Source organism: Acidovorax sp. JHL-9 (genome assembly GCF_000426205.1).
Taxonomy (GTDB): Bacteria; Pseudomonadota; Gammaproteobacteria; order Burkholderiales; family Burkholderiaceae_C; genus Acidovorax; species Acidovorax soli.
Genome location: NZ_AUEX01000003.1, coordinates 168,607 through 224,743, shown reverse-complemented (window position 1 = coordinate 224,743; position 56,137 = coordinate 168,607). Strand labels below are relative to the sequence as shown.

Here is a 56,137-nt window from a genome sequence, read left to right as displayed (position 1 = left end):
GGTCCCTGGGGGTGCAGCGCTTCAGGGGCGCATCAATGCCCGGCAGGATGCGCGTGGGTCGCACGTTGGCGTACTGGTCGAAGCCCTGGCAGATCTTCAGGCGCAGGCCCCACAGGGTGATGTGGTCGGGGATGTCGGGGTCGCCAGCCGAACCGAACAGGATGGCGTCCTTGCCGCGCAGGACGTCCAGCCCATCGGCCGGCATCATCACGCCGTGGGCGCGGTACCAGTCGCCGCCCCAGCCGAAATTCTCGAAGTCAAAGCGCAGGTGCGGGTGGTGGGCCGCCAGGGCTTGCAGCACGCGTTGGCCGGCGGGAATGACTTCCTTGCCGATGCCGTCTCCGGGGATGGTGGCGATTTGGTAGGTTTTCATGCGATGTCTTGGTGGAAACGTGGCGGAATGGCCCGTGCAGGGATGGCGGGCGGTGGAGAACAAGGCGGTAAAGCCCCGCAGTGAGAAGAACTTTAGGCGTGGACGGGTCTTCAGAACGGCGCTAGAGTGAATCCATCGTTAACCTGAGGTTAAGAGAGATTCGATGAGCTCCACCATCCAGCCCGCAGAACTGGGTTTCTTTTCGGCGCTGGCCGCCAGCCCCAGCCTGAGTGCCGCGGGGCGCGAAATGGGCATCTCCACGGCGGCAGTCAGCAAACACCTGGCGCAGATGGAACGCCGCCTGGGCGTGGTGCTCATCAACCGCACCACCCGGCGCATGGGCCTCACCCCGGAGGGTGAACTGCTGCTGGAGCACGCGCGCCGCATCCTGCGCGAGATCGATGCGCTCGATGAACTCATCGTGCAGTCCAAGGCCAGCCCCAAAGGCCTGCTGCGCGTGAACGCCACCCTGGGCTTTGGCCGCATGCATGTTGCTCCGGTGATCTCGGACTTTGTGCGCCGGTACCCCGAGGTGGATGTGCAGCTGCAGCTGTCGGTGCACCCGCCGCCCATCACCGATGACGCCTACGACCTGTGCGTACGCTTTGGCGAGCCGCCCGACGGCCGCGTGATCGCCCGCCGCATCGCGCCCAACCGGCGCGTGCTGTGCGCCGCGCCTGCCTACCTGGACCGCCACGGCAGGCCCCGGGTGCCGCGCGACCTGATGGCGCACCAGTGCATCGGCATCCGCCAGGGCGACGAGGCCTATGGCCTGTGGCGCCTGACCACCGGGCGCGGCAGCAAGGCGCACACCGAGTCGATCAAGATCACCGGCAACCTCACCACCAACGACGGCGAGATCGCCGTGCTGTGGGCGCTGCAGGGCCACGGCATCGTGATGCGCGCCGATTGGGATGTGAACCGCCACCTGGCGCAGGGCCTGCTGGAGCCCGTGCTGCCGCAGTACCACACACCGGCGGCCGACATCTATGCGGTGTACCCGCAGCGGCACCAGTTTTCGACGCGGGTGCAGGCTTTTGTGGGTTTTCTGGCCGAGGCGCTGGCAGCGTCGGGGGCGCCAAGCACCGATACTGTGCACTTCACCGACCGATCGACGGAGACAACACGCCATGACCCTGCGCTTGCACCCCCTGGACCAGCAGCTTTTTATCCGCGCCCAGGCGCTGCTGGATGACGAGTGGATTTCCCACGACCCCGACCTGGCCCCGGTGCTGCCCACCGTGCTGGCCCGCAATGTGGGGCAGGACTGGCACAAGGCGGGCACCTTCCGCCACCACCTGGTGGGTGTGGCGCGCTCGCTCACGCTGTGGCAGCAACCGCGTGATGTGCGTCTGCTGGGCTTGCTGCACAGCGTGTACGGCAATGCCTTTGTGGATCTGGTCAAGTTCGACCCGGCCAGCGAGCGTGCCCGCCTGCGCGATCTGGTGGGCGAGCCGGCCGAGCTCCTCGTGTACCTGTTCTGCACACAGTCGCGCACGCAGTTCGTGCAGCGCGTGCTGGGCGGTGGGCTGCAGGCCGATGGCAGCCTGGCGCTCGACAAGGACGGGCAGCGCCATGTGCTCACGCCCTACGAGGTGGCCGCCTTCATTGTCGTGAGCATGGCCGACACCATCGAGCAATGGTTCAGCTGGCAGGACGATATCTACTCGCGCTTTCCCAACGTGCAGCACCGCCCGCAGGCCGTGCACTGGGCGGCATCGCTGTGGCCCGGGCCCATGCGGCCCACGGGGCGCATGCTGCACCAGATCGCAGGGCTGGGGCAGGCGCTGCAGCACCCTGGGCTCGTGGGGCTGCTGCCCCTGCCGCCGGTGTTTGCCGGCTGCACGCAGCACCTGTCGGTGGCGGCCGAGTCGGCGGCCACCTCGCTGTACTGGTCGGTGATCCAGCAAGACCAGCCACTGGTGGATGTGGACGTGGCCACCGCCGTGCTGGAACAGGCTGTGCGGCACAACCCCTGGGTGGGCGAGCCGCAGATGGTGCTGGCGCAGCTGTACCTGTCGGCGGGCCGGCATGACGACGCCAAGCATGCCGCCCAGAGCGCGCTGCAGTGCTTCAGCGCCTGGGGCAATGCCTGGGACAAGCGCGTGCAGTGGGACGCCTGGGTGGCCTGGACGCGCATCCTGCTGCAGTCCGCCACCGATGCCAGCTGGCCCGAGCGGCTGGACAAGCTCAACAACGTGGCGCTGCGTGCCTGATTTGTTATTCGATATGGAGCTAAGAAAATAGAAAAACAGTTGTTTGTGTTTTATAGGGTCAACCCTAAGATACGAAACATCTCATAACGAAAGGTGTTTCCGTGAACAAGCGCTCCCTGCTGCAATCCACCCTCGCTCTGGCCCTGGCTGCCGGTTTCACCACGGGCGCGCTGGCGCAGGACAAGCCGCTCAAGATCGGCGTGACGGCGGGCCCGCACGCCCAGATCTTCGAACAGGTCAAGAAAGTGGCCGAGAAAGACGGCCTGAAAATCCAGGTGATCGAGTTCAGCGACTACGTGCAGCCCAACGCGGCCCTGGCCGCGGGCGACCTGGACGCCAACGCCTACCAGCACAAGCCTTACCTCGATGCCCAGGTGAAAGACCGGGGCTACAAGCTTGTTTCGGTGGGCTACACCGTCAACTTCCCCATGGGCCTGTACTCGAAGAAGGTCAAGGGCCTGAACGAGCTCAAGGAAGGCGCGCGTTTTGGCCTGCCCAACGACCCCACCAACGGCGGCCGCGCGCTGTTGCTGTTGCAGGACCTGGGCCTGATCAAGCTGAAAGATGGCGCCGGCCTCAAGGCCACGCCGCTGGATGTGGTGAGCAATCCCAAGAAGCTCAAGTTTGTCGAGCTGGACGCCGCCCAGCTGCCGCGCTCGCTCGATGACCTGGATGCCTCGGCCGTCAACACCAACTTTGCGATCTCGGCCGGCCTGAACCCCAAGACGGACGCCATCGCCCTGGAAAACGCCAAGAGCCCCTATGTGAACCTGATCGCCGTGCGCGAAGCCGACAAGAACAAGCCCTGGGTGCCCAAGCTGCTCAAGGCCTACCAATCCGAGGAGATCCGCAAGTTCATCGAAGTGGAGTTCAAGGGATCGGTGCTGCCCGGATTCTGATTCTTGCTTCCCAAGAAAGCTGCTGGCGCTTTGCAATCAAGCGCCAGCAGCTTTTTTTTGCGATGGCCTGGTTGCGTGAGGGTGAGCGTCGGAGATGCTGGCTGCGACACCGAGCCCAGCCCTGCCTCCATGTGCAGTCTTGCCGGCTACACCCGGACGCTGCCGTATGCTGAAATCCTTGTTGCTGGATCCCGTCCTGTGCCAGTGCGGGGCCGTCTTCTTGGCACAATGGCGCGGTTGCACAAGGACGCAAAAGCTCGGGGAAAATGGAACCATCGACACAGTGATTCTGACACTCCCCAAGGCCATGGGGATGCCCCGGTCTGAGTCACGCCGAAGCCGGCCGATGCGGTCAGACAGATCAATGAACACCACAGAAAAAGAAGATGTCAAAAAAGCGCTGACCAGCCAGACCCTGGTACGGGGCTTGGATGTGATCGAGGCGGTGTCGGACGGCCCGTTGAGCATTTCCGATATTGCGCACAAGACGGGTATCACCTACGGCACGGCGCACCGGATTGTGTCGGTATTGGTCCAGCGCAGTTACCTCAAGCACGACAAGACCAAGGGCTACACCCTGGGCCGCAAGGTGCTGGAGCTGGGCTTTCAGGCTTTCCATCAGACGACGCTCATGCACGTCGCCCATCCATTCCTGGAAAAACTGGCCCTCGACACACTGGATACCGTGCATCTCGCCCGCATCGAGGGCGACTCCGTGGTCTATCTTGACAAGATTTTCAGTCGACGCTCCGTGGAAATCAGTTCGAGAATCGGCGGGCGCAAACCGCTGATCAGCACAGGCGTGGGCAAGGCGCTGATCCTGGACTGGAGCGAGAGCGAGTGGGAGGCGCTGCACAACCGCAATGCGCACCTTCTGCGCAAAAAAATGACGCAATCCGAGTGGCTGGATTTGATGCGCGGCTATGCGCAAGGCGATTATTCCTTTGATTCTGGTGAGGACGAGCAGGCCATCCGGTGCGTCGCAGCCCCAGTGCGTGATGGCAGCCGCAAAATCGTGGCGGCCATCAGTGTGTCCAGTACCCTGGAATACATGGACCCTGAGCGCATGCAGATGCTGATTCCTGTTGTCAAACAGGCGGCCGCGCAAATCAGCGCCGAACTGGGAATGCGCGCATGAAACGACCTGCGGTAGCGTGGCCGCAGGACACTCTGCCGGGCCTCTGGCTTACAGGATTTTTCCAGGATTGAGGATGTTTCCTGGGTCCATGGCGTTTTTCAAGATCTTCATCAGCGCTATCTCTTGCGGACTGCGGCTGTGGCCTAGCCACTTTTTCTTGTGCAGGCCAATGCCATGCTCGGCCGAAACGGATCCGCAGAAGTCGCGAACAATGGCATAGAACGCGTCTTCCACCTGGTGTTCGGTGACGCCATCCGCAGGAATCGGACCCACCACTGCGTGGATGTTGCCGTCCCCCACATGTCCAAAAAAGACGACTTTCAGGTGAGGAAAACGCGTCGCCATGACCTCCATGAGTTTTTCAACGCAGTTTCCAATGGTGGAAATCGGGACCGACAAATCGAAATTGATGGTCGGGGCGTTGAGTTTCAGCATCTCTGACACGGAGTCGCGCAGGGCCCAGAAATCCTGGGTCTCGGCATGCGACTGCGCAATGGCTGCATCCACGACCCACCCTTGTGCCATGGCTTCTTCCAGCATGGCCTGAAAACGTCCCGCCTCGATTTCGGGGGTGGCCCCTTGCATGTCCAGCAGCACATACACCGGATGGTGGGCGAGCAGCGGTGTCCTGACACCTGGAACGGACGTGGCGGCGCGGTAATAGTCAGGCCACATGACCTCAAAAGCGCTGACCTGGCCCGACAGCGCTTGCTGAGCATGGCGCAGGAGTTGCACCACGGCATCAAAACCGGTCAGGGCAACCAAGGCCGTGTTGGCTCCGGAAACTCCCGGATGCAGCCGCAGCACAGCCTGGGTAATGACACCCAGAGTTCCCTCACTGCCGATGAACAGGTGCTTGAGGTCAGGACCCGCATTGTTCTTGACCATTTGGTTCAACATTGACAGCACCGTGCCATCAGCCAGTACGACCTCCAGGCCCAGCACCAGCTCCCGCGCCATGCCGTAGCGGATCACGCGGTTGCCTCCGGCATTGGTGGCGAGGTTGCCGCCAATCTGGCAGGAGCCGCGTGACCCCAGGTCCAGGGCGTAGAGAAAACCTGCTTGCTGTGCCGCCTCCTGAATGGCTTGCAGGGGGGTTCCCGCCAGAACGGTCATGGTCGCCGAGCCGGTGTCGATGGCGGTAATGCCGCTCATTCGCTCCAGGGACAAGATCACGCTGCCGTGGCTGGGCACTGCGCCGCCGGCCAGGCCCGTCAGGCCGCCCTGTGGCGTCACGGCCTGGCCGTGGGCATGGCAGATACGTAATACCTGTGCGACTTGCTGGGTGTCGCGCGGTCGCACCAACGCCAGTGGCGTGCCACCGCTTTCATCGCTCCAGTCGTTCAGGTATTTCACGCCGATCTGATCGCCGGTCAGGACATCGGTGTCTCCCAGTTCCTGCCGCAAAGCGGCTACCACGGCGAATGCGAGGTCAGAGGGCGTCGGGTTGCATGAGGAGGGCAGAGGGAGGGTCATGAATGCAGCTTTCTGGTCATAAATTTGCACATGTTGAAAGTCAATTCTAAAAATTGACACAATTCTAGACTGACCCCTAGAATCCGCGGCTGCAGATCCCGAGTTGACGAGACTCCTCAACCCCTTACTTCCTCTGGAAAAAATCGACATGATTTTCAAAGCACCCCAACTGCTGTCACGCCGCGTTGCCATGATGCTCGGCCTTTGTGCCTTCTCTTTTGGACTCTCCAGCCAGGCCGTCGCGGCTGAAAACATTGTGCTCAAGGTGGGGCATGCAGCAACGGCCAGCAACACCGGCCATCTCGCTTTGGAGTTTCTGGGTAAAGAGCTGAAAGAAAAGACCAAGGGTCGCATCAGCATGGAAATTTTTCCCAATGCGCAGTTGGGCAGCGAGCGCGAACTGGTGGAAAGCATCCAGTTGGGCAACGTTGACATGGCGTTTGTTTCTTCTGCCTTGCTGGGCAATTTCAACAAGCAATTCTTTGCGCTGGACATTCCCTTCATGTTCAAGGATCGTCCCGGCGTTTATCGCGTTCTGGATGGCGCAATCGGCCAAGGCCTGCTCGACAGCTTGAGCAAGGTCGGCATCCAGGGTGTCGGTTACTGGGAAAACGGTTTTCGCCAGCTGACGAACAGCAAAAAAGTAATCAAGAGCCCTGATGACCTGAAGGGCATGAAGATGCGCACCATGGAAAACGAGGTGCACATTGCCGCCTGGAAAGCCATTGGTTCAAACCCCGCACCATTGGCTTTTGGCGAGCTTTTCACCGCGTTGCAACAGGGGACCTTTGATGCACAAGAAGGCCCGATCAATCTGTTCTACGACATGAAGTTTCAGGAGGTTCAAAAATTCATCACCAAGACAAATCACGTTTATTCGCCGTTTGTCGTGCTGCTGAGCCCCAATGTGTACAAACGCTTCAGCGAAGAAGACAAGAAGATTTTCGCCACTGCATTCAGCAATGCCAAGGTGTACCAGCGTGACCTGGCCCAGAAAGCCGATGCCAAAGCAGAAGCCGCCATGCCCAAGGTGACCTTCACCACGCTGACGCCGCAAGAGTTTGCGAAGTTCGCTGACAAGATGGGCCCCATCTACGATCAGGTGAAGAAGAAGGTGGGCCCTGAAATCGTTGACAAGATTCTCGCGGAAGTCAACAAGAAGTAATTCGCCTTTTCCATCTCAATGGTCAGGTAGGTTGCGGCAGCTCTGCTGCCGCAATCCATTGCGGGCCAAGGAAATCAGATGTTCAAAATAATTGACAAGAATCTCGAAGAGGTTCTTTTGGTGTTTCTGCTGTCGCTCATGTCCGTGCTCATCGGTGTGCAGATCGTCATGCGGTATGTGGTGGGGGAGTCTCTGACATGGTCAGAGGAATTGGCCCGTTATTGCTTTATCTGGGCTACCTATATCGGCGTGAGTTACGCCGTCAAGGTGGGTGCCCATATTCGTGTTGATGCCGTCACGAACCTGTTGCCAGTATCGACCCGGCGCTACGTGAATCTATTTTCTTATTTCATGTTCATCGTCTTTGCGGCACTGGTCATGAAGGAAGGCTACGCCCTGACTGCAAAAATCTTCAGCTTTGGCCAGGAGTCGTCTGCCCTGGGTCTGCCCATGGGTTATGTCTATATGGCACCTGCGGTAGGTTTTGGTTTGGTGGTTTTTCGAATTCTTCAAAAAATGGTTGAAGAAGTGCAAATGATCCGCAAGGGAGATCCCGCATGATTTCCTTTTTGCTGTTTGGACTTTTTCTTGCCTTGCTGCTGACAAGCGTACCCATCGCCATCTCCCTGGGACTGGCCGCCACCGGGGCATTGCTGTACAGCGGCAAGGTAAGCAGCAGCTACATCGCGCAGGGGCTGGTCACCTCGATCGACTCGTTTCCCCTGATGGCGGTGCCGTTCTTCATTCTGGCGGGTGATCTGATGGGCCATGGCGGTCTGTCCAAGCGCCTGCTCAATGTGGGCAACGTCTTTTTTGGCCGTTTCACGGGCGGCCTGGCCATCATTGCCGTAGTAACCTGCATGTTTTTTGCAGCCATTTCCGGCTCGGGACCAGCCACCGTGGCAGCTGTCGGCACGATCTTGCTGCCCGCCATGGTGCGCGACGGTTATCCCAAGGGCTTCTCGATTGGCCTGGTGGCCTCAGCCGGCTGCATGGGCATCATTATCCCGCCCAGTATTCCGATGGTGATCTACGCCACGTCTTCCAACGTATCGATCAGCGCCATGTTTCTGGCCGGAGTCATTCCCGGGTTTTTGATTGGTTTGGCGCTGATTTTGGTGGCGTACTACAAATCGAAAAAGAGCCATTACCGCGGTGCCGATAAAAAATACTCGGCCAAGGAGATCATGGCGACCGTCAATGATGCCAAGTGGGCATTGCTGGTGCCTTTGATTATCCTGGGGGGTATTTACGGCGGTATTTTCACGCCGACCGAAGCGGCTGCCGTGGGTGTCATCTACGGCTTTGTTGTGGGCGTCTTTGTTTACAAGGAACTCAAGTTCAAGGACTTGTACCGGATCATTGCCGGTTCGGCGCTGACTTCGGCTTCCGTCATGATCATCGTGGGTACGGCCACCATTTTTGGGCGGGTGCTGGCGATTGAGCGCATCCCGGTCCTGATTGCCGAATTCATCGTGCAACTGACCAGCAGCCCCATGCTCATTTTGATGCTCATCAACGTGCTGCTGCTGTTTGTCGGCATGTTCATGGAAACCTTGGCTGCCATCATCATTTTGACGCCAATCCTGCTGCCAGTGGTAATGGCGGTGGGCGTGGATCCGGTGCACTTTGGCATTGTGATGATTGTCAATCTGGCCATTGGCTTGGTCACACCCCCTGTCGGGGTCAATCTTTTTGTGGGGGCCCGAGTCGGTGGTTCGACGCTGGAAGCCGTATCCAAGGGCAGCATTCCCTTTTTGATCGCGATGCTTATCGTGCTCATGCTGGTGAGCTATATGCCGTCGCTGTCGCTGTTCCTTCCCAAACTCATGGGTATGTAATTCAAGCCGCGATTTCCAATCCGACGGTGCAATTTCGTGAAAGCAATCTCAATCATGACTACCAAAATCAAATGCGCTCTGATCGGGCCCGGTAACATTGGCACCGACCTGCTGGCCAAATTGCAGCGCAGCCCGGTGCTGGAGCCAGTCTGGATGGTCGGCATCGATCCTGAATCCGACGGACTCAAACGCGCCCGTGAACTGGGCATCAAAACCACCGCCGAGGGCGTGGATGGCTTGGTGCCGCACATGCAAGCCGACGGTGTGCAGATCGTCTTTGACGCCACCAGCGCCTACGTGCACGCTGAAAACAGCCGCAAGGTGAATGCCCAGGGTGCTTTGATGATCGACCTGACACCAGCCGCCATCGGTCCTTTTTGCGTGCCACCGGTCAATCTGGCCGAGCACGTGGGCAAGGGCGAGATGAATGTCAACATGGTCACCTGCGGTGGCCAGGCCACCATTCCCATGGTGGCTGCCGTGTCACGCGTGCAGCCGGTGGCGTATGGCGAAATCGTGGCAACGGTGTCGAGCAAGTCGGCCGGCCCAGGCACGCGCAAGAACATTGACGAATTCACGCGCACCACAGCGACTGCGGTGGAAAAAGTGGGGGGTGCCAAAAAAGGCAAGGCCATTATCATTTTGAATCCGGCCGAGCCGCCTCTCATCATGCGTGACACCGTGCACTGCCTGACCGAGACAGAACCCGACCAGGCCAAGATCACCGAGTCGATCCACGCGATGATCAAGGAAGTCCAAAAGTATGTGCCTGGCTACAAGCTGGTCAACGGGCCGGTGTTTGACGGCAACCGCGTCTCGGTGTTTCTGGAGGTCGAAGGCCTGGGTGACTACCTGCCCAAATATGCCGGCAACCTTGACATCATGACGGCGGCCGCCGCGCGCACCGCAGAGATGTTTGCCGAAGAAATCATTGCTGGCCGGCTCACGCTCAAAGCCACAGCCGCCTGAACCGATAGAAGAACCTCATCATGACAACACAAGGCAAAAAGATCACCCTGCATGACATGACCCTGCGTGATGGCATGCACCCCAAGCGCCACCTGATGTCGCTGGAGCAGATGAAAACCATTGCGTGCGGACTGGATGCGGCAGGCATTCCCCTGATTGAAGTCACGCACGGGGACGGCCTGGGCGGCTCTTCCGTGAATTACGGTTTTCCTGCGCACACCGACGAGGAATACCTGGGCACGGTGATCCCGCTCATGAAGCAGGCCAAGGTGTCCGCTCTGTTGCTGCCGGGCATCGGCACCGTCGACCACCTGTTGATGGCCAAAGACCTGGGTGTCAACACCATTCGAGTCGCCACCCATTGCACCGAAGCCGACGTGTCCGAACAGCACATCAGCAAGGCCCGCACGCTGGGGATGGACACCGTGGGTTTCCTGATGATGGCGCACATGGCGAGCACAGAAAAGCTGGTGAGCCAGGCGCTGCTGATGCAGGGCTATGGTGCCAACTGCATCTACGTCACGGACTCTGCGGGCCACATGCTGCCCAAGGATGTGAAGGAAAAGCTCACGGCCGTGCGGCAGGCGCTCAAGTCCGAGACCGAGCTGGGTTTCCACGGCCATCACAACCTGGCGATGGGTGTGGCCAATTCCCTGGCCGCGATCGAAGTGGGTGCGAACCGCATTGACGCCGCTGCGGCCGGTCTGGGGGCTGGGGCAGGTAACACCCCCATGGAGGTGCTGGTCTCCGTCATGGACCTGATGGGCCTCACCACCGGGGTGGATGTGTACAAGATTCAGGACGTGGCCGAAGACCTGGTGGTGCCGATCATGGATTTCCCGATCCGCATCGACCGCGATGCACTCACGCTGGGTTATGCCGGTGTCTATGGCTCCTTCCTGCTGTTTGCCAAGCGCGCCGAGCAGAAATACGGTGTGCCTGCACGCGACATCCTGGTGGAAATGGGCCGTCGCGGCATGGTCGGTGGACAGGAGGACATGATTGAAGACACCGCCATGACGCTGGCCAAGGCACGCGCCGCTTCTTCCCTCGCGGGTGCCTGAGGGGGCAACCCTCCAGAGGGATGCCTGCCGGGTTTACGCAAGGGCGTGAGGAGCCCGCAGGCATTGCCGAATTGATCTTGCCGCTGCGAACCTGTTCAAGATCTTGGCGGGGGCGCACAAGTACCTGCCGGGATGGGCTGCAAGGCGTGGTGCGCAGCCAATAGCGCGGCGATTGGCAAGCGCCGCAACGCAGCAGACCGCCCGGCAAGGCACTTGTGCGAAGGTTGAGAAAGGCCTTGGCGCGAGTTCGCGCATCACGTCCAGCACCTCCTTGGCCATCTTCGGGTCCAGCGCCGACCGCCTGCCCATCTTGCGAGGCCGCACTAAATCTTGTGTGTGGACAAAAGAATGCTGGTCTCGGTATTGGTGATGCCCTGAATGTTGCGGATGCCGTTCAGAACCCGGTCGAACGCTTCCAAGGTATCGGTCCGCAAATCGGCAATCATGTCCCAGCGCCCGTTGGTGGTGTGAAGCGCCACCACATTCGGGTGACCACGCAGTTCGCGCCGCACGCTCTCCCCATGGTTGCCTTCGATCTCGATGGACGTTAGTGCGCGAATCCGGTGCCCTTCGGCCTCAGGCCGGAGCCGTACCGTGTAGCCCACGATCGTTCCGTCGGCCTCCAGCTTGGCCATGCGGTTCTGTACCGTGGCCCGGGCAACGCGCAGCTTCTTGGCCAGCACCACCACCGGGGTGCGAGCGTCGGCACGCAGCAGCGAGATCAATTCGCGGTCGGTGTCATCCATTGGAATCTTTCATTTTGTAATCCAAAAGTGGCAGATTGCAATGAAAACTGAATAATGTGTCAAGTTGCCATCTTCAATATGGCACCAAACACAAGAACAATCTCCTGGTCGCGGCCAGTCCGCACACCACAACCGCCAGGAGACTTCATGACCCGCTTCGTCGACGTTCCCGCCATGTCCCGCCTCGTGCAGGACATCGGAGTGACGCAGTTCATCGGCGAACTCGCCGAGGCCATTCAGGACGACTTCGTCCGTTGGCCCGAGTTCGACAAATCGGCCCGCGTGGCCAACCACTCGGATATCGGCGTGATCGAGCTGATGCCTGTTTCCAACGCCGAGCGCTATGCGTTCAAGTACGTCAATGGGCATCCCAGCAACACGCAGCGCGGCCTGTACACCGTCATGGCCTTCGGCGTGCTGGCGGAGGTGGACACGGGCTATCCGGTGCTGCTGTCGGAACTGACCGTCGCCACCGCGCTGCGCACTTGCGCGACCTCGTTGATGGCGGCGCGCGCGCTGGCGCGGCCCGATGCCCGCCGCATGGCGCTGATCGGCAACGGTGCGCAAAGTGAATTCCAGGCCCTCGCGTTCCATAGCCACCTGGGCATCCAGGAAATCGTGGTTTACGACGTCGATCCGCGCGCGACCGAGAAGCTGATCCGCAACCTGTCCGCCTACCCCGCGCTGAAGATCATCCGTGCCGCATCGACCGCCGAGGCCGTGCGCGGCGCGGACATCGTCACCACAGTGACCGCCGACAAGGCCTATGCCACCATCCTCACGCCCGACATGATCGAGCCGGGCATGCACATCAACGGCGTGGGTGGGGATTGCCCGGGCAAGACCGAGCTGCACGCCGACGTGCTGCGCGGCGCGCGCGTCTTCGTGGAATACGAGCCGCAGACGCGCATCGAAGGCGATATCCAGCAACTGCCCCAGGACTTCCCCGTGGTGGACCTGTGGCGCGTCCTGGCCGGGGCCGAGGCCGGCCGGCAAAGTGCCGAGCAGGTGACGGTGTTCGATTCGGTGGGTTTCGCGCTGGAGGACTACTCCACGCTGCGCTACGTGAATGCGCAGGCCGAGCAGCGCGGCCTGGGCGAAAACGTGGAGTTGGTGCCCTGGGCCGATGACCCGAAGGATCTGTTCCGCTACACCCGCTCTGGTGCATCGCGTTCGGCGCTGCGCCGGGTCGCGTAAAGGCGGGTGCCCAGGAGTCGCCGCATGCCCACGTTCCGATCCATGCAAGCCCCTGCCTCGGTCGTGATGGTGCGTCCGCACCGCTTCACGCCCAATCCCGAAACCGCCGCCGACAACGCGTTCCAGAGCAATGCGGCCAAGAACCAGGCCTGTGCTGTCGCGGATGCCGCCCATGGCGAGGTGACCCGAGCGGTCGATCAACTGCAAGCCGCTGGCGTGCGCGTCCACTTGTTCGAGGACACGGGCGAGCGCGATACGCCGGACTCGGTGTTCTTGAACAACTGGTTCTCCACGCACTCGGGCGGCCATGTCGCCATCTACCCGATGTATCCGCGCAACCGGCGCCGCGAACGGCGCAGCGACATCATCGAGATGCTCAAGGCGGAGTACCGGGTGCAGGACGTGATCGACTACTCGGGCCTGGAGAACGACGGTCTGTTTCTGGAGGGCACTGGCGCCATGGTGCTGGACCACATGGCGCGCGTGGCCTACACCGCCCGCTCCAACCGCGCGGACCCCGTGCTGCTGGAGCGCTTCAGCACCCATTTCAACTTCGAACCCATCGTCTTCGACACGGCCGATGCCGCCGGCCGGCCCATCTACCACACCAACGTGCTGATGTGCGTAGCCACCGACTTCGCGTTGCTGGGCACCCAGTCGCTGACCGACCCGCGCCGGGCGCAGGAGGTGGCCGCGCGGCTGCAAGAGTCAGGGCGCGAGGTGATCGACCTGAGCCCGGAGCAGATCGCCAACTTTGCCGGAAACGCGATCGAGCTGTCTGGCCGCGATGGCCGCATCCTCGCGCTGTCGCAGCGCGCCTGCGACAGCCTGACGGCCCGGCAAAAGGCACGCATCGGGCGCAGCGCGCGTTTGCTGCCGTTGGCGGTTCCCACCATCGAGATGGCGGGCGGCTCGGTGCGCTGCATGATCGCCGGTATCCACCTGTCGCCACGAGATACGACCGTTCGATCGGGGAAGGATGCATGAACACAGTTGCTCCCCATGCCGGCTTCGCGTCCGTACTGGCAGGCCGTAGCACCGTGCGCGATGCGATCACCGCCGCCCATCGTCGCCCCGAAACAGAGGCCTTGAAGGGGCTGCTGTGCGAGGGGCAGGTGCCGGACGACGACCACACCCAGATCCAGGCCCTGGCCCTGGCCCTGGCCCAGCGCATTGCGCCAACCCTGCGCGAGCGCCAGGCCTTCGCCGCTCGCGCCGGCCTCGTGCAAGGGAGATTGCAGCAGTTCTCGCTGTCTTCGCAACAGGGTGTGGCCCGCATGTGCCTGGCCGAAGCACTGCAGGCATTCCGGATGCGGCCACGCGCGACGCCTTGATCCGCGACAAGCTTGCAGCGTAGGCATGCTTTACCTGTCCGCGCTACCATGGCCGTCCGGTGCTTTGCCGGGTGCTTTTCTCCCCCAAGGAGGTTTTCATGGGCCAGTACAACATCGCCGTCATCGTCGGCAGTCTTCGCAAGGATTCATTCAACCGCAAGCTGGCTACGGCGCTGGCCCGACTGGCGCCCGCTGACTTCAGCTTCACGCAGCTGCGCCTGGACGATCTGCCGCTCTACAACCAGGATAACGATGGCCAGCCGGCTGCATCAGTGCTGCGCTTCAAGGGCGAGATCAAGGCCGCGCAGGGCGTGCTGTTTGTCACGGCGGAATACAACCGCTCGATTCCAGGGGTACTCAAGAACGCCATCGACAACGCCTCGCGCCCCTACGGGCAAAGCGCCTGGGCTGGCAAGCCGGCGGGGGTGATCGGGGCATCGATGGGCGCCATTGGCACCTCGATGGCGCAGCAACACCTGCGCAATGTGCTGGCCTACCTCGACATGCCCACGCTGGGGCAGCCCGAGGCCTTCATCCATGCCAAGGAAGGGCTGTTCGATGCCGATGGTGGCATCGGTCCGGGCAGCCGCGAGTTTCTGCAGGGCTGGGTGGACAAGTACGTGGCCTGGGTCAAGAAGCACGCCTGAGTTCTGCTATTGAATAAATAGCTAATTGCGTTTTCTGGACAAGTGATAGAGCCGTATTTCAAACCAAACGCAGAAAGCCCGGCGCAAAGCCGGGCTTCATGAATGGCGAGAGAGAAAGCAGGGCGCCTGCGGCGCCCTGTGCCTCAGGCGGCTTGCGTTGCCTGTGCCTGGTTGGCAGCAGCCTGGTTGCGGATGGCCTGGGCGGCATCGGCCAGGGCCTGTGCCTTGGCGGCGTCGCCCATGGCCACGCCTTCAGCGCGCACAAAGCGCACATCGGTCACGCCGAAGAAGCCCAGCACAACCTTGAGATAGCTCTCCTGGTGTTCCATGGCCTGACCGCCTTCACTGGTGGAATACACGCCGCCACGGGTGGAGGCAATGATCACCGTCTTGCCCTTGGCCAGGCCTTCGGGGCCGTTGGCGGTGTACTGGAATGTGCGACCAGGCTGGGCAATGCGGTCAATCCAGGCCTTCAGCTGGGTGGGAATGCTGAAGTTGTAGAACGGGGCACCAATCACCACCACATCGGCTGCCAGGAACTGGCTCACCAGTTGCTCGGACACGGCGTTCTCGCGCTTTTGCACTTCGCTCAGGCCATCGGTCTGGCCGGTGCGGGGCGCCATGGCATCCATGGTGAAGTGGGCGGGGGCATTGGCCACCAGGTCGAGGTAAGTTACCTGGGTGCCTGGGTGGTTGGCCTGGTAGGCCGCCACGATCTGTGCGGTCAACTGGCGCGAAACGGAGTTGGCACCGGTGATGGCGGAATCAATGTGAAGCAGTTGCATGAGGTTCTCCGGAGGTTTGTAGGGCTGCCACCTTGTGTGGCCTGGGGTCAATTGTCGATGGATCTTGATTTGTTGATAAGCCAGCAGAATTGCGATAGATTGTCCCATTTATAGAACAATCATCGCCATGCAAGACCTCAACGACATGTTGTATTTCGCCGAAGTGGTGGAGCGCGGTGGCTTTGCCGCTGCGGGCCGGGCCCTGGGCATTCCCAAATCCCGGCTGTCGCGGCGGGTGTCGGAGCTGGAGGCGCAACTGGGCGTGCGCCTGATGCAGCGGACCACGCGCAAGCTCTCCCTGACCGAAGTGGGCGAGGCCTATCTGCGCCACTGCCAGGCCATGCGCGAGTCGGCCCAGGCTGCCGCCGACACGGTGGCCCAGGTCCAGACCACCCCGCGCGGCACCATCCGCGTGAGTTGCCCCGTCACGCTGGCGCAGACGGTGCTGGCCGAGCTGATGCCGCAGTTTCTGGCCACCTATCCCGAAGTGCGGGTTGAGATGCTGGTGAGCAACCGCGCGGTGAATCTGGTGGAGGAGGGCATCGACGTGGCGCTGCGCGTGCGTTCCACGCTGGAGGACAGCGGCAGCATGGTCGTCAAGCGCCTCGACGATGCCCGGCAGATTCTGGTGGCCAGCCCCGACTTGCTGGCGCGCCAGGGCACGCCGCGCACACTGGAAGACCTGGCCCGGCTGGACAGCATTGCGATGTCGTCCGTGGATGGGCGCTCCACGCTGCAGCTCGTCGGCGAAGGCGGCCGTGAGCAGACGGTGCACCACCAGCCGCGCTATGTGGCCGATGACTTGCTTACCCTCCAATTCGCCGCGCTGGCCGGCACCGGCATGTGCTGGCTGCCCGACTACATGTGCATCGAAGCGTTGCGTGCGGGCCGCCTGGTGCACCTGCTGCCCGACTGGGCGCCACCGCGCGGCATCGTGCATGCGGTGTTTCCTTCGCGCCGGGGGCTATCACCCGCGGTGCGGCGGTTTCTGGACTACCTGGGCGAAACCATGCCGGGGCGCAGCAGCCAGGCCACCCGCATGGCCGGGCAGGGGGTGGATGGTGCAGGCATCTAGCTCATTGGGGGTTTTATTAGATGTTTTGGCGATTAAATAACAAGGATTAAGTCGTTTGAGTTTTAAGGGGCGGGTCGCAGAATGCCTGCTCTGTGACCACCACTTCCATCATCATCGTTCCGGGCTGGCGCGACTCCGGCCCCGGCCATTGGCAAAGCCTGTGGGCCGAGCGCCTGCCCCATGCCCGCCGCGTGGTGCAGGATGACTGGATCACGCCCACGCGGCTGGCGTGGGTGGGCCAGCTTGAAAAGACCGTGCTGGCTGCGCCCCACCCCGTGGTCATCGTGGCGCACAGCCTGGGCTGCATTGCCGTCACCCATATGGGCGCGCAAGCCGCAGCCCGCGTGTGCGGCGCGCTGCTGGTGGCCCCGGCCGATCCCGAGCGCCGCGCCGTCCTGAACGATTTTGCACCCGTGCCCTTTGCTGCGCTGCCCTACCGTTCCATCGTGGTGGCCAGCAGCAACGACCCGTATTGCCCCATCCGCCTGGCGGGCGCCTACGCGCGGGCCTGGGGCAGCGAATTTGTGCGCATGCAGAACGCCGGGCACATCAATATCGACTCCGGCCATGGCGAATGGCCCCTGGGCTGGGCGCTGCTGCAATCGCTGCAGGGCAACCCTGCCGTGGATCGCGCCCCGCTGCCCGGCCATGCGCAGGCGTCGTTGGCAGCGCCTCTGTTGCAGAAATACTCCTGAGTTGATAGCTTTAGCGCATATTGCTAAAGGGCTATGGGCCTCTTTGCCGGCTCTTTGGGTGAAGCCGCGCCGCGTCTTTCGGAGTCTGGTCTGCATGCAGGGTTTTTATATTCTTAAATTCGATTAATTAACAAAAATATATTCTTTTGAGTTTTAAGTGTCGCTACGCACAATAGGCGACCTCCAGCTTTTCATCAGGCGACGCACCATGACGACTTCTCTGAGACTCAAGACCCTTCTGGCCGCACTGGCCCTGGCGAGCAGTGGTTTGGCTGCTGCGCAGAACCAGCTGCTCAACGTGTCATACGACGTGGCCCGCGAGTTCTACAAGGACTACAACACAGCGTTTGCCGCGCACTACAAGAAAACCACCGGCCAGGACGTGAAGATCGACCAGTCGCACGCCGGCTCCAGCGCCCAGGCGCGCGCCGTGAACGACGGCCTGGCTGCCGATGTGGTCACCATGAACACCACCACCGATGTGCAGTTCCTGGCCGACAACGGCGTGGTCGCCAAGGATTGGACCAAGAAGTTCCCCAACGATGCATCGCCCACCACGTCCACCATGCTGTTTCTGGTGCGCAACGGCAACCCCAAGGGCATCAAGGACTGGGACGACCTCATCAAGCCCGGTGTGCAGGTGATCGTGGTGAACCCCAAGACCGGTGGCAACGGCCGCTATGCCTATCTGGCCGCCTGGGGTGCCGTGCGTGAAAAGGGTGGCACCGAGGCGCAGGCCGCCGAGTTCGTGGGCAAGCTCTACAAGAACGTGCCGGTGCTGGCCAAGGGTGGCCGCGATGCCACGGCCACGTTTTTGCAGCGCAACCAGGGTGACGTGCTGATCACGTTCGAGTCCGAAGTGGTGTCGATCGACCGCGAGTTCGGCGCGGGCAAGGTCGATGCCATCTATCCGTCGGTGAGCATCGTGGCCGAGAACCCCGTGGCCGTGGTCGAGCGTACCGTCGCCAAGAAGGGCACGGCGCAGCTGGCCAAGGCCTACCTGGATTACCTGTACTCCGACGAGGCGCAGGAAATCGCAGCCAGGCACGCCATCCGGCCGCGCTCGGAAAAGGTGCTCAAGAAGTACGAAACCACCTTCAAGCCGCTCAAGCAGTTCACCGTGGCCAAGTACTTCGGCAGCCTGACCGAAGCGCAGAAGGTGCACTTCAACGATGGCGGCCAGTTCGACAAGCTGTATGCGAAGTGAGCACCCCCCTGAGGCGTTGCGCGCCTTCCCCGCACTCTCGGATTGCTGCGCAACGCGGGCAGGGGGACGCAGCCAGCGCGGCGGGGCGGCCCTTGCGCGGCTGCCCTAGTAGGGGCGCGCGCCAGTTTACGTCGGTGGTGTGCAATGGATAACTTGCTATGAATGACAACCAAGGCGCCCGCAAGAGTGCCAAGCGCGTGCTGCCCGGCTTCGGGCTCACGCTGGGCTACACGCTGTTCTACCTGAGCATCATCGTGCTGATCCCGCTGTCGGCGCTGATCTTCAAGACTTTTACCCTGACCTGGGAGCAGTTCTGGGCCGCCGTCAGCGCGCCGCGCGTGCTGGCCTCTTATCGGCTGACCTTCGGCGCCTCGTTTCTGGCGGCGCTGGTCAACCTGGTGTTTGGCCTGTTGATCGCCTGGGTGCTGGTGCGCTACAAATTCCCGGGCAAAAAAATTGTGGACGCGCTGGTGGACCTGCCTTTTGCGCTGCCCACGGCCGTGGCGGGCATCTCGCTGACCGCGCTGCTCGCCGGCAATGGCTGGATCGGTAGCATCCTGGAGCCCATGGGTATCCATCTGGCGTTCAAGCCCGCCGGCATCGTGATCGCGCTGATCTTCATCGGCCTGCCGTTTGTGGTGCGCACCGTGCAGCCCGTGCTCGAAGATGCCGAGAAAGAACTCGAAGAAGCCGCCACCTGCCTGGGCGCCACGCGTTTTCAGACTTTCACCAAGGTCATCCTGCCTTCCATCACGCCCGCGCTGCTCACCGGCTTTGCCATGGCGTTTGCGCGGGCGGTGGGTGAATACGGCTCGGTGATCTTCATCGCGGGCAACATGCCCATGGTGTCGGAGATCACGCCGCTCATCATCATCGGCAAGCTGGAGCAGTATGACTTTGCAGGTGCCACGGCCGTGGCCGTGGTGATGCTCGTGATTTCGTTCATCTTGCTGTTGGTCATCAACGCGCTGCAGGCCTGGCAGCGCCGGAAGTCATGAATCACCCCCTGAGTCGCTTCGCGCCTTCCCCCTCTCTCGCTTCGCGGGAGGGGGACGCACCCGGTGGCCTGGCAAAGCCAGTGCCACAGGTGCACTGGTCTGGGCTGCGCCCGCTTCAAGCGCACTGCGCCTTGCACAAACGACATGAATAATCGAACTGTTCGCCGCGCGCGCGCCGGCACGACCGAAGCGCCCTGGGTGCGCTACACGCTGATCGGCATAGCGCTGGCCTTCATGCTGCTGTTCCTGGTGCTGCCGCTGGCCGCCGTATTTACCGAGGCGCTGCGCAAGGGCTTTGGCGCCTACCTGGAAGGCTTGCGCGAACCCGATGCCTGGTCGGCCATCAAGCTCACGTTGATCACCGCCTTGATTGCCGTGCCGCTGAACCTGGTGTTTGGCATTGCGGCAGCCTGGTGCATTGCCAAGTACGAGTTCCGGGGCAAGGCGTTTCTGACCACGCTGGTGGACCTGCCGTTTTCGGTATCGCCCGTGGTGGCGGGGCTGGTCTATGTGCTGATGTTCGGCGCCCAGGGCTGGTTCGGCCCCTGGCTGCAAGCGCACGACATCAAGATCATCTTTGCCGTGCCCGGCATCGTGCTGGCCACCGTGTTCGTGACCTTTCCGTTCATCGCGCGCGAGTTGATCCCGCTGATGCAGGCCCAGGGCAACGACGAGGAGCAGGCCGCCATCGTGCTGGGTGCCACCGGCTGGCAGACCTTCTGGTACGTGACGCTGCCCAACATCAAATGGGGCCTGCTCTATGGCGTGATTTTGTGCAATGCACGCGCCATGGGCGAGTTTGGCGCGGTGTCGGTGGTGTCGGGCCACATCCGAGGGCAGACCAACACCATCCCGCTGCATGTGGAAATTCTCTACAACGAATACCAGTCGGTCGCCGCGTTTGCCGCCGCTTCGTTGCTGGCCTTGCTGGCCCTGGTCACCCTGGTCATCAAGACCATTGCCGAACACCGCAACGAGCAGGCCCTGAAAGCCGCCGCCGAGTTGCCGCCCGAGCGGCCCGCATCTGCGGCTGTCGTCCGCTGAAGGAAGAACACCATGAGCATTGAAATCCGCAACGTCAGCAAGCAGTTCGGCGACTTCCAGGCCCTGCGCGATGTTAGCCTCGATATCGCATCGGGCGAACTCATCGCGCTGCTGGGTCCCTCGGGCTGCGGCAAGACCACCTTGCTGCGCATCATTGCCGGGCTGGAAACGGCCGATGTCGGCAGCATCCACTTCAGCGGCGAAGACACCACCGACGTGCACGTGCGCGAGCGCAACGTGGGCTTTGTGTTCCAGCACTACGCGCTGTTCCGCCACATGACGGTGTTCGAGAACGTGGCCTTTGGCCTGCGCGTCAAGCCGCGCGGCCAGCGGCCCAGCGAAGCACAGATCAGGCAGAAGGTCATGGACCTGCTCAAGCTGGTGCAGCTCGACTGGCTGGCCGAGCGCTTCCCCTCGCAGCTTTCGGGCGGCCAGCGCCAGCGCATCGCCCTGGCCCGGGCGCTGGCCGTGGAACCCAAGGTGCTGCTGCTCGACGAACCCTTTGGCGCGCTCGATGCCAAGGTGCGCAAGGAACTGCGCCGCTGGCTGCGCCGCCTGCACGACGAACTGCATGTGACCAGCATCTTTGTGACGCACGACCAGGAAGAAGCGCTGGAAGTGGCCGACCGTGTGGTCGTCATCAACCAGGGCCGCATCGAGCAAAGCGGCTCGCCCCAGCAGGTGTGGGACCAGCCCGCCAGCCCCTTCGTCTATGGCTTTCTGGGCGATGTGAACCTGTTCCACGGCCGCGCGCACGAGGGGCTGGTGCACCTCGAAGGCATCGAGCTGGATTCGCCCGAGCACAGCCAGGCGCAGAACGCCAAGGCCTTCGCCTATGTGCGCCCGCACGACCTGGATGTGGAACGCTACGCGCCCGGCGCCGGACTGGACGCCGCAGGCCGCCCGCGCGGCATCGTCGCGCAACTGAGCCGCGCCATCGTGGTGGGCCCGATTGCGCGGCTGGAACTTATTCCAATCGACGACCACAAACCAGCGGACAATGCGTCCCCGGACTCCTTGATCGAAGCGCAGATCCCTGCGCAGCAGTTCAAGGAAATGGGTTTCAAAGAGGGCGAAACGCTGGTGGTGACACCGCGCCGCGCCCGGGTTTTTCTGGACGAGGCCGCCGGGATTTAACCCCCTTGGGCTGCTTCGCGTCTTCCCCCTCAAGGGGACGATGGCCTTTGTTGCGGGGCGGCCCTTGCTGGCCGTCTGCTGGCCTGGGCCGTGCCGGTTTCATGGGCAATGCCCTGGGCAACTGCTATTGGATAAGGGAGAAGGAATGAATTGGTTGACTACGGCCCCGCGCCGTGTGCTCGCGCTCATCAGTGTGGCCTGCGTGGCCCTGCTGGCCTTTGGCATGTATCTGCAGCATGTGGTGGGCCTGGAGCCTTGCCCGATGTGCATCGTGCAACGCTATGCGCTCGTCGCTGTCGCAGTTTTCGCAGGCTTGGCAAGCGCAAGAGGCAACAAGGGCTGGTGGATGGCATTCGCTGTGCTGGCCGTGGTGTCGGCCGGTTTTGGCGCCTTCGTGGCGGCCCGCCAGAGCTGGCTGCAATGGTATCCCCCCGAAATCGCCACCTGCGGTCGCGACTTCTACGGAATGATCGAGAACTACCCCATCAGCCGTTCCATCCCCATGATCTTCCGGGGTTCGGGCGACTGCACGGCGATCGACTGGACGTTTCTGGGTGGCTCGATCGCCAACTGGTCGTTTGTCTGCTTTGTGGGGTTTGTTGTGGTGCTGCTGGCGCTGCTGGTGCGGGCTCTGAACGGCAGTAACCGGGAGGGCTCGGGTTATTCGATGGCGTGATGCCTTGATGGCTCAGCATGGACCTCGCAAAAGGCGCTCTTCGGAGCGCCTTTTTTTTCGAGTGGGCGGTCACTGTGGTGGTTCATCGGCGCATCAGCAGATGGCGAAATTGAATCAAGTTTCTTCATACCGCATGTATGCCGCAACCCCACGGGCCCGTAGAGCACGATCTGCGTCAGACGGATCGGAATTTGTTGACAACTTGAGCGTGTTACAAGATCCTACAAGTGTGCTCTTGATGCCGTGCGGATGTGCGCTTCGGAGCGTCGTCGATGAGGTCTCCTTGCTTTCCCTTTCCTATTCACCTGCATGAAGTAGAAAATGAAATTTTCTCTGTCGCCAGCACTCCTCTCTGCGGTCATCTTGTCCGGATGTGCCTACAACGTCTCACCCTATGGTGCTTCGGTAAAGAACGTCGAATCGATCAGATCCCTCGACATAAAACCTGTTGCGGTCGAACCTTTCCAGTCCTCAAAGCCGGGGCAGTCCTCCATCACTTGCCGTGCCGCAGGCCCTGTGACCGTTTCTCCTAGCTTCGAGAGTTACATCGAAAAGGCGCTGATCGATGAACTCAAGTTGGCCGGCGCCTATGACCCGAGTTCCAAGCTCATACTGAGGGGCAAGCTCGAAGAGATTGACTTCAGTTCGGGCATGACCGACGGAAAGTGGCTTTTCACGGTCACTATTTCCAACGCCAGAAACGAGAGCTTTACTACGAAGTCCATATTCGGTTTTTCCGGGAGCTTTGTAGCCGACAAAGCCTGCCAAGAAACGGCCCAGGCGTTCGGGCCGGCCGTTCAAAAGCTTGTCGAGGATATCGTCCGCGATCCGAAATTCAAGCAAGTCGCCAATTAGCGAAACCCCGCCCTGCGCTCCACCTGATCGCCCGAAAGCGGTGCTGTTGGGTTCCCGCCGCAGCCCTCGGGTGCCCATATCCCCTGCGGGTGCGGAAACCGCACCCCCTCCGTTCCATCCACCCACGCCGGCAGCTTGTGCATCACGCTGGCGAACAGCGGGGCCGCCTGCCACTGCGCCAACCAGGCCTGCAGATGCGGCCAGGGCTGGGCGGCCCACCAGCCTGCATCGATGCCGGCGAATTGGCGCACAAAGGGTGCAATGGCCATGTCGGCCAGGGCAGCGTGGGCGCCGAACAGGTGGGGCTGGGTGGACAGGCGCGCATCCAGTGCACTCAGCCAGGCCAAGGCCTGCGCGCGCGCTGTGTCGATGGGAGCGTCGGGGTAGCGGCTGGGGTATTTGCAGCGGTCCAGCGCCTGCTTGAACGGGCCGTCGCATTCCGCGATCAGGGCCCGCATGTCTTCCATGCCGCCGTGGCTTGGCGTGCGCCAGCCGTCGGGATCGTGCTGCGCCAGCGCCCACAGCATGATGTCCAGGCTTTGCTCCAGCACCTGGCCGCCTGGCAGCACCAGCACGGGTACGGTGGCCTTGGGCGAGATCTGCAGCAGACCCTGGGGCTTGTTCCTGAGCACCACTTCGCGCAGTTCGCAGGCCTGGCCGCTCACCGCCAGCGCCAGCCGGGCGCGCATGGCGTAGGGGCAGCGGCGAAAGGAATAGAGGACGGGCAGGGCGCTCAAGCGGGTTCGCCCTCGCAGCCATCGCCTTTGCCCGTGGCGATGGGCCGTGCCGGGTGGCCGGGTTGCCGAGCGCCAATGTGCTCCTGCCCGCGCTGGGCGGCCAGCTGCATCTGCCGCTCGCGTTCGGCCAGGGCGCGTTCCTGCTCGGGCGTGCGCGTGCCGTGGCAGTAGGGGCAGCTCACGCCGGCCACGTAGTGGGGTGATGCCAGCTCGGCAGTGCCCAGCGGCATGCGGCAGGAGCGGCACAGCTGGTGGTGGCCGGGCGTGAGGCCGTGACCCACCGACACGCGCTCGTCGAACACGAAACAGTCGCCGTGCCAGCGGCTGGCATTTTCGGGCACGGTTTCCAGGTATTTGAGGATGCCGCCTTCGAGGTGGTACACCTCCTCGAAGCCCTGCGACTTGAGGAAGGCCGTGGACTTTTCGCAGCGGATGCCACCCGTGCAGAACATGGCCACACGCGGCTTGCCGGCCAGCACGCCACCGGGTTGCGATTGCGCCGCCACCCAGGCGGGAAACTCGGCGAAGCTTTGGGTGTGCGGGTTGATGGCGCGCTCGAACGTGCCAATGCCCACCTCGTAGTCGTTGCGCGTGTCCACCACCACCACGGCGGGGTCGCCGATCAGCGCGTTCCAGTCCTCGGGCTTGACATAGGTGCCCGCGTTGCGCGCGGGGTTCAGGCCGGGCACGCCCAGGGTGACGATCTCGCGCTTGAGCCGCACGCGCATGCGGTAGAACGGCTGGCGGTCCGTGGGCGCCTCCTTGTGCTGCAGGGCGGCAAAGCGGGCATCGCTGCGCAGCCAGGCCAGCACCGCGTGCACAGCAGCAGGTTCCCCCGCGATGGTGCCGTTGATGCCCTCGGGCGCCAGCAGCAGCATGCCGCGTACGCCGCGCTCTTCGCACAGGGACTGCAGCGGCGCGCGCAAGGCGGCGCAGTCGGGCAGATCGACAAACTGGTACAGGGCAACGGTGAGAAAGTGGGGTGTGAGCGGGGGCACGAAAGGGGCGCCGTGAATTTGCAGGTAAGGTGATGCAGATGCATTGGCCTGTGGTCAGCACCTGGGTGTTTTACAGCTTCTTGACCAGCACCTGGCTGCGCCGGTCCCAGTTGTATTTGCGTTTGCGTGCGTCAGGCAGCCAGTCGGGGTCCACCACCACGAAGCCGCGCTTGATGAACCAGTGCATGGTGCGCGTGGTCAGCACGAAGATGCTTTCCAGCCCCATGGCGCGGGCGCGCTGCTCGATGCGCTTGAGCAGCTTTTCGCCATCGCCCGTGCCCTGGCTTTGCGGCGACACGGTGACCGCCGCCATCTCGGCGGTCCTGGCCTCGGGGTAGGGGTAGAGCGCCGCGCAGCCAAAGATCACGCCGTCGTGCTCGATGATGGTGTAGGTGGCGATGTCGCGCTCTATCTCGGTGCGATCGCGCTTGACCAGCGTGCCGTCCTTCTCGAACGGTTCGATCAGTTGCAGGATGCCGCCCACGTCGTCGATGGTGGCCTCGCGCAGCTCTTCGAGCTTTTCGTCGATGACCATGGTGCCGATGCCGTCGTGCACATACACCTCCAGCAGCAGCGAGCCGTCGAGCGCGAAGGGAATGATGTGGCTGCGCTCCACGCCGGCCTTGCAGGCCTTCACGCAGTGCTGCAGGTAAAAACCCGTGTCGGTGGGCTGCTGCGCCGTGGGCAGCGTGGCCAGCAGGGCCTGGGCGGCGGCCAGCGGCAGCTCGGTGTCGATGGGGTTGTCGTCGCTGGCGGGTTCGCCCGGCTGCATGCGGATGCCCGAAACCTCGGTCAGAAAGATCAGCTTGTCGGCGCGCAGCTCGATGGCCACGCTGGTGGCCACTTCTTCCATGGCCAGATTGAAGGCCTCGCCGGTGGGCGAAAAACCAAACGGCGACAGCAGTACCAGAGCGCCCATGTCCAGCGTGCGCTGGATGCCCCCCACGTCCACCTTGCGCACCACGCCCGAGTGCTGGAAGTCCACGCCATCCACAATGCCCACCGGCCGCGCCGTGAGGAAGTTGCCCGAGATCACGCGCACCGTGGCGCCGGCCATGGGCGTGTTGGGCAGGCCCTGGCTGAAGGCGGCCTCGATCTCGTAGCGCAACTGGCCGGCGGCCTCCTGGGCGCAGTCGAGCGCCACCGAGTCGGTGATGCGGATGCCGTGCGAGTATTTGGCGGCATGCCCCTTGGCCGCCAGCTGCTCGTTCACCTGGGGGCGAAATCCATGCACCAGCACGATCTTCACGCCCATGGCCTGGATCATCGCCAGGTCCTGCGCAATGTTGTGCAGCTTGCCCGCCGCTATGGCTTCACCCGTGAGGCCCACCACAAACGTCTGGTTGCGAAATTTGTGGATGTAGGGCGCCACCGAGCGGAACCAGGGCACGAAGGTGAAATTGAAGACGGCGGACATGGGCGGCAGGGCGGGGGGCGGAGGATGAAGCCAAGGGCTGGGATAATCCGCGATTCTCTACGAAGTTTCTGCCTTGACTGCGTCCACCGCTTCCAACTCCCTGCACATCGAGTTTCCCGAATCCCTGCCCGTGTCGGGCAAGCGCGACGAGATCATGGCCGCCATCGAGAAGCACCAGGTCATCATCGTGTGCGGCGAAACCGGCTCGGGCAAGACCACGCAGCTGCCCAAGATTGCGCTGGCCTTGGGCCGTGGCAAGTGCAACGCCAAGCCGGGGCCTGATGGGAAGGTGCGGGGCCAGCTCATCGGCCACACCCAGCCGCGCCGCATTGCGGCGAGCAGCGTGGCCAAGCGCATTGCCGAAGAACTGAAGACCCCGCTGGGCGACGTGGTCGGCTTCAAGGTGCGCTTCCAGGACCGTCTCTCGCGCGATGCCTCCGTCAAGCTCATGACCGACGGCATCTTGCTGGCCGAGACGCAGACGGACCCCTTGCTCCGCGCCTACGATACCCTCATCATCGACGAGGCGCACGAGCGCAGCCTGAACATCGACTTTCTGCTGGGCTATATCCGCCAGATCCTGCCGCGCAGGCCGGACCTGAAGGTCATCGTCACGTCGGCCACCATTGATGCGGACCGGTTTGCCAAGCACTTTGAGAGCGCCAAAGGCCCCGCACCGGTCATCATGGTGTCGGGCCGCACCTTTCCGGTTGAGCAACGTTGGCGCCCGTTTGAAGAGAGCCGCGACTACGGCCTGAACGAGGCCATTGCCGATGGGGTGGACGAGCTGTGGGCTGGCAATGCAGCGGGCGACATCCTGGTCTTTTTGCCTGGCGAGCGCGAGATCCGCGAGGCCGCCGACCACCTGCGCAAACACCTGTCGCACCAGCCTGTGATGCGCAACGCCGAGGTGCTGCCGCTGTTTGCGCGCCTCTCGCAGGCCGAGCAGGACCGCATCTTCGACGGCCACACGGGCCGCCGCATTGTGCTGGCCACCAACGTGGCCGAGACCTCGCTCACGGTGCCGGGCATCCGCTACGTGATCGACGCGGGTACGGCGCGCGTGAAGCGCTACAGCTTCCGCAGCAAGGTGGAGCAACTGCTGGTGGAGCCCATCAGCCAGGCGGCGGCCAACCAGCGCGCGGGCCGCTGCGGCCGCGTGGCCAACGGTATCTGCATCCGTCTGTACGACGAGGCGGACTTCAACAGCCGCCCGCGTTTCACCGACCCGGAGATCCTGCGCAGCTCGCTCGCAGGCGTCATCCTGCGCATGAAGTCGCTGCACCTGGGCGATGTGGTGCAGTTCCCGTTCATCGAGGCGCCCTCGGGCCGCGCGATTGCCGACGGCTACCAGCTGCTGGCCGAACTGGGTGCGGTGGACGATGCCAATGAACTCACGCCCATGGGCGTGGAGCTGTCGCGCCTGCCGCTGGACCCGCGCGTGGGCCGCATGATCATCGAGGCGCGCGAACGCAAGGCGCTGGACGAAGTGCTCATCATCGCCAGTGCCCTGAGCGTGCAGGACGTGCGCGACCGCCCCCTGGAAGCGCAGCAGCAGGCCGACCAGGCGCACGCCAAGTTCGACGACGACAAGAGCGAGTTCAGCGGCTACCTCAAGCTGTGGAAGTGGATCAACGAGGCCCGGGGCGGGGCGCCCAGCCTGCCATCGGCCCGCGCGCAAAAAGCCATGGCGGCGCAGAAGGCGCCTTCGCAGGCTTATTTGCCAGTGGAGCGGCGTGGTGGCGGTAGCAGTCCTGCGGCAGCGCCTGCCGCACCGACTGCCGCCCCAGCCGCGACCCACAAGCTCAGCAACCGCCAGTACGAGCAACTGCTGCGCCAGAACTTCATCAGCATCCGCCGCCTGCGCGAGTGGCGCGACATCCACACCCAATTGCTCACGGTGGTGACCGAGCACAAGTGGCAGATCCACACCCAGCCCGCCAGCTACGAGCAACTGCACCTGTCCATGTTGGCCGGGCTGCTGGGCAACGTGGGCTGCAAGAGCGACGAGGAAGACTGGTACCTGGGCGCGCGCGGCATCAAGTTCTACAAGCACCCCGGCGCGCACCTGAACAAGAAGCCCGGCCGCTGGATCATTGCGTCCGAACTGGTGGAAACCACGCGCCTGTTTGGGCGCGGCATTGCGGCCATCGAGCCACAGTGGCTGGAGCAGATGGGTGGCCATTTGCTCAAGAAGCAACTGCTGGACCCGCACTGGGAGAAGAAGTCCGCCGAGGTCGTGGCGCTCGAGCGCGCCACGCTGTATGGCATCGTGGTCTACAACAACCGCCGCGTGAACTTCGGCAAGGTGGACCCGCACGCCGCGCGCGAGATCTTCATCCGCGAAGCCCTGGTGGGCGGCAACTGGGAGACGCGCCTGCCGTTTTTGGCCGCCAACCAGAAGATGATCGCCAAGGTGGAAGAGCTGGAGCACAAGTCCCGCCGGCAGGACGTGCTGGTGGACGACGAGCTCATCTACGCCTTCTACGACCAGCAACTGCCGCCCGAGGTGTGCAGCGGCCACAGCTTCGAGGCCTGGTACCGCGAGGAATCGAAAAAGCAGCCTGATCTGCTCAAGCTCACCCGCGACGAGCTGATGCGCCACGAGGCCGCAGGCATCACCACCAACGCCTTCCCCAAGACGGTGCGCTTGGGCGGTGTGGACTGTGCCGCCAGCTACCTGCACGAGCCCGGTGACCCGCGCGACGGGATCACCGTGACCATCCCTTTGTTCGTGCTCAACCAGGTGAGCGAGGAGCGCTGCGAGTGGCTGGTGCCCGGCATGCTCAAGGACAAGATCCAGGCGCTGCTCAAAAGCCTGCCGCAACGCCCGCGCAGCCGCTTTGTGCCGCTACCTGAGTCGGCCACGCGCCTGGCCGAGCTGCTGGGCGCGCCCGAGCTGTTTGGTACGGGCAGCCTGACCGATGTGCTGCTCAAGCAGGTGCGCGACGAAACCTCGCTCGACGTGAAGCGTGCCGACTTCAAGCTCGACATGCTCAGCCCCCACCTGTTCATGAACTTCCGTGTGGTCGATGAGCATGGGCGCCAGCTGGGCCACGGCCGCAACCTGGGCGCGCTCAAGGCCGAGTGGGGCGCCAAGGCACGCGGCGCTTTCCAGGCGCTGGCGGGGCTCAAGCTGGGTGGGCAGGGCGGTGGTTCTGAGCAAAAATCGGCTCCTGCCGGCGATGAGAAGGCACAAATAGCTACCAAAAAAGTAGCAAAGGCGGCGCCTGTTCCCGCCTCAGCCGCTGCGGCACCCGCGGGCCAGCGCTACACCACCTGGACATTCGGCGAGCTGCCTGAGCTCATGGAGATCAAAAAGGCGGGCCAGACGCTGATCGGCTTCCCGGCGCTGATTGATGGTGGCGATGCGGTCACCATCGAGGTGTTCGACGAGCCCGAGGTGGCCGCTGCCAAGCACCGCGCAGGCCTGCGTCGCCTGTTTGCGCTGCAGATCAAGGACGCGCTCAAGTACCTCGAAAAGAACATTCCCGACCTGCAGAAGATGGCCGTGGCCTTCATGCCCCTGGGCACGCAGGAAGAGCTGCGCACCCAGATCATCGACGTGGCGCTGGACCGCGCCTTCCTGCTCGACCCGCTGCCTACCGACGAGTTCGCCTTCAAGCGCTGCGTGGACGAGGGCCGTGGCCGCCTCACGCTGATCGCCAACGAGGTGGCCCGCCTGGCCGCCACCATCCTCATCGAATACGCAGCTGCCGCCCGCAAGATCAAGGACACCAAGAACGCACCCGATGCGACGCAGGATGCGCAGCAACAGCTGCAGCGCCTGATGCCCAAGAACTTCATCGCCGTGGCTCCGTGGGCGCAATTGGCGCATTACGCCCGCTACCTCAAGGCCATCACCTTGCGGCTGGACAAGTACCGCGCCGACCCCGCCCGCGACGCCGCCAGATTGGCCGAACTGCGCCCGCAGGAGCAGCGCTACTGGCGCCTGGTGGCCGAGCGCAAGGGCGTGGTGGATACGCGCATGCAGGAGCTGCGCTGGCTGCTGGAGGAGCTGCGCGTGAGCTTCTTCGCACAAGAGCTGCGCACACCCCAGCCGGTGAGCGTGAAGCGGCTGGACAAGCTGTGGACGCAAGTGAATAGCTGATAGCGGCGGCGCTGCAGACCGGGTTACAGGTCGGAGAGTGACGGATTACTGAAAGTCTGGCGCATTGCTGTCACGGGCAAGAAGTCGTTGGTTGAGCAATCAGTTTTTGCAGATACGATGAGCCTCCATGATCAAGTCAGTTAACAACTATCCAGTCTCACAACTCTTTGATATCGAAGCAGGTGTCGTCTATGCGATCCCGCGCTACCAGCGCGAATACACTTGGAAAATTGATCAGTGGGAGTCGCTCTTCAATGACATCGAAGAGAACGACTCCGGGTACTTCCTGGGCTCGATCATATGCATCAACCAGACCACCGACACCCTGGCCGTGCAGCGGCTGGAGGTGGTGGACGGCCAGCAGCGGCTGACGACACTGTCCCTGCTGTTCGCCGCGCTGTACCAGTCGTTGAAGCGGCACGAGAAGGACCTTGACGACGACCAGCGCGTGGAGCTGATCAACCTCAAGCGCAAGCTGGTGCTGAAGAAGGGAGACGACCAGTTGCGCGTCATCCCGCAGATTCAGAACAACAACCAGAACGACTACCGTGCCGTCTTGTCCGACGTGGGCGTGATCAGCACGTTCGATACGCCAGCCTACGCGGGCAACCGCAAGATCTTCCGCGCCTTCCGTTACTTCCAGGGTCGCATCGAAGAGATCGTGCAGGGCGATAACGATCACCTGGCGTCCATCATGGCCTTCCTCGACAAGGTGAGCCAGGCCTGCCTGGTGAAGATCGAGGTGGCCAGCCACGCCGGTGCCTACACGCTCTTCGAGTCGCTAAACAACCGGGGCATGCCGCTCACGGCCATCGACCTGATCAAGAACAAGCTGCTGGCCCGGCTGGAGACCACCGAGCCCGGCAAGGTCGACCACTACTTTGACGTGTGGAACAAGCTGCTGGGCTATCTGGGCGACGACTACAGCGTCCAGGAACGCTTCTTTCGGCACTACTACAACGCGTTCAAAGACCCGCTGAACGTGCCGTTCCGCAAGGACGAGGACAAGAAGAAGGACCCCCTGGGCCCAGTGGCCACAAGGTCCAACCTGATCCAGATCTACGAGAAGCTGATCAATGAGGACGCCAAGCACCACCTACAGGCCATCCGTTCCGCCGGCCAGCTGTATGCACTGATGCTGGCCCGGAACACCGACGAAGCCTGGGCTCCGCTGGACAAGCCGCTGAAGGACCTGGATCGTATTCAGGGCGCCCCGTCTTACCTGTTGATGCTGCACCTGCTCGTGCGGCGTGAGGCGCTGGGCATCGACGTGGCGCAGCTGGAAGCGATCGCGCGACTGCTGGTTTGCTTCTTCGTTCGACGCAATCTCACGGACATGCCGCCCACGCGCGACCTGACGCGCCTGTTCATGGCCGCCATCGACAAGGTGGCAGAGCTGTCGGGTGCCGCGGTGGTGACGGCGATTCGCGACGAACTGCTGGCGGTGTCGGCCAGCGACGAGACATTCCGCAGCAAGCTGGAAGGCGCCATCTACGAGGAGAACGCTGGAGTCACCCGGTTTGTGCTGTGTGCCTTGGCCGAGCAGGGCATGACCAAAGAAACCTGGGTCGATCTGTGGAAGTACGAAGGCAAGCTTTTCGTGTGGACTATTGAGCATATTTTCCCGCAGGGCGACAACATCCCCGCGTCGTGGGTGACGATGATCGCGGGCGGCGACAAGAAGAAGGCCAAAGCCATTCAGGAAACGCATGTCCACAAACTGGGCAACCTGACGATCTCCGGCTTCAACAGCGCGCTGGGCAACAAGAGCTTCAAAGAGAAACGCGACCGCACCGACAGCAAGGGCCGTGAGGTGGGCTACAAGAACGGCCTCAAGCTGAACGCCGAACTGGCAACGGCCGATGCGTGGAGCGTGACGCAGATCGATGTGCGCACGACGACGCTGGTGGAGCAGGTGATGAGTCTCTTCACCATGAAGAGTGTCCAGCTATAACGCTAGCCGACGATCATGACCGGTTTGGAGCGGGCAGATAGCAGACCGCGAAGTCAGGTTTCAGCCTGAACCCGACGCTCATACCCGTGTACGGCCCACAGACGCTCCCCGTAACCCGTCAGAACCCCATATCCCCCTTCGCGGCGCGCTCAGGCGCCCGTGCTGCTGCATTTCCACGCCGTCCCCCGGTCACTTTGGCGACGTCAACGCGGGCCAGCCCCATTGCCCGCCCCTCGCGCGGCCTCTAGGCTTGTGGGAACAAGGAGATTTGCACCCCTATGCGCCCCCACTTCAAGTTCTGGCCCCGCCGCTTGCCCCATTCCATCACCTTGCCCGCTACCTCGCTGTGGGACAACCTGGCCATCAGCGCGCGCCGCTACCCTGACAAGGCGGCGCTGGTCTTTTTTGGGACCGCGACCAGCTACCGGCAGCTGATGGAGGGGGCGGAGCGCCTGGCCGCGCGGCTGGTGCAGCTGGGGGTGCAGCGCGGCGACCGCGTGGTGCTGTGCATGCAGAATTGCCCCCAACTGGTGATGGCACACTTTGCCATCCTGCGGGCCAATGCCGTGGTGGTGCCGGTCAACCCCATGAACCGGGCCGAGGAGCTCAAGCACTACATCACCGACCCTGGCACCAAGGTCGCTATCACCACGGCCGATCTGGCCCCCGAGCTCGCCAAGGCCAGCAACGCGCTGGCGCTCGACGAGCGCCTCGCCCATCTGGTGGTGACGCAGTTCACCGACGCTTTTGACCCCGGTGTGAAGGGCGCCGATGCCCCGCCCGAGGCATGGATGGAATGGTTGGGCACCCGGCATCCCTTGCCTGCGTTGGAGGGGGGGCGCACCTACGCCTGGACGGATGCCATCGCCTGCTCCGACATGTCCCCCGCATTGGCTGTGGGGCCCGACGACCTGGCGCTGCTGCCCTACACCAGTGGCACCACGGGGCTGCCCAAGGGCTGCATGCACCTGCACAAAAGCATCATGCACAACGCGGTGGCGGGTGCCCTGTGGGGCAATGGGTCTGCCGACAACGTGACGCTGGCGGTGGTGCCCATGTTCCATATCACCGGCATGGTGAGCGTGATGCACACGGCCATCTACTGTGGTGCCACGCTGGTGATCATGCCCCGGTGGGACCGCGACCTGGCGGGGCGCCTGATATCGCGCTACCAGGTCACCACCTGGACCAATATCCCCACCATGGTCATCGACCTGCTGGGCAGCCCCCACTTCGCCAGTTACGACCTCTCCAGTCTGGCCTACATCGGCGGTGGCGGCGCGGCCATGCCGCAGGCCGTGGCGCAGCGCCTGCTGGAGCAATACGGCCTGCGCTATTCCGAAGGCTATGGCCTGACCGAGACGGCGGCGCCATCGCATTCCAACCCGCCTGACCACCCCAAGCAGCAGTGCCTGGGCATTCCGTTCATGGGCACGGATGCGCGCGTGATCGACCCCGAAACCCTGCAGGAAATGCCCGTGGGCGAGCAGGGCGAAATCATCATCCACGGCCCCGAGGTGTTCCAGGGCTACTGGAAGCGGCCCGACGCCACGGCGGCGGCGTTCATCGAGCTCGACGGCAAGCGCTTCTTCCGATCGGGCGACCTGGGGCGCATGGACGAAGAGGGCTACTTCTTCCTGACCGACCGTCTCAAGCGCATGATCAACGCCAGCGGCTTCAAGGTGTGGCCCGCCGAGGTCGAGGCGCTGATGTTCCGCCACCCTGCGATCCAGGAGGCCTGCATCATTGCCGCCAAGGACAGCTACCGGGGCGAGACCGTGAAGGCCGTGGTGGTGCTGCGCCCCACGCACCAGGACACCACCGAGCAGCAGATCATCGACTGGTGCCGCGAGAACATGGCGGTGTACAAGGTGCCGCGCATCGTGCAATTTGTGACGGCGCTGCCCAAGAGCGGCAGCGGCAAGGTGATGTGGCGCTTACTTCAAGAGGCTGAAAAGTGATTGCAGCAAAGCAAAATCTTTTCGGGGTTGCACAAGTGACTTGCCGGGATGGGATGCAAGGCACGGTGCGCAGCCAATAGCGCAGCTGTTGGCAAGCGCCGCAACGCAGCAGACCGCCCGCAAGGACCACTGCTCCAACGCGATCCCCTGCGAGATCGTCAACAGGCGCTAACAGGTCTCAGTTTGAAAGTCGCGTGAATAGCGGCATGCATGTGGCTGCTATTGCATCGATATGTCTGGTATCCGTGCCGCAGCAGCCACCCAAGATACTGAAGCCCCTATGGCGAGCGTGCATCTCGGCATACATCTTCCCAAGTTCAACCGGATCGCCATCGTCTAGATTTTCTGAGGCATCAAGCTCCGCATGGCTCTTCCGCGATGCGTTGGCCCTGACACCGCGCAATCTCTGAAGCCAAGGTTTCCCCTCTTCAAAAGCAAAGCGGAAATGATCCGGGTGTGCGCAGTTGATCATGTAGTAAGCGGGGTAGCCCACCGTGGCATCGTCCACCTGGTTGATCGCCGCTCCAAGTGCCTGCCCACTGGGTAAAAGCCCGTCGGTTTCCGTGGTGAACGAAATAGCCACAGGCATATCGTGCTTCTGCGCTGCGAGTGCAACACCGGTGGCTTCTTCTGCGGTAGTCATGGTCATGGCGCAAACCATGTCTGCTTCGGTGGTAGCCAAGACACCGATTTGCCATTCATGGTAAGCAAGGGCTTCTGTCACCGGCATGACACGGTCCGCAATGTACCCGTCGCCACGAGGACCAATACAGCCACTTCGTATCCGGGCACCCGTCGCAGTCTGGAATGGCTCAATAACCTCCCCCAACAAGGCAATAGCGTCGCGATTGGCCGCTGCCAATTCGTCGAGCGCATAGCCCAGCCGCCAGCCCCACTCAGGGTTGGCTCGCCAAGTTGGGCTTTCCAAGATGATGCCGCAGCCGTGGCGCTGTGCGAGCTGAAGATACTCAATGTAGTAGCGAGAAAGCGCCTCTCGCCCACTCTGAGACCGCAACAGGCTGAACGCAGCAAAGAAAGGGATGTCCAATCCATCCCGAAATATCAGCGTGGTTTCCAGCCCTCCATCTGTCACAAAAAGGGAAGAGCCAAGCTGTGGAAGAGATAACTGTCGATTTGTCATTCCATTTCCTTTCGAAGCGTCTTGACAAATATGACTGCGTGCTAATGTGCGCCTCAATACCGCCTTTGTCCAATCGACGGCAACGGCAAACCCGGCGCAGCATGCGGGGCGTGGGCTGCACCTGTGCGGATGCCGTGAGGAGTGCCCCCGTGAGCGCATGGTCCTGCGCACGTTTGCTGAATGTGCCGGTGGGGGCCAGCAGGGCCCGGGGGCATCAAAACTGGCACGGGCGAATGGGTGGCGTTCGCAGGGCAACGCGGTCTCCTGGGCCAGGCGGGGGATGGCTTCATGCCACTGCATGCAACTGCAGGAGGCATTGCTGCACGATGTGTGGCTTGCCAAGCGCTCTCAAATGCATAGCTGCAAGATCTTTGAAATAGGGCGCTGAAGCTGAAATTCGTGGATACCATTGCACGGTAATTGATTATTTGCTTACATTTTTTGCGCAGCCTTTGCCGGAAAACCCCGCCGATCTTGTTACAAAGGGGTCATTCCGATCCACAGAGACTCAACCATGAACCTCAACTTTCGTCACCTGATTTCCGGGGCCGCCACGGCGGTGCTGCTGGTTGCAGCCACCGGCGCCCATGCCCAGGCCTATGTCAATGCCACCGTGGGAGGGCAGGTGGTCCCCGGCGTGTATGGACGCATCGACATTGGCAATGCGCCGCCGCCACCGCTGATCTACGCCGAGCCCGTGATCATCCACCGGCCGGCGGTGATGGTGCCGCGCTCGCCGATCTACATGCATGTGCCGCCCGGCCATGCCAAGAACTGGGCCAAGCACTGCGCCCGCTACAACGCCTGCGGCCAGCCGGTGTACTTCGTGAAAGAGCCTGTGCGCGGCCAGTACTACGGCGGCCAGCCTGGCAACAACGGTCGGGATGACCGCCACTGGAATGATGATCGCCGGGGGGGCGGCAAGCACGACCGCGGTGACCGCCGGGACGGGCGTGGCGATGGCCGTGGTGAAGGCCGCGGCAAGGGCCATGGAAACCGCGACTGAGCTGCCAGCGTTGCCTTAAGCTCGGCTGCATGGCCGAAGTCACTTTTTCTCCTCCTTTCACCGGTCCCGATAGCGTGGCCGACCAGCTGCGCAAGACCGGCTACGCCGTGCTGTCGCCACCCGATGTGGCTGCGTGGTCCGGTTGCCACCTCGATGATCTGCTGGCCCTGGCGGCTGACTGGGCCGCGTTGCCCCCCGATGATTTTCTGAAGGACGGTGGCCGCTACCGGCGCCGTCGCCATGCCTGTTTTGAAGTGGTGCACGGCGAGGTGGTGCAGGTGGCGCACCGGGCCCACTGGCAGCCGCTCGAATACAACGCACTGCATGGTGGCATGGAGCGCTGGTTCGCGCCCATGACGGCCGAGACGGTGGCGCGGCCTGTGTGGAGTCAGTTGCTGGCGGCGCTGGCCGCGCTGTCCGACACGGTGTTTGCCGCGCCCGACGCGCCCGCGCGCTGGTTTGTCGAGGCGCACCAGTTTCGGATCGACACCACCGATGGCATTGGCCGCCCCACACCCGAAGGCGCGCACCGGGATGGTGTGGACCTGGTGGCGGTTTTCCTGGTGGCCCGCGAGGGCGTAAAGGGCGGTGAAACGCGGGTGTTCGAGGCGGCGGGCCCTGCAGGCCAGCGGTTTACCTTGAGTGCGCCCTGGTCGCTGATGCTGCTCGACGATGCCCGCATGATCCATGAGACCACGCCCATCCAGCCCCTGGTGCCCGGTGGTTACCGCGACACGCTGGTGGTAACCTGCCGGCGCGGAAGTTTTCAGGGGGCGGATGCGGTGGCCTAGGGGGCAGGCCGGCTTGCCGCTGCAACATGATTTGATGCGAATCAAGATGCAGGCCAGAATGGGCGGCCACACTGACTCCCTATTTCCAGGCCTTGGCCTGGCACCATCAACTTGAGGAGAAGCACCATGTTCAAGCACATTCTGGTTCCTGTGGACGGTTCCAAGACCTCCATGCTCGCGGTGTCCAAGGCGGCAGCCTTGGCCAAGACGTTTGGCAGTGCCGTTACGGCGCTGTATGTGATCGATCCCTACCCGTTCACGGGTGTGGGGGCCGATTTCGCCTATGGCCAGGCGCAATACCTGAGTGCCGCCACGGCCGAGGCCAGCAGTGCGCTCGACGCCACCAAGCAGGCCATGGCCGATGCGGGCGTGCAGGTCACTGCCGTGGTGGGCGAAGGCCATGCGGTGCATGACGCCATCGTGCGGGCCGTCGAAAGCACGGGCGCCGACCTCATCGTGATGGGGTCGCACGGTCGCCGCGGCCTGGAAAAACTGGTGCTGGGCAGCGTCACGCAGCGTGTGCTGGGTGTGGTGCATGTTCCGGTGCTGGTGGTGCGCGACTGAGCGTTACTGCTCCATGAAAAACGGCTCCGCAAGGAGCCGTTTTTCGTTTTGATTCTCGATCAGCCTGCGCATCACCCGCAGCCTTCTGATCGTGGAATGGGCACGCCCCAGACCAGTGCACCCGTGGAACTGGCTTCGCCAGGCCACCGGGTGCGTCCCCCTTCAGGGGGAGGGTGCGAAGCGCCTCAGGGGGTTATTCAATCTTCGCGCCCGAGGCTTCCACGATGCTCTTCCACTTGGCGTAGTCGGTCTTGAGCAGGGTGCCGAACTGTGCTGCCGACATGGCTTCGGGTTCTGCGCCCTGGGCCTGGATGGCGGCCTTCATGTCGGCAGTGGCCAACAGCTTGTTGATTTCGGCGTTGAGGGTGTTCACCACGGCGGCAGGCGTGCCGGCCGGGGCGAGCACGCCATACCAGGTGCTCACGTCAAAGTCCTTGAAGCCCGATTCGGCCACGGTGGGCACCTCGGGCAGCGACGAGCTGCGCTTGGCCGAGGTCACGGCCAGGGGGCGCAGCTTGCCCGACTTGATCTGACCCATGGCCGAGGGCACCGAAGACACCAGCAGGTCCACGTTCCCCGCCAGGGCATCCATCAGCGCGGGATTGGAGCCCTTGTAGGGAATGTGGCTCAGCTTGATGCCTGCGGCTTTCTCGAACAGGTCGCCCGCCAGGTGGATGGAGGTGCCGTTGCCGGGCGAACCATAGGTGATGGTGCCGGGCGCGGCCTTGGCGGCAGCCACCACGTCGGCCAGGGTCTTGTACTTGCTGTTGACGCTGGTGGCGATGATCACGGGCGTCCAGGCCACATGGGCCACGGCGGTCAGGTCCTTGGTGGGGTCCCAGGGCAGGTTCTTGTAGAGCCAGGGGCCAATCACCAGGTTGTCTTTCTGGCCCATCACGATGTCGTAGCCGGTGGGCGCAGCCTTCACGGCCTCGCCGATGCCGATGGTGCCGCCGGCGCCGGCCTTGTTGTCGGCCACCACGGTCCATTTGGCGCTTTCGGTGAGCCGGGTGGCCACCAGGCGCGACAGGATGTCGGTGCCGCCTCCGGGCGGGAAGGGCACGATCAGGCGGATGGGCTTGGTGGGGTAGGTGGCTGCCGGTGCGGGGGCCTGGGCATACGCCGATGTGCCCACGGCCAAGGCCAGGGCGGTGAAGGTAATCAGTTTGCGCATCATTCTTGAAGGTATTGAAGGATTCAGAAAACAGTGTGTGCGATCAGAGGCGCTCAAAAATCGCCGCAATGCCCTGGCCACCGCCAATGCACATCGTCACCAGCGCGTAGCGGCCCTGGATGCGCTGCAGCTCGTGCAGCGCCTTCACGGTAATGAGCGCACCCGTGGCGCCAATCGGGTGGCCCAGCGAGATGCCCGAGCCATTGGGGTTGACCTTGGCCGGGTCCAGGCCCAGGTCGCGCGTGACGGCGCAGGCCTGGGCGGCAAAGGCCTCGTTGGCCTCGATCACATCGAGGTCGTTCACCGTGAGGCCGGCTTTCTTCAGCGCCAGCTGTGTGGCGGGCACGGGGCCAATGCCCATGTACTTGGGGTCCACGCCCGCGTGGGCATAGGCCACCAGGCGGGCCAGGGGCTTGGCGCCACGTGCCTTGGCGGCACCGGCTTCCATCAGCACCACGGCGGCGGCGGCGTCGTTGATGCCCGAGGCGTTGCCAGCGGTCACCGTGCCGTTTTCCTTGGCGAAAACGGGCTTGAGCTTGGCCATGTCTGCCATCGTGGCACCGGGGCGGAAGTGCTCGTCGGTGGCGTATTGCACGTCGCCCTTCTTGCTCTTCAAGGTGACGGGCACGATCTGGTCCTTGAACACGCCGTTTTGCGTGGCGCGCTCGGCACGGTTGTGGCTTTCCACGGCCAGGCGGTCCTGGTCTTCGCGGCTGATGCCCCACTTGGCGGCGATGTTCTCGGCTGTCACACCCATGTGGATGTTGTGGAAGGGGTCGTGCAGGGCGCCGATCATCATGTCGATCATCTTGGTGTCGCCCATGCGCGCGCCAAAGCGCGTGGCCAGGCTGGCATAGGGTGCGCGGCTCATGTTCTCGGCGCCGGCGCCAATGGCCACGTCGGCATCGCCCAGCAGGATGGACTGGCTGGCGCTGACGATGGCCTGCAGGCCCGAGCCGCACAGGCGGTTGACGTTGTAGGCGGGCGTGCCCTCGCCGCAGCCGCCGTTGATGGCAGCCACGCGCGACAGGTACATGTCCTTGGGCTCGGTGTTGACTACATGGCCGAACACCACATGGCCCACGTCCTTGCCCTCCACGTTGGCACGCGCGAGTGATTCGCGCACGACCAGCGCGCCCAGCTCGGTGGGCGGCACATCTTTCAGGCTGCCGCCAAAGGTGCCAATGGCGGTGCGCACGGCGCTGACGACGACGACTTCACGGGTCATGGGGAATCTCCTTGGCAAATGCAAATAAAAATCAGGATGATGAAATGGGCCTCTGACGCTTACCTGTCAATCGCTGGCAGCTATGAATCAATGATCGATGAGGCAGTGGCCCGTGGAACCGGCCCGCGCAAAGCCCGTGCCACCGTGGAGCCGGCTTTGCCGGGCCACGGGTGGCGCACCCCCGCGGGGGAAGACGCGAAGCGGCTCAGGGGGGCTTTCATGTGTCGCGCACATCGGCCACCGGGTGGGTACCGAAGTCTGCGCGCTCCAGCCAGGCCAGCACGCGGGTAGCGGCATCGGCAGGCGATGTGAGCTGGCCACCTGTCTTGAGGTGGGCAAAATTGGGGGCGTCCGGAAACGCGGCCGGGTCGGTGCCGCGCAACTGCAGCTGCATGTCGGTGTCGATGACGCCCGGCGCCAGCGAACACACCCTGGCACCATGGGGCTTGAGGGCTTCATCCAGCGCCACGCAGCGCGTGAAATGGTCCAGGCCCGCCTTGGCCGCGCAGTAGGCCGCCTGCGAGGCCATGGCACGGCGGCCCAGGCCCGATGAAATATTGAGCACCTTGCGTGGCACCGCCCAGCCTTCGGTGGCGCCCAGGAAAGCGGCCGTGAGCAGCATGGGGGCCTCCAGCCCCACGCGCAGGGCGTTGGCGAGGTCGGCCGGGTCGCTGGCGGACAGGGGCGCGATGCGCGGGATGACGCCTGCGTTATTGATCAGCGTGGCGCTGGCAAAGGCCGCAGGGCCCTGGACTGCGAGCCACCCGCGCAAGCGGTGCGCAGCCTGCTCGCCTTGCGACAGGTCTTGCTGCCACTGCTCCAGTGTGGCACCGGCCTGGCTTGCCGCCTGGGCGAGCTCTGTACTGGCATGGCGCGAGATGCAGACCAGCGTGTGGCCCGGGCGCAGCAGCTGGTGCGCCATGGCCAGACCCATGCCGCGCGAAGCGCCGGTAAGGAGAACAAGGTGGTTCAAAGGCATGCTGCCATGGTACTGCGGTAAGCCTGCGGCAGGCTTTCAGCCGAGGATTTCTGGGGGTGAATCATCAGAAAACTATTGAATTGATAGCTGCTGGTGGATACTGCATAAGCGCAAGATGCCTATTGGGCTAAAACTCTGCAGGCCAATCCAGCGTGATGCCTGCATTCGTTCCGGGGTGCGTGAAAGCCAGGTGGCTGGCATGCAGCAGCAGGCGCGGGGCCAGGGCCTGCGTGGCGGCATCGGCATAAAGTGCGTCGCCCACAATGGCATGGCCGATGGCCGCAAGGTGCACGCGCAACTGGTGGGTGCGGCCGGTGACGGGCGCCAGCTCGACCCGCGTGGTCTGGGCCGTTGCGTCATACGCCAGTGCCCGCCAGCGCGTGAGGCTGGGTTTGCCCAGGTGGTGGTCGATCACGCGCAGCGGGCGGCGTGCCCAGTCGGCCGCAATCGGCAGGTCGATGTCATGCCAGGCGCTGTCTTCAGCGCCCATCTGCCCCTGCACCACCGCCAGGTAGCGCTTGTGTACCTGGCGTTCGGCAAATGCGTGGCCCAGGCGCCGCTGTGCATCGTGATGGCGGGCCATGAGAACGAGGCCCGAGGTGGCCTGGTCCAGCCGGTGCACGATGAGCGCGCCGGGCCAGCGCTGCTGCGCACGGGCGCTCAGGCAATCCTGTTTGTCGGGCCCCCGGCCGGGCACGCACAGCAGCCCCGAAGGCTTGTGCAGCACGAGCAGGTCGGCATCGACATGCACTGCCTGCACACCGGTGTCGTCGGTGCCCACGGTTTCAGGCGGCGTCATGGCCTGCCACCCGCCGCTTTTCGCTGGCGTGCAGTTGCGCGTTGCCCTGCTGCAGGGCCTCCCGTTCGGCCTGGTAGCTGCGCAGCTCGGTGATCCACTCGGCCAGCGGCCCCTTGGGGTGCCGGGGCGAGCGGCGCTGGGGCTGTGCGGGGGGACGGGGGTGGCAAGGGCGCTGCCTGCCCCTGGCCATAGGGCGCCTGGGCTTGGTGCAGAAAGGACAGGTCGGGAAGGCTCATGGGTAGCGGGCGCCGGCAAATGCCGCGCCCCTGCGAAGCAAGGCCGTCGCCTGTTTCAAGGAGTGTACGCCCGCGCCCACGCTGCGCTGCAGCGATCTCAGAACAGGTTTTAACGGCGCACAGACACCAGTTCCACCTCGAAGTTCAGCGTGGCGTTGGGGGGAATCACGCCGCCCGCGCCGCGTTCGCCGTAAGCGATGCCGGGCGGGCAGGTCAGCCGGGCCTTGCCACCGGGTTTCATGCGTTGCACGCCTTCGGTCCAGCAGGGGATCACGCGGTTGAGCGGGAACTCGGTGGGCTCGCCGCGCTTGTAGGAGCTGTCGAATTCCTTGCCATCGAGGAACATGCCCTTGTAGTGCACCTTGACGGTGTCGGTGGCCTTGGGCGCATCGCCAATGCCTTCCTTGAGGGATTCATAGACCAGGCCGCTGGCGGTGGTGACGGGCTTGGCGGTTTGTGCCTGGGCAATGGGGGCGAGGGCAAGCGAGGCGAGCAGGGCGAAAAGAATGCGCATGGGAATAGTCCGAAGGGTTGGTGAAAACAAAATAGACCCCGATCGTAGGGCCGTGCTGGGCGCAACTCCAAAACTCCCTCCGGTGGAAGAAGCCTTCAAAGCAAAGGCACAGATAGCAGACCTTTACTTAAACGGCATGCGCTTTGATACCGATAGGGCAATCAAGAATAATTGGGGTCAGCCCCCCATTTTTCCTAAGGGAATGGCAGCTCACCACTGCGGATAGCAAACAATCTTTGTATATGCCAGTCTGGCGTCCGTGGCCCCGGGAAGAAAATCCTCAAATGACTCAACAAATATAGCTGGCCCACTCTGAGAAATCGCCCGCGTGGTAAAAAATGTCAGTCCTTTTTCTCTGAGTGCTCGTTGAACTTGGCCTTGCTGGCCCTGCACAATAAGACCAATCCGGCTGCTGGCACCTGTACCCGGAGCGCGATGGAAGAACTTAGAGCCTAGTTCGGCTCCCTCAACTGCTATCAGCGGAAAGCCAAACGCAGTAACTTTGGCCGAAGATCGGAAGTATTCGATCGAATCATGAGCCTCGTATGGCCGGACTGAAACCAATTTGGATTGAATGAGTGACTTTACCAACTTCTCTGGACTTTGATCTGCACCGCAGGAATACCAAACTGCAATCTCACTTGCTGTTGCGTAAGTGATAGAGGAAAGTGCCAGAGCGACTGGAATAAGCGCTGATTTCATAAGGCTGCATCCTTTATTTTTCTAACGTAGGAGGTTGAACTATTTCAAAATTTCAGTGCCCGTCTCCCAGCGCTGCTAAGGCGGTACTTTTCTTTTCGTTTTACAAGAACGCCATTGTTTACTAGGGAGCGACAAGCTGCCTCTTCATTTTCGTCAACTGGCAGATATGGAGCCGACAGAAGAGCTTCTCGATTTGCAACTAGGAACTCAAAGTCTTTGTCAGGGATTTCTAGTGGATTGACAGATGTTGAAACTCTTAACTTGAAGCACGCAGACACTACGTGTCTCTTGTCGTACAAAAACCAGATGGCGCTAATGCCGCCCAGTATCGTCGCGAAGCCTAGTATCCATTCCATGTGTCTGATGCCTAACACCTGAATTAAGCCGAGCCGCGAAGCGGCTTCGGCTTGAATGAATTGTTAGCGCCCATCCGGAACAGCCACGGGAGCCTTTGGAATGTTGCGGCCAAGTTTGGCGTAGAGGTGATTGTGGAGCAGAACCGGAATACCGCGGCAGGCAATGTCAAGGTGCTGATCTGTCCAGGCCTGAGAGAAGGAGTTATCCGTGATGTGCGCCATGCCCTTGTTTGCCAGCTCAAATATAGCCAAAAGGGCGTTCTCTGCGTCTGCCTTTGGCCCGGGATATGCAGCCAAGGCAGCGTCCGGGTGAACAATCTGCAATGGACATTGGGGTGTTGAAAAATGCTCAACCGCAATGTCTCCGTTCTTACGCTTTTGAACTTGCGCTAGCTGGCCCTTTACCGAGCACAGGCCGAGGAACTCGAGCAGGGCTCTTGCATGGATTAGGCCGGCCTCAATCATCGGGTTGGCGATTAGTGCCACATTGCCCCGAACTTTTAGCTGGCCGTCCACGACGATATCGACTGAGCGAGGCGAGGAGCTTTCGCCGGTCCAGTCCCAGGCAAACTGCAGCATCTCAACCGCTTGCAGCCGGTACGGGATCCATTTCTCTAGGACGTCGTCGAGGGTCATCATGGGCGCTAACGCTGCGGCTCAGGCGCGGCTGAAAGTGGGAGCGCAGCGGACGCTGGAAGCCGTCGCCTGCAGCCGGTTGTTAGCATCTTTAGCAGTGGATGCTATGCTCAGAGCTTCCGTTTTAAGGCTTCCGTTTCGTTAGCAATTTTTTTCGCCGACGAAACAGTTATTTTGCATGTCCCAGACCTTAATACTAAGACTCAGTAACTCCTCGGTACTAAACCAATACATGTCGTCTGCGGGGGTCTGAAAATTGCGGACAAAAATTTCCATTGGGGCACCTACCCTCTGCCCATATTGGAGAATCACTCCTACAATTCGCTGTGTGTTGTCAGTGTCTTCGTAACGAGCGCCGTCCGCATTGCGAAAAGCATGAAATCCTAGTCGGCTAGTGGTAGTTGAAGACATCCAGCGGTTTCCTTTCCGGTCCGTTCCACCAAGAAAGGCTAATGCACAAGCGCTTGCGCATGTCTCGTGCCCCTCCACAACAGTCTTGATCCTGTTTCGCTTGAAATACTCTCCGAGACGGATGCCACCACCGAGACTACCACCTGGACTGTTGAGGTAGATTGCAGTGTGACGTTTGCTTGGTTGTCGGGATAAAAATCGATCAAGTCGATCCGCATCGTCCCATTTTACGATTCCAGTTGCCAAGACAGCATTCAGCGTCTTTGAATTATTATCATGCAGTTTGAAATCTAATGCAATGGCTGGAGGCACAAATAACACGAAAGCCAAGACTCCAGTGATAAGCCGTACCAATGTCATTCAGTATCTTTCCCGTGTGAAATGCTAACTAGAAATAGACGACACACATGGTAACCTGACCAGTCCGCCAAGACAACCAAAGAACCGGCTGCCCCACGTAAACCCCATCATCCAAAAAATTAGCCAAACCTAAAATTTCGCGGATGACCGAGCACGCTGCGCTACCTCCACAACCCGCCAGCGACCCCGCCGCGCCCCGACCGCCCAAACTGCTGGAACGTATGCGCATTCACCTGCGCACGCGGCATTACAGTATTCGCACCGAAGAGGCGTATATCGACTGGGCGCGGCGTTTTATCGTGTTCCACGGCAAGCGCCACCCACAAGAGATGGGTGCGGCCGAGGTGGAGGCGTTTTTGAGCCATTTGGCGGTTGATAGGCAGGTTTCTGCCTCCACCCAAAACCAAGCCAAGGCGGCGCTACTGTATTTGTACAAGCAGGTGCTGGAGACGGATTTGCCCTGGCTCGATGAGGTGGTGCAGGCCAAAACGCCCAAGCGCCTGCCGGTGGTGCTGACCCCCACCGAGGTGCGCGAGCTGCTGCTGCATATGGATGGCGCCACCGGCCTGATTGCGCAGTTGCTTTACGGCACCGGCATGCGCCTGCTGGAGGCGCTGCGCCTGCGCGTGAAGGACGTGGAGTTTGCCCGCCGCGAAATCGTGGTGCGCGAGGGCAAGGGCAACAAAGATCGGGTGACGGTGCTGCCGGAGAACTTGATTGCGCCTTTGCAGGCGCAATTGCAAAAGGCCCGCGCGCTGCACGAAAAGGATCTGGCCGCTGGTTTTGGCCGTGTGTATCTGCCGCATGCGCTGGCCGTCAAATACCCCCAGGCCGACCAAAGCTGGGCTTGGCAGTGGGTGTTTCCGTCGCCGGTGCGCTCCACCGATCCGCGCCCCGATGCCCGCACGGGCGAGCTGCTGGAGCGACGCCACCATGTGTACCCCGAATCGGTGCAGCGCGCCGTGCGCGAGGCGGCGCGGCGTACGCAGATCGCCAAGCCGGTGTCGCCCCATGTGCTGCGGCATTCGTTTGCCACACATTTGCTGCAGGCGGGGTACGACATTCGTACCGTGCAGGAGCTGCTGGGCCATGCCGATGTGAGCACCACCATGATTTACACGCATGTGCTGAACAAGGGCGGGCGCGGCATTCTGAGCCCGCTGGACGCCCTGTAAAGCACAAAGGCCCGTCATCGGGCCTTTGTTTGGATGGGCGCGGCGCCATCACAGCGCTGCGTCAACACGCTTTACGCGTAGTCGCTCACCGGGATGCAGCTGCAGCTCAGGTTGCGGTCGCCCCAGACGTTGTCCACGCGGCCCACGGGTGCCCAGTACTTGTTGCTGCGCAGGGCGGCCACCGGGTAGGCGGCCGTCTCGCGGGCGTAGGGGCGGTCCCACTCGGCACCCAACAGGCTTTCGGCGGTGTGCGGGGCGTTCTTGAGTGGGTTGTTGTCCTGTGGCCAGGCGCCGGATTCGATCTGGCGGATTTCATCGCGGATGGCGATCATCGCGTCGATGAAGCGGTCGATCTCGAACAGCGTTTCGCTTTCGGTCGGCTCCACCATCAGCGTGTTGGGCACGGGGAAGGAGAGCGTGGGGGCGTGGAAGCCGTAGTCGATCAGGCGCTTGGCCACGTCCTCGGCCATCACGCCGCTGGTGTCCTTGAGGCCACGCAGGTCCAGGATGCACTCGTGCGCCACATGGCCGTTGGCCGATGCGTACAGAGTGGGGTAATGGTCCTTGAGGCGCGCGCTGATGTAGTTGGCCGAGAGGATGGCGGCTTCCGTTGCAGCCTGCAGGCCTTCGGCGCCCATCATGCGGCAGTACATCCAGCTGATGGGCAGCACGGCGGCATTGCCCAGGGGCGCAGCCGACACCGCACCCACGCCACCGGCCACGCCGGCCGTGGCATGGCCCGGCAGGTAGGGCACGAGGTCTTCCACCACACAGACGGGGCCCACGCCGGGGCCGCCACCGCCGTGCGGGATGCAGAAGGTCTTGTGCAGGTTGAGGTGGCTCACGTCGCCGCCGAATTCGCCGGGGGCGGCCACGCCGACCATGGCATTCATGTTGGCGCCGTCCACATAGACGCGGCCGCCGTGGCGGTGCACCAGCGCGCACAGTTCCTTGACCTGGGTCTCGAACACACCGTGGGTGCTGGGGTAGGTGATCATCACGCAGGCCAGGTGCGCGCTGTACTGCTTGCACTTGGCTTCCAGGTCGGCCATGTCCACATTGCCGTTATCGTCGCACTTGGTCACGACCACCTGCATGCCCGCCATCTGGGCGCTGGCCGGGTTGGTGCCGTGCGCGCTGGCCGGGATCAGGCAGATATGGCGGTGGCTGCCGCCTTGGGCCTCATGGTAGGCCTTGATGGCCAGCAGGCCGGCGTATTCGCCCTGGCTGCCCGCGTTGGGCTGCAGGCTGATGCCGGCGTAGCCGGTGGCCTGGCAGAGCCAGGCGCGCAGCTGCTCGTCCAGTTCCTTGTAGCCTTGCAATTGGTCTGCCGGGGCAAACGGGTGCACGTTGGCGAACTCGGGCCAGGTGATGGGGATCATCTCGCTGGTGGCGTTGAGCTTCATGGTGCAGGAGCCCAGCGGGATCATGCTGCGGTCCAGCGCCAGGTCCTTGTCGGACAGCTGGCGGATGTAGCGCAGCATGCCGGTCTCAGAGTGGTGGGTGTTGAACACCGGGTGCGTGAGGTAGCTGCTGGTGCGGCGCAGCTCGGCCGGGATCAGCGGCTCCACGCCTTTCTCGAACGCGTCAAACGTGGGCAGGGCCTGGCCATCCTTGGCGAAGATCTTCCACAGCAGCTCGATGTCGGTGCGCGTGGTGGTCTCGTCGAGCGAGATGCACAGGTAGTTTTCGCAGTAAATCCGCAGGTTGGCGCCCATGGATACTGCGCGAGCAGCTATGGATTGGGTAGCGCCATCGGTTTTCAGCGAGAGGGTATCGAACGTGGCTTGCGGGCGCACGGGCGCGCCGAGTTGCTCCAGCCCCTTGGCCAGGATGGCCGTGTAGCTGGCCACGCGCCGGGCAATGCGCTGCAGGCCCTCGGGACCGTGGTACACCGCGTACATGCTGGAGATCACGGCCGGCAGCACCTGGGCCGTGCAGATGTTGGAGGTGGCCTTTTCGCGGCGGATGTGCTGCTCGCGCGTCTGCAGCGCCAGGCGGTAGGCGGGCTTGCCGTGCGCGTCCACGCTGACGCCCACCAGGCGGCCTGGAAGGCTGCGTTTGAAGTCGTCGCGGCAGGCCATGTAGGCGGCGTGCGGGCCGCCGGCGCCCATGGGCATGCCAAAGCGTTGCGTGGTGCCCACCACGATGTCGGCGCCCCATTCTCCGGGCGGCGTGATCAGCGTGAGGGCCAGCAGGTCGGCGGCTGCGATGAAGGCGGCCTGTTTGCCATGAACCTTTTCCACATCGGCGCGCAGGTCGTCGATGCGGCCGCTGGTGGCGGGGTACTGGGCCAGCACGGCGAAGTAGTCGCCGTCCAGCAGGGTGTTCCAATGCTCGGCGGAGTTGGCGAGCACGACTTCGATGCCCAGCGGCCGGGCGCGGGTCTGGATCACCTCGATGGTCTGCGGGTGCGCGTCACCAGCCACCACAAACACATTGCTCTTGCTCTTGACCGAGCGCTTGGCCAGCGTCATGGCTTCGGCGGCGGCCGTGGCCTCGTCGAGCATCGATGCGTTGGCGATCGGCATGGCCGTGAGGTCGCACACCATGGTCTGGAAATTGACCAGGGCTTCCATGCGGCCTTGCGAAATCTCCGCCTGGTAAGGCGTGTAGGCCGTGTACCAGGCGGGGTTTTCCAGGATGTTGCGCAGGATGACACCGGGAATGTGTGTGTCGTAGTAGCCCTGGCCGATGAAGCTCTTCAAGACCTTGTTTTTGGATGCAATCGCCTTAAGTTCGGCCAGCGCAGCGCTTTCCATGACCGGCAGCGGCAGGTCCATGGCGCGGCTGCGGGCGATGGAGCGCGGCACGATGGAGTCGATGAGGGCGCGGCGCGAGGCCTCGCCGATCACCGACAGCATGTGCGCTTCGTCGGCCGCGTCGATACCGATGTGGCGGGGCAGGAATTCGGTGGCGTTTTCAAGCGCGCCGAGCGGCAGGGCGGATTGCATCAACATGGGGCAGTCTCGAAGAAGGAAACAGGGTCAGGCGTTCTTGGCGAACTCGGTGTAGTCGGTTTCGCTGAGCAACGCGTCGAGCTGGCTGGCATCGCTGAGCTTGACCTTGAAGAACCAGCCGGTATTGAGCGGGTCGGAATTGGCCAGCGAAGGGTCGGCACGCAGGGCCTCGTTCACTTCGACGATCTCGCCCGAGACTGGCATGTACACATCGGCTGCGGCCTTGACCGACTCGACCACGCCCGCCACGTCGCCCTGGGCAAACGTGGTGCCCACGGCGGGCAGGTCGACGAACACCACATCGCCCAGGGCATCCTGGGCATGCACGGTGATACCCACCACGGCCGAGTTCGCGTCGGCGGCGTTGATCCATTCGTGGTCTTTGGAGAATTTGACGGTCATGGGAAAGCTCCTCAAGCAGCTAGAAGATAAAAAAGAAAGGAATCTGCAATGTAGCGGGCGCAGGCGCGGTTGGGGTGCCGCGCCGCGCAAAATTAGCCGCGGTAGTAATTGGCGGGCACAAACGGCATGGCGCGCACTTCCATGGGCACGGCCTTGCCGCGCACCATGGCGTTCACCCGCGTGCCGATGGCGGCAAAGGCGGGGGCCACATAGCCCATGGCCACGGGTTCGTTCACCGTGGGGCCCAGCAGGCCGCTGGTCACTTCGCCAATCTTCTGGCCGTCGGCGCTCTGCAATTCGGTGTGCTCGCGCACGGGAACGCGCTCCAGCGCGACCAGACCGACGCGCTTGCGCGCGAGGCTGGCGGGGTTGTCGAGCTGCGCCAGCACCTTGTCGGCCCCAGGGAAGCCGCCCGCGCGCGCGCCGCCGGTGCGGCGCACCTTCTGGATGGCCCAGTTCAGGCTGGCTTCGGGGGGTGTGGTGGTGGTGTCGAGGTCGTTGCCGTACAGGCACAGGCCCGCTTCCAGGCGCAGCGAGTTGCGCGCGCCCAGGCCGATGGGTTTCACTTCGGGCTGGGCCAGCAGGGCGCGTGCCAGGGTCTCGGCCTGTGCGGCGGGCACCGAGATCTCGAAGCCGTCTTCGCCCGTGTAGCCGCTGCGGGTCACGAAGCAGTCGCAGCCTGCGATGGAAAAATCGCCACCCGTCATGAACACCAGCTTTTCAATGCCCGGGGCCAGGCGTGACAGGGCGGTGACGGCCTGGGGACCCTGCAGCGCCAGGAGCGCGTGGTCGGGCATGGGCACCACGTCGCAGCGCCGGCCGATGCGGGCCTGGATGTGGGCCATGTCACCCACCTTGCAGGCACCGTTGACGATGACAAAGAGTTCGTTGTCGGCCACGCGGAAGAACATCAGGTCGTCGATGATGCCGCCCTCGTCATTGAGCAACAGGCCGTAGCGCTGCTTGCCCACGGGCAGGTCGATTACATCGACGGGCACCAGGCTCTCGAACGCGGCGGCGGCATCGGGGCCGACCAGCTTGAGCTGGCCCATGTGCGATACATCGAACAGCCCTGCGGCCTGGCGCGTGTGCAGGTGCTCAGCCATGAGGCCTGCAGGGTACTGCACGGGCATGGAATAACCGGCAAACGGCACCATGCGGGCGCCCAGTTCAATGTGCAGGGCGTTCAGGGGCGTGATGAGCAGGGCGGCGGCAGGTGTGGACATAAGAGCTCCAGGGCAAATGGGGGCCGTGGCACGAATGCCACGCGATTTGCCCTGCTGTCCGCTTTACCTGAGAGATTCACCGCGGCGCCCTGGCTGGCCGCGCGGCTTGCTCCTTCGGTGGATGGCCTGCACCTGCAGTGCGGACATCTCTCTCCAGCAAGGGAACGCCCGCATCGCTGCGGGCGCTTGCCAGTCCTTTTGCCTGAGCGTTCGGCTGCTGCCTGCGCCTTCGGCGGTGCCGCGCTGCCGTGCATGAAGCGACGGCGGGGCACTCTCTCCTGACGGGGGGATTCTAACTACTTTGCGTACACCAGGTCCCGAAAACTCAGCGACAGCTGCGGCACATAGGTAATGACGAGCAGGCACGCCAGGATCACGAGCACGAACGGCACCAGGTGCCCCACGATGCGGTCCAGCGAGATGCGCGCCACCGTACACGCGGCAAACAGGTTCACACCAAAGGGCGGTGTGATCATGCCCATGGCCAGGTTCACCACCATGATCAGGCCGAAGTGCACCGGGTCCACGCCGAAGTGCAGGGCCACGGGCGCCAGGATGGGCGCCAGCACGATGATGGCCGCGCTGGTCTCGATGAACATGCCAATGAAGAACAGCGCCGCATTCACGCCCAGCAGGAACAGGGCAGGGGATTGCAGCACCGCCTCCAGCCAGCGGCCGATGGCATCGGGCACGCCCGCGCGGGTGATGAGGAAGGCAAACAGCCCGGCGTTGGCAATGATGAACATGATCACCGCTGACGAGAGGGCCGACTTGCGCAGGATGGCGAACAGGTCCACCAGGCGAATCTCGCGGTAGATCACCACACCCACCACCAGCGCATAGAACACGGCCACGGCCGAGGCCTCTGTGGGGGTGAATACGCCGCCGTAGATGCCGCCCAGGATGATCACCGGCATCAGCAGCGCCCAGCCGGCCTGCAGCGTGGCACGGCCGATGGGCATGCGGCCATCGCCATCGTTCTTGCCCCAGCCCTTGTATTTGCAGTAGACCCACACGAACAGCATCAGCGCGCCACTGATCAGCAGTCCCGGGCCAAAGCCGGCGATGAACAGCTCGCCAATCGACACCTCGGCACTCACGCCGTACAGGATGAGCGGGATGGAAGGCGGGATGATCACGCCCAGTTCGGCGCTGGTGGCCTGCAAGGCCGCTGCGTAGCTGGTGGGGTAGCCATGCTTGATGAGCGCCGGGACCAGGATGGCGCCGATGGCGAACGTGGTGGCCACCGACGAGCCCGACACCGCCGCGAAGATCATGCAGGTGAGCACGCAGGTCATGGGCAGGCCGCCCTGCACGCCGCCGACGATGCTCTTGGCAAACTCGACCAGGCGGCGCGAGATGCCGCCGGTTTCCATGAGGTTGCCCGCGAGGATGAAGAAGGGAATGGCGGCCAGCGGAAACTTGTTGATCGAGGCGAACATTTCCTTCACCGAGATCAGCATGTTGGCGTTCGCAACCTGTATGCCCAGGATGGACGCAAGGCCGATGGAAACGGCCACGGAAACGGTGAGTGCAAAGCACAGCACCATGGTGGAAATCATGGTGGCGGTCATTGCGCTGTCTCCAGTTCCATGCGCAGGGGGGCGATGAGGTTGCCGATGATGCCGACGACGCAAAAGAGGCCGCCCACCGGCATGGCCAGATAGGCCCAGAACATCGAAACCGACTCCAGCCCCGCCATGCTCTGCACGCCGCCGCGCTGCGCGTAATCCCAGCCCCACCAGATGATGACGCCGATCAGGGCCAGCGCCGCCAGCGCCACCACCCAGTCGAGCACGCGGCGAATGCGTGGCGGGCTCCAGCGGTAGAGCACATCCACGCTCACCATCGCCCCCTGGCGGAAGGCGGCGGGGATGGCCAGGAACACCATCCAGATCAGGCTGAAACGGATCAGCACCTCGGTCCATTCTGCGGGCTGCTCGAATATGAAGCGCATCAGAATCTGGAACATGCCCAGCGCCGAGGCCACAGCCAGCATGGCGCAGGCGGCCAGCATGGCGCTGAACGTGGTCCAGCGCTCAAAGGTCAGAAAAGCATTTTTCATGAATGAAAACGCCCGCTGGCGCAATACCGGCGGGCGCTGATAGCTAGTGAAAATAGAGCGACAAGAAGATTATTTGTAATCGCGGATCTTGTCGAGCGCGGCCTTGCCAAACTGCTTTTCAAACTCGGCATTGACAGGGGCCAGCGTCGCCACGAACTTGGCCTTGTCGATGGTGTCGATCACTGTCATGCCCTTGGCGCGCAGGTCGGCCACGCCCTTGGCATCGTCTTCGTCCACGCGCGCCCGGTTGGCCTTGGTGCCTTCCTTGGCGGCATCCAGAAAGGCCTGCTTGTCGGCCGCGCTGAGCTTGTCGAAAGCCGCCTTGTTCATCACGAAGATGCAGGGCGAATACACATGGCCGGTGAGCGTGAGGTGCTTTTGCACCTGGTCGAACTTGGCCGAGATGATGACGGGCAACGGGTTTTCCTGCCCGTCCACGGTGCCTTGCTGCAGGGCCGTGAACACCTCGGGGAACGCCATGGGCGTGGTGATGATGCCAAAGCCCTTGTAGGCGGCGATGTGCACCGGGTTCTCCATGGTACGCATCTTCAGGCCCTTGAGGTCGCCGGGCTCCTTCACGTCGCGCTTGCTGTTGGTCATGTGGCGAAAGCCGTTTTCGGCCCAGGCCAGTGCCTTGAAGCCCTTGGCGTCGAACTTGGTCAGCAGGTCTTGCCCGATGGGGCCGTCGAGCACGGCGCGGGCATGGGCCTTGTCGCGAAACAGGAAGGGGACGTCCAGGATCTTGGTCTCGGGGACAAAGTTGGGCACCGGGCCGGTGGAACTGAAGGCCAGTTCCTGCGTGCCCAGCTGCACGGCTTCAATCGACTCGCGCTCGCCGCCCAGGGCGCCGTTGTAGAAGGTCTGCACCTTGTAGCGGCCGCCCGTGCGCTTTTCCACTTCTTTGGCGAAGGTGTCGATGGCCACGCCCTGGTGCGAGTTCTGCGCCACCGAAATGCTGATGCGCATGGTGGTCTGCGCGGCGGCGCTGGCCATGAAGCCAAGGGCAAGGCCGAGGCCAACGACGAGTCGGGTCAATTGCATGGTGTCTCCTGAAAGGGAAATGTTGGCGTGCTGCTTGCGCTGCAGGTTGCGGCGCAGACAAGCGCTGCAACCTGCCAAAAATTATGGCGCTGCAACACGCGGCTGGGCATCGGGGTTTGTGCGGGGCAGCGTGCTGATCAGCGGTGCGCGAGGCGGATGGCAGGGCGCCGGGGTCGCGTGCGCGACAGTGCCGCGCGGCTGGGCTTGGGGGGAAGATGCTTGCCAAGTGCCCCGTGCGGGCGGTAACCCGCCGGGGCCTTGTCAGTTTGTGCACTCCGGTAAGAGCGCCTTGATGCAAACAAGTATGCCGCCGGGGTGGTGGATGGTTCTTCTGAATTTGCGATGATTTTGGAAATATGCAGAAAAATATTCTGCAAAATTTAAATCCAAAGAATAATGAGATGCATGGACCGTCTTGATAGAAAAATTCTCTCCGTTTTGCAGGTCAACGCCCGCGCCAGCCTGCAGGAGATCGGACAGGCCGTGGGCCTGAGCCCCTCGCCATGCTGGGGGCGCATCAAAAAAATGGAGGAGGCCGGTGTGATCGAGGGCTACACCGTGCGCCTCAATCCGCGCGCGCTCGATCTGTCCGACACGGTGCTGGTGATGGTCACGCTCGACAGCCATTCCGACAACACGCTGGAAAAGTTTGGCGAAACCCTGGCCAGCATTCCCGAGGTGATCGAGGCACACCTGGTGTCGGGTGACTACGACTACCTGCTGCGCGTGGTGGTGAAAGACACGCGCGACTACGAGCGCCTGCTGCGCGAGAAGCTCTACAAGATCAAGGGCATACGCCACAGCCGCTCCAGCTTTGTGCTGCGCACGCTGAAGAAGGCGGATCTGCCGCTGGGGGTGTAGTGGCGGTGGTCCATAAAAATAGCTGCCAGCGCTCTTTGGATAAGCGCTGAAAGCTATCAATTCAGTAGTTAATGCCGGGGGGTACCTCAAAGGCTGTCGACAATGCCGCCTTCCACGCGCAGCGCTGCACCCGTGGTAGCCGAGGACAGTGGCGAGGCCACGTAGGCCACCATGTTGGCCACTTCTTCCAGCTGCGCCGCGCGGCCGATGATGGATGAAGGGCGGTTGTGCTTGACGAAAGCCACGCCGGCTTCTTCCAGTGTCTGGCCGGGCGCGGCGGTGGCCATCAGCATCTGGGCTGCGCCTTCAGAGAGTGTGGGGCCGGGCAGTACGCTGTTGACTGTGACGCCGGTGCCTGCGGCCATCTTGGCCAGGCCCCGCGCCAGGCCCAGCATGGCGGTTTTGCTGGTGCCGTAATGCACCATGTCGGCCGGGATATTCAGCGCCGATTCCGACGCGATGAACACCACGCGGCCCCAGTTGCGCTCCAGCATCTGCGGCATGTAGGCGCGCGACATGCGCACGCCGGACATGATGTTCACATCCCAGTAACGCTGCCAGTCGTCGTCGCCAATCTCCAGGAACGGCGTGGTGCCGTAGATGCCCAGGTTGTTGATGAGGATGTCGCAGCGCGGCGCCTGGGTTGCCAGCTGCCGGCAGCCCTCGGCGGTGCCCAGGTCGGCGGCCACGCCCTGCGCGCTGGCGCCGGGGGCATGGGTCCGAACGGCGGCGACGGCCTGGTCCACCGCCTCCTGCTTGCGGCCATTGACGACCACAGCAGCCCCCGCCTGCGCC

The 56,137-nt window shown here is 62.9% G+C and carries 52 protein-coding genes, 1 pseudogene and 2 riboswitches (2 of these 55 running past the window's edge); of the genes and pseudogenes, 29 read left to right on the top strand and 24 right to left on the bottom strand.

The features are described 5' to 3' along the window. Positions 1–373: the start of a tartrate dehydrogenase gene (locus tag K225_RS0103935; protein WP_026435199.1), read on the bottom strand. It extends 719 nt beyond the left edge of the window; the window shows 373 of its 1,092 coding nt (coding positions 1–373); its start codon is at positions 371–373; the stop codon falls past the left edge of the window. A 163-nt stretch (positions 374–536) separates the two neighbouring features. On the opposite strand from K225_RS0103935, the gene K225_RS20315 reads away from it, so the two are divergent. From K225_RS20315 to K225_RS0103915, 4 genes are all read left to right on the top strand, one after another. Beyond that, entirely contained in the window at positions 537–1,568 is a 1,032-nt protein-coding gene (locus tag K225_RS20315; RefSeq protein ID WP_238323180.1) for a LysR substrate-binding domain-containing protein, read from the top strand. Beyond that, complete coding sequence (locus K225_RS0103925; RefSeq protein WP_026435198.1) at positions 1,504–2,589, top strand: DUF6817 domain-containing protein; 1,086 nt, start codon at positions 1,504–1,506, stop codon at positions 2,587–2,589. Before K225_RS20315 ends, K225_RS0103925 begins: the two co-directional genes overlap by 65 nt. A 101-nt stretch (positions 2,590–2,690) precedes the next feature. Beyond that, the gene (locus tag K225_RS0103920) at positions 2,691–3,488 is read left to right on the top strand and encodes a MetQ/NlpA family ABC transporter substrate-binding protein (RefSeq protein ID WP_026435197.1); all 798 of its coding nucleotides are present in this window, start codon (positions 2,691–2,693) and stop codon (positions 3,486–3,488) included. A 364-nt stretch (positions 3,489–3,852) separates the two neighbouring features. Then, positions 3,853–4,626, top strand: coding sequence for an IclR family transcriptional regulator (locus K225_RS0103915; RefSeq protein WP_026435196.1), 774 nt, complete (start codon positions 3,853–3,855; stop codon positions 4,624–4,626). Between the two features lie 48 nt (positions 4,627–4,674). Here the strand turns inward: K225_RS0103915 and K225_RS0103910 are convergent, their stop codons facing one another. Then, the gene (locus K225_RS0103910; RefSeq protein WP_238323179.1) at positions 4,675–6,252 is read right to left on the bottom strand and encodes an FAD-binding oxidoreductase; all 1,578 of its coding nucleotides are present in this window, start codon (positions 6,250–6,252) and stop codon (positions 4,675–4,677) included. Between K225_RS0103910 and K225_RS0103905 the strand changes: the two genes are divergently transcribed. The 5 genes from K225_RS0103905 to dmpG all read left to right on the top strand — a co-directional run bounded on the left by K225_RS0103905 (position 6,251) and on the right by dmpG (position 11,141). Further along, complete coding sequence (locus K225_RS0103905; protein ID WP_026435194.1) at positions 6,251–7,267, top strand: TRAP transporter substrate-binding protein; 1,017 nt, start codon at positions 6,251–6,253, stop codon at positions 7,265–7,267. The genes K225_RS0103910 and K225_RS0103905 overlap by 2 nt on opposite strands. Before the next feature lie 78 nt (positions 7,268–7,345). Then, complete coding sequence (locus tag K225_RS0103900) at positions 7,346–7,828, top strand: TRAP transporter small permease (RefSeq protein WP_026435193.1); 483 nt, start codon at positions 7,346–7,348, stop codon at positions 7,826–7,828. Continuing rightward, a complete protein-coding gene (locus K225_RS0103895; protein ID WP_026435192.1) occupies positions 7,825–9,108 on the top strand; it encodes a TRAP transporter large permease in 1,284 nt (427 codons plus the stop codon). Before K225_RS0103900 ends, K225_RS0103895 begins: the two co-directional genes overlap by 4 nt. Before the next feature lie 54 nt (positions 9,109–9,162). Continuing rightward, complete coding sequence (locus K225_RS0103890; protein WP_026435191.1) at positions 9,163–10,077, top strand: acetaldehyde dehydrogenase (acetylating); 915 nt, start codon at positions 9,163–9,165, stop codon at positions 10,075–10,077. A gap of 20 nt (positions 10,078–10,097) precedes the next feature. Then, on the top strand, positions 10,098–11,141 hold the full coding sequence (gene dmpG / locus K225_RS0103885) for a 4-hydroxy-2-oxovalerate aldolase (RefSeq protein ID WP_026435190.1): 1,044 nt from the start codon (positions 10,098–10,100) through the stop codon (positions 11,139–11,141). Positions 11,142–11,464: 323 nt separating this feature from the next. Here the strand turns inward: dmpG and K225_RS0103880 are convergent, their stop codons facing one another. Then, positions 11,465–11,887, bottom strand: a complete 423-nt coding sequence (locus K225_RS0103880) for an Lrp/AsnC family transcriptional regulator (protein WP_026435189.1) — start codon at positions 11,885–11,887, stop codon at positions 11,465–11,467. A 147-nt stretch (positions 11,888–12,034) separates the two neighbouring features. Here K225_RS0103880 and K225_RS0103875 point away from each other — a divergent pair, with 147 nt between their 5' ends. The 4 genes and pseudogenes from K225_RS0103875 to K225_RS0103860 all read left to right on the top strand — a co-directional run bounded on the left by K225_RS0103875 (position 12,035) and on the right by K225_RS0103860 (position 15,065). Further along, the gene (locus K225_RS0103875; RefSeq protein WP_026435188.1) at positions 12,035–13,084 is read left to right on the top strand and encodes an ornithine cyclodeaminase; all 1,050 of its coding nucleotides are present in this window, start codon (positions 12,035–12,037) and stop codon (positions 13,082–13,084) included. Positions 13,085–13,108: 24 nt separating this feature from the next. Further along, positions 13,109–14,071: a citrulline utilization hydrolase CtlX gene (gene ctlX / locus K225_RS0103870; RefSeq protein WP_026435187.1), complete on the top strand. Its 963-nt coding sequence runs from the start codon at positions 13,109–13,111 to the stop codon at positions 14,069–14,071. After that, positions 14,068–14,435, top strand: a pseudogene (locus tag K225_RS0103865) (1-pyrroline-5-carboxylate dehydrogenase); the annotation flags it as partial. The gene ctlX and the pseudogene K225_RS0103865, both read left to right, overlap by 4 nt. A gap of 81 nt (positions 14,436–14,516) precedes the next feature. Next, positions 14,517–15,065, top strand: coding sequence for an NADPH-dependent FMN reductase (locus K225_RS0103860; protein ID WP_026435185.1), 549 nt, complete (start codon positions 14,517–14,519; stop codon positions 15,063–15,065). 143 nt (positions 15,066–15,208) lie between these two features. Here the strand turns inward: K225_RS0103860 and K225_RS0103855 are convergent, their stop codons facing one another. Then, positions 15,209–15,850, bottom strand: coding sequence for an FMN-dependent NADH-azoreductase (locus K225_RS0103855; RefSeq protein ID WP_026435184.1), 642 nt, complete (start codon positions 15,848–15,850; stop codon positions 15,209–15,211). A gap of 127 nt (positions 15,851–15,977) precedes the next feature. Here K225_RS0103855 and K225_RS0103850 point away from each other — a divergent pair, with 127 nt between their 5' ends. From K225_RS0103850 to K225_RS22115, 8 genes are all read left to right on the top strand, one after another. Next, positions 15,978–16,925 (top strand): LysR family transcriptional regulator, encoded by a 948-nt coding sequence (locus K225_RS0103850; protein WP_026435183.1) that lies wholly within the window; start codon positions 15,978–15,980, stop codon positions 16,923–16,925. Between the two features lie 92 nt (positions 16,926–17,017). Next, a complete protein-coding gene (locus K225_RS0103845; protein WP_026435182.1) occupies positions 17,018–17,620 on the top strand; it encodes an alpha/beta hydrolase in 603 nt (200 codons plus the stop codon). Positions 17,621–17,828: 208 nt separating this feature from the next. Next, on the top strand, positions 17,829–18,827 hold the full coding sequence (locus K225_RS0103840) for a sulfate ABC transporter substrate-binding protein (protein ID WP_026435181.1): 999 nt from the start codon (positions 17,829–17,831) through the stop codon (positions 18,825–18,827). A 158-nt stretch (positions 18,828–18,985) separates the two neighbouring features. Then, on the top strand, positions 18,986–19,825 hold the full coding sequence (cysT, locus tag K225_RS0103835) for a sulfate ABC transporter permease subunit CysT (protein ID WP_026435180.1): 840 nt from the start codon (positions 18,986–18,988) through the stop codon (positions 19,823–19,825). Positions 19,826–19,969: 144 nt separating this feature from the next. After that, a complete protein-coding gene (gene cysW, locus K225_RS0103830; protein ID WP_026435179.1) occupies positions 19,970–20,869 on the top strand; it encodes a sulfate ABC transporter permease subunit CysW in 900 nt (299 codons plus the stop codon). Between the two features lie 12 nt (positions 20,870–20,881). Then, the gene (locus tag K225_RS0103825; RefSeq protein ID WP_026435178.1) at positions 20,882–22,006 is read left to right on the top strand and encodes a sulfate/molybdate ABC transporter ATP-binding protein; all 1,125 of its coding nucleotides are present in this window, start codon (positions 20,882–20,884) and stop codon (positions 22,004–22,006) included. A gap of 145 nt (positions 22,007–22,151) precedes the next feature. Continuing rightward, positions 22,152–22,682, top strand: a complete 531-nt coding sequence (locus K225_RS0103820) for a disulfide bond formation protein B (RefSeq protein WP_026435177.1) — start codon at positions 22,152–22,154, stop codon at positions 22,680–22,682. Between the two features lie 321 nt (positions 22,683–23,003). Continuing rightward, a complete protein-coding gene (locus K225_RS22115; protein WP_155885220.1) occupies positions 23,004–23,537 on the top strand; it encodes a hypothetical protein in 534 nt (177 codons plus the stop codon). On the opposite strand, the gene K225_RS20310 is transcribed toward K225_RS22115, so the two are convergent. From K225_RS20310 to argA, 3 genes are all read right to left on the bottom strand, one after another. Then, positions 23,534–24,274 (bottom strand): glutathione S-transferase, encoded by a 741-nt coding sequence (locus K225_RS20310; RefSeq protein ID WP_081679589.1) that lies wholly within the window; start codon positions 24,272–24,274, stop codon positions 23,534–23,536. The genes K225_RS22115 and K225_RS20310 overlap by 4 nt on opposite strands. After that, entirely contained in the window at positions 24,271–25,272 is a 1,002-nt protein-coding gene (locus K225_RS0103805; protein WP_051248651.1) for a rhodanese-related sulfurtransferase, read from the bottom strand. The genes K225_RS20310 and K225_RS0103805 overlap by 4 nt, the downstream gene beginning before the upstream one ends. A 70-nt stretch (positions 25,273–25,342) precedes the next feature. Further along, positions 25,343–26,689 carry an amino-acid N-acetyltransferase gene (gene argA / locus K225_RS0103800; protein ID WP_026435174.1) on the bottom strand — a complete coding sequence of 449 codons (1,347 nt, stop codon included), beginning with the start codon at positions 26,687–26,689 and terminating at the stop codon, positions 25,343–25,345. A 154-nt stretch (positions 26,690–26,843) separates the two neighbouring features. Between argA and hrpA the strand changes: the two genes are divergently transcribed. The 3 genes from hrpA to K225_RS0103785 all read left to right on the top strand — a co-directional run bounded on the left by hrpA (position 26,844) and on the right by K225_RS0103785 (position 34,715). Beyond that, positions 26,844–30,800 (top strand): ATP-dependent RNA helicase HrpA, encoded by a 3,957-nt coding sequence (gene hrpA, locus K225_RS0103795; RefSeq protein ID WP_238323182.1) that lies wholly within the window; start codon positions 26,844–26,846, stop codon positions 30,798–30,800. A gap of 127 nt (positions 30,801–30,927) precedes the next feature. After that, a complete protein-coding gene (locus tag K225_RS0103790) occupies positions 30,928–32,754 on the top strand; it encodes a DUF262 domain-containing protein (protein WP_026435172.1) in 1,827 nt (608 codons plus the stop codon). 278 nt (positions 32,755–33,032) lie between these two features. After that, entirely contained in the window at positions 33,033–34,715 is a 1,683-nt protein-coding gene (locus K225_RS0103785) for a long-chain fatty acid--CoA ligase (protein WP_026435171.1), read from the top strand. A gap of 178 nt (positions 34,716–34,893) precedes the next feature. Here the strand turns inward: K225_RS0103785 and K225_RS0103780 are convergent, their stop codons facing one another. Continuing rightward, entirely contained in the window at positions 34,894–35,856 is a 963-nt protein-coding gene (locus tag K225_RS0103780; protein WP_026435170.1) for a homocysteine S-methyltransferase family protein, read from the bottom strand. 514 nt (positions 35,857–36,370) lie between these two features. On the opposite strand from K225_RS0103780, the gene K225_RS0103775 reads away from it, so the two are divergent. The 3 genes from K225_RS0103775 (at position 36,371) to K225_RS0103765 (ending at position 38,217) form a co-directional block, all read left to right on the top strand. Then, complete coding sequence (locus K225_RS0103775; protein WP_051248648.1) at positions 36,371–36,862, top strand: hypothetical protein; 492 nt, start codon at positions 36,371–36,373, stop codon at positions 36,860–36,862. A 29-nt stretch (positions 36,863–36,891) separates the two neighbouring features. Next, positions 36,892–37,653: a 2OG-Fe dioxygenase family protein gene (locus K225_RS0103770; RefSeq protein ID WP_026435168.1), complete on the top strand. Its 762-nt coding sequence runs from the start codon at positions 36,892–36,894 to the stop codon at positions 37,651–37,653. 126 nt (positions 37,654–37,779) lie between these two features. Beyond that, a complete protein-coding gene (locus K225_RS0103765; protein ID WP_026435167.1) occupies positions 37,780–38,217 on the top strand; it encodes a universal stress protein in 438 nt (145 codons plus the stop codon). Between the two features lie 193 nt (positions 38,218–38,410). Here the strand turns inward: K225_RS0103765 and K225_RS0103760 are convergent, their stop codons facing one another. The 9 genes from K225_RS0103760 to K225_RS22105 form a co-directional block, all read right to left on the bottom strand. Beyond that, complete coding sequence (locus K225_RS0103760) at positions 38,411–39,394, bottom strand: tripartite tricarboxylate transporter substrate binding protein (protein WP_026435166.1); 984 nt, start codon at positions 39,392–39,394, stop codon at positions 38,411–38,413. A gap of 40 nt (positions 39,395–39,434) precedes the next feature. After that, positions 39,435–40,619, bottom strand: a complete 1,185-nt coding sequence (gene bktB, locus K225_RS0103755) for a beta-ketothiolase BktB (protein ID WP_026435165.1) — start codon at positions 40,617–40,619, stop codon at positions 39,435–39,437. Positions 40,620–40,836: 217 nt separating this feature from the next. Continuing rightward, positions 40,837–41,598, bottom strand: coding sequence for an SDR family NAD(P)-dependent oxidoreductase (locus K225_RS0103750; RefSeq protein ID WP_026435164.1), 762 nt, complete (start codon positions 41,596–41,598; stop codon positions 40,837–40,839). Positions 41,599–41,725: 127 nt separating this feature from the next. Next, positions 41,726–42,397, bottom strand: coding sequence for an RluA family pseudouridine synthase (locus K225_RS20305; protein ID WP_051248646.1), 672 nt, complete (start codon positions 42,395–42,397; stop codon positions 41,726–41,728). Then, positions 42,384–42,587, bottom strand: coding sequence for a hypothetical protein (locus tag K225_RS0103740; protein WP_026435163.1), 204 nt, complete (start codon positions 42,585–42,587; stop codon positions 42,384–42,386). The genes K225_RS20305 and K225_RS0103740 overlap by 14 nt, the downstream gene beginning before the upstream one ends. Positions 42,588–42,742: 155 nt before the next feature. Further along, positions 42,743–43,147: an FKBP-type peptidyl-prolyl cis-trans isomerase gene (locus K225_RS0103735; protein WP_026435162.1), complete on the bottom strand. Its 405-nt coding sequence runs from the start codon at positions 43,145–43,147 to the stop codon at positions 42,743–42,745. 210 nt (positions 43,148–43,357) lie between these two features. Next, positions 43,358–43,849, bottom strand: coding sequence for a hypothetical protein (locus K225_RS22110; RefSeq protein ID WP_155885219.1), 492 nt, complete (start codon positions 43,847–43,849; stop codon positions 43,358–43,360). Positions 43,850–44,268: 419 nt separating this feature from the next. Further along, the gene (locus tag K225_RS0103730) at positions 44,269–44,844 is read right to left on the bottom strand and encodes a hypothetical protein (protein WP_026435161.1); all 576 of its coding nucleotides are present in this window, start codon (positions 44,842–44,844) and stop codon (positions 44,269–44,271) included. A gap of 138 nt (positions 44,845–44,982) precedes the next feature. After that, a complete protein-coding gene (locus K225_RS22105) occupies positions 44,983–45,612 on the bottom strand; it encodes a hypothetical protein (protein ID WP_155885218.1) in 630 nt (209 codons plus the stop codon). A gap of 143 nt (positions 45,613–45,755) precedes the next feature. Here K225_RS22105 and K225_RS0103720 point away from each other — a divergent pair, with 143 nt between their 5' ends. Continuing rightward, a complete protein-coding gene (locus K225_RS0103720) occupies positions 45,756–46,787 on the top strand; it encodes an integron integrase (protein ID WP_034711714.1) in 1,032 nt (343 codons plus the stop codon). 71 nt (positions 46,788–46,858) lie between these two features. Here K225_RS0103720 and gcvP read toward each other — a convergent pair whose 3' ends face one another. The 6 genes from gcvP to K225_RS0103690 form a co-directional block, all read right to left on the bottom strand. Beyond that, positions 46,859–49,747: an aminomethyl-transferring glycine dehydrogenase gene (gene gcvP / locus K225_RS0103715; protein WP_026435159.1), complete on the bottom strand. Its 2,889-nt coding sequence runs from the start codon at positions 49,745–49,747 to the stop codon at positions 46,859–46,861. A gap of 27 nt (positions 49,748–49,774) precedes the next feature. After that, a complete protein-coding gene (gene gcvH, locus K225_RS0103710; protein ID WP_026435158.1) occupies positions 49,775–50,149 on the bottom strand; it encodes a glycine cleavage system protein GcvH in 375 nt (124 codons plus the stop codon). Between the two features lie 92 nt (positions 50,150–50,241). Next, positions 50,242–51,375 carry a glycine cleavage system aminomethyltransferase GcvT gene (gcvT, locus tag K225_RS0103705; RefSeq protein ID WP_026435157.1) on the bottom strand — a complete coding sequence of 378 codons (1,134 nt, stop codon included), beginning with the start codon at positions 51,373–51,375 and terminating at the stop codon, positions 50,242–50,244. A 44-nt stretch (positions 51,376–51,419) separates the two neighbouring features. After that, positions 51,420–51,542: riboswitch (glycine riboswitch) on the bottom strand. Between the two features lie 13 nt (positions 51,543–51,555). Then, positions 51,556–51,666, bottom strand: a riboswitch (glycine riboswitch). A 5-nt stretch (positions 51,667–51,671) separates the two neighbouring features. Then, positions 51,672–52,949, bottom strand: a complete 1,278-nt coding sequence (locus tag K225_RS0103700) for a TRAP transporter large permease (RefSeq protein WP_026435156.1) — start codon at positions 52,947–52,949, stop codon at positions 51,672–51,674. Further along, positions 52,946–53,440, bottom strand: coding sequence for a TRAP transporter small permease (locus tag K225_RS0103695; protein WP_026435155.1), 495 nt, complete (start codon positions 53,438–53,440; stop codon positions 52,946–52,948). Before K225_RS0103695 ends, K225_RS0103700 begins: the two co-directional genes overlap by 4 nt. Before the next feature lie 69 nt (positions 53,441–53,509). Continuing rightward, positions 53,510–54,481 (bottom strand): TRAP transporter substrate-binding protein, encoded by a 972-nt coding sequence (locus tag K225_RS0103690; RefSeq protein ID WP_026435154.1) that lies wholly within the window; start codon positions 54,479–54,481, stop codon positions 53,510–53,512. A 405-nt stretch (positions 54,482–54,886) separates the two neighbouring features. On the opposite strand from K225_RS0103690, the gene K225_RS0103685 reads away from it, so the two are divergent. Beyond that, a complete protein-coding gene (locus K225_RS0103685; RefSeq protein WP_026435153.1) occupies positions 54,887–55,342 on the top strand; it encodes an Lrp/AsnC family transcriptional regulator in 456 nt (151 codons plus the stop codon). A gap of 86 nt (positions 55,343–55,428) precedes the next feature. On the opposite strand, the gene K225_RS0103680 is transcribed toward K225_RS0103685, so the two are convergent. Beyond that, positions 55,429–56,137, bottom strand: the 3' portion of a protein-coding gene (locus tag K225_RS0103680) for an SDR family NAD(P)-dependent oxidoreductase (protein ID WP_034711711.1). It continues 83 nt past the right edge of the window; 709 of the gene's 792 nt are visible here — the last part of the coding sequence; the start codon falls outside the window, past its right edge; it ends in the stop codon at positions 55,429–55,431.

Excerpts from the sequence above, each read along its gene's own strand:
- cysT (WP_026435180.1), top strand. The coding sequence starts at position 18,986 with ATGAATGACAACCAAGGCGCCCGCAAGAGTGCCAAGCGCGTGCTGCCC.
- K225_RS0103915 (WP_026435196.1), top strand. The coding sequence starts at position 3,853 with ATGAACACCACAGAAAAAGAAGATGTCAAAAAAGCGCTGACCAGCCAG.
- K225_RS0103700 (WP_026435156.1), bottom strand. The coding sequence starts at position 52,949 with ATGACCGCCACCATGATTTCCACCATGGTGCTGTGCTTTGCACTCACC.
- K225_RS0103890 (WP_026435191.1), top strand. The coding sequence starts at position 9,163 with ATGACTACCAAAATCAAATGCGCTCTGATCGGGCCCGGTAACATTGGC.
- K225_RS0103730 (WP_026435161.1), bottom strand. The coding sequence starts at position 44,844 with ATGATGACCCTCGACGACGTCCTAGAGAAATGGATCCCGTACCGGCTG.
- K225_RS0103765 (WP_026435167.1), top strand. The coding sequence starts at position 37,780 with ATGTTCAAGCACATTCTGGTTCCTGTGGACGGTTCCAAGACCTCCATG.
- K225_RS0103910 (WP_238323179.1), bottom strand. The coding sequence starts at position 6,252 with ATGTCGATTTTTTCCAGAGGAAGTAAGGGGTTGAGGAGTCTCGTCAAC.
- K225_RS0103760 (WP_026435166.1), bottom strand. The coding sequence starts at position 39,394 with ATGATGCGCAAACTGATTACCTTCACCGCCCTGGCCTTGGCCGTGGGC.
- K225_RS0103780 (WP_026435170.1), bottom strand. The coding sequence starts at position 35,856 with ATGACAAATCGACAGTTATCTCTTCCACAGCTTGGCTCTTCCCTTTTT.
- K225_RS22105 (WP_155885218.1), bottom strand. The coding sequence starts at position 45,612 with ATGACATTGGTACGGCTTATCACTGGAGTCTTGGCTTTCGTGTTATTT.
- argA (WP_026435174.1), bottom strand. The coding sequence starts at position 26,689 with ATGTCCGCCGTCTTCAATTTCACCTTCGTGCCCTGGTTCCGCTCGGTG.
- bktB (WP_026435165.1), bottom strand. The coding sequence starts at position 40,619 with ATGACCCGTGAAGTCGTCGTCGTCAGCGCCGTGCGCACCGCCATTGGC.
- K225_RS0103695 (WP_026435155.1), bottom strand. The coding sequence starts at position 53,440 with ATGAAAAATGCTTTTCTGACCTTTGAGCGCTGGACCACGTTCAGCGCC.
- K225_RS0103900 (WP_026435193.1), top strand. The coding sequence starts at position 7,346 with ATGTTCAAAATAATTGACAAGAATCTCGAAGAGGTTCTTTTGGTGTTT.
- hrpA (WP_238323182.1), top strand. The coding sequence starts at position 26,844 with ATGGCCGCCATCGAGAAGCACCAGGTCATCATCGTGTGCGGCGAAACC.
- K225_RS0103840 (WP_026435181.1), top strand. The coding sequence starts at position 17,829 with ATGACGACTTCTCTGAGACTCAAGACCCTTCTGGCCGCACTGGCCCTG.
- K225_RS0103825 (WP_026435178.1), top strand. The coding sequence starts at position 20,882 with ATGAGCATTGAAATCCGCAACGTCAGCAAGCAGTTCGGCGACTTCCAG.
- gcvH (WP_026435158.1), bottom strand. The coding sequence starts at position 50,149 with ATGACCGTCAAATTCTCCAAAGACCACGAATGGATCAACGCCGCCGAC.
- K225_RS0103740 (WP_026435163.1), bottom strand. The coding sequence starts at position 42,587 with ATGGCCAGGGGCAGGCAGCGCCCTTGCCACCCCCGTCCCCCCGCACAG.
- K225_RS0103790 (WP_026435172.1), top strand. The coding sequence starts at position 30,928 with ATGATCAAGTCAGTTAACAACTATCCAGTCTCACAACTCTTTGATATC.
- ctlX (WP_026435187.1), top strand. The coding sequence starts at position 13,109 with ATGCCCACGTTCCGATCCATGCAAGCCCCTGCCTCGGTCGTGATGGTG.
- K225_RS0103690 (WP_026435154.1), bottom strand. The coding sequence starts at position 54,481 with ATGCAATTGACCCGACTCGTCGTTGGCCTCGGCCTTGCCCTTGGCTTC.
- cysW (WP_026435179.1), top strand. The coding sequence starts at position 19,970 with ATGAATAATCGAACTGTTCGCCGCGCGCGCGCCGGCACGACCGAAGCG.
- K225_RS0103685 (WP_026435153.1), top strand. The coding sequence starts at position 54,887 with ATGGACCGTCTTGATAGAAAAATTCTCTCCGTTTTGCAGGTCAACGCC.
- K225_RS0103770 (WP_026435168.1), top strand. The coding sequence starts at position 36,892 with ATGGCCGAAGTCACTTTTTCTCCTCCTTTCACCGGTCCCGATAGCGTG.
- K225_RS0103895 (WP_026435192.1), top strand. The coding sequence starts at position 7,825 with ATGATTTCCTTTTTGCTGTTTGGACTTTTTCTTGCCTTGCTGCTGACA.
- K225_RS0103720 (WP_034711714.1), top strand. The coding sequence starts at position 45,756 with ATGACCGAGCACGCTGCGCTACCTCCACAACCCGCCAGCGACCCCGCC.
- K225_RS0103735 (WP_026435162.1), bottom strand. The coding sequence starts at position 43,147 with ATGCGCATTCTTTTCGCCCTGCTCGCCTCGCTTGCCCTCGCCCCCATT.
- K225_RS0103855 (WP_026435184.1), bottom strand. The coding sequence starts at position 15,850 with ATGCAACTGCTTCACATTGATTCCGCCATCACCGGTGCCAACTCCGTT.
- K225_RS20315 (WP_238323180.1), top strand. The coding sequence starts at position 537 with ATGAGCTCCACCATCCAGCCCGCAGAACTGGGTTTCTTTTCGGCGCTG.
- K225_RS0103820 (WP_026435177.1), top strand. The coding sequence starts at position 22,152 with ATGAATTGGTTGACTACGGCCCCGCGCCGTGTGCTCGCGCTCATCAGT.
- dmpG (WP_026435190.1), top strand. The coding sequence starts at position 10,098 with ATGACAACACAAGGCAAAAAGATCACCCTGCATGACATGACCCTGCGT.
- K225_RS0103785 (WP_026435171.1), top strand. The coding sequence starts at position 33,033 with ATGCGCCCCCACTTCAAGTTCTGGCCCCGCCGCTTGCCCCATTCCATC.
- K225_RS0103905 (WP_026435194.1), top strand. The coding sequence starts at position 6,251 with ATGATTTTCAAAGCACCCCAACTGCTGTCACGCCGCGTTGCCATGATG.
- K225_RS0103880 (WP_026435189.1), bottom strand. The coding sequence starts at position 11,887 with ATGGATGACACCGACCGCGAATTGATCTCGCTGCTGCGTGCCGACGCT.
- gcvP (WP_026435159.1), bottom strand. The coding sequence starts at position 49,747 with ATGTTGATGCAATCCGCCCTGCCGCTCGGCGCGCTTGAAAACGCCACC.
- K225_RS22115 (WP_155885220.1), top strand. The coding sequence starts at position 23,004 with ATGAAATTTTCTCTGTCGCCAGCACTCCTCTCTGCGGTCATCTTGTCC.
- K225_RS0103775 (WP_051248648.1), top strand. The coding sequence starts at position 36,371 with ATGAACCTCAACTTTCGTCACCTGATTTCCGGGGCCGCCACGGCGGTG.
- K225_RS0103875 (WP_026435188.1), top strand. The coding sequence starts at position 12,035 with ATGACCCGCTTCGTCGACGTTCCCGCCATGTCCCGCCTCGTGCAGGAC.
- K225_RS20305 (WP_051248646.1), bottom strand. The coding sequence starts at position 42,397 with ATGACGCCGCCTGAAACCGTGGGCACCGACGACACCGGTGTGCAGGCA.
- K225_RS0103750 (WP_026435164.1), bottom strand. The coding sequence starts at position 41,598 with ATGCCTTTGAACCACCTTGTTCTCCTTACCGGCGCTTCGCGCGGCATG.
- K225_RS0103925 (WP_026435198.1), top strand. The coding sequence starts at position 1,504 with ATGACCCTGCGCTTGCACCCCCTGGACCAGCAGCTTTTTATCCGCGCC.
- gcvT (WP_026435157.1), bottom strand. The coding sequence starts at position 51,375 with ATGTCCACACCTGCCGCCGCCCTGCTCATCACGCCCCTGAACGCCCTG.
- K225_RS0103860 (WP_026435185.1), top strand. The coding sequence starts at position 14,517 with ATGGGCCAGTACAACATCGCCGTCATCGTCGGCAGTCTTCGCAAGGAT.
- K225_RS22110 (WP_155885219.1), bottom strand. The coding sequence starts at position 43,849 with ATGAAATCAGCGCTTATTCCAGTCGCTCTGGCACTTTCCTCTATCACT.
- K225_RS0103850 (WP_026435183.1), top strand. The coding sequence starts at position 15,978 with ATGCAAGACCTCAACGACATGTTGTATTTCGCCGAAGTGGTGGAGCGC.